Annotated in this window: 32 protein-coding genes and 1 pseudogene; 18 read left to right on the forward strand and 15 right to left on the reverse strand. The window is 61.5% G+C overall.

Annotated features, from left to right (window positions below; genetic code table 11):
• Positions 1-14: 14 nt before the first annotated feature.
• Together VJR68_RS22070 and VJR68_RS14200 are read left to right on the forward strand one after the other, a co-directional pair.
• A complete protein-coding gene (locus tag VJR68_RS22070) occupies positions 15-110 on the forward strand; it encodes an RICIN domain-containing protein (RefSeq protein ID WP_414647792.1) in 96 nt (31 codons plus the stop codon).
• Positions 111-253: 143 nt separating this feature from the next.
• Positions 254-436, forward strand: a complete 183-nt coding sequence (locus VJR68_RS14200) for an ArsR family transcriptional regulator (protein ID WP_324148664.1) — start codon at positions 254-256, stop codon at positions 434-436.
• An 81-nt stretch (positions 437-517) separates the two neighbouring features.
• Here VJR68_RS14200 and VJR68_RS14205 read toward each other — a convergent pair whose 3' ends face one another.
• The 4 genes from VJR68_RS14205 to VJR68_RS14220 all read right to left on the reverse strand — a co-directional run bounded on the left by VJR68_RS14205 (position 518) and on the right by VJR68_RS14220 (position 5671).
• On the reverse strand, positions 518-1246 hold the full coding sequence (locus VJR68_RS14205) for a hypothetical protein (protein WP_324148665.1): 729 nt from the start codon (positions 1244-1246) through the stop codon (positions 518-520).
• Positions 1247-1339: 93 nt separating this feature from the next.
• Positions 1340-1831 carry a hypothetical protein gene (locus VJR68_RS14210; protein WP_324148666.1) on the reverse strand — a complete coding sequence of 164 codons (492 nt, stop codon included), beginning with the start codon at positions 1829-1831 and terminating at the stop codon, positions 1340-1342.
• Between the two features lie 477 nt (positions 1832-2308).
• Positions 2309-4519 carry a peptidyl-dipeptidase Dcp gene (gene dcp / locus VJR68_RS14215; RefSeq protein WP_324148667.1) on the reverse strand — a complete coding sequence of 737 codons (2211 nt, stop codon included), beginning with the start codon at positions 4517-4519 and terminating at the stop codon, positions 2309-2311.
• Positions 4520-4594: 75 nt separating this feature from the next.
• The gene (locus VJR68_RS14220; RefSeq protein WP_324148669.1) at positions 4595-5671 is read right to left on the reverse strand and encodes an aldose epimerase family protein; all 1077 of its coding nucleotides are present in this window, start codon (positions 5669-5671) and stop codon (positions 4595-4597) included.
• A 363-nt stretch (positions 5672-6034) separates the two neighbouring features.
• Between VJR68_RS14220 and VJR68_RS14225 the strand changes: the two genes are divergently transcribed.
• The 3 genes from VJR68_RS14225 (at position 6035) to VJR68_RS14235 (ending at position 11645) form a co-directional block, all read left to right on the forward strand.
• Complete coding sequence (locus VJR68_RS14225) at positions 6035-8740, forward strand: TonB-dependent receptor (protein ID WP_324148671.1); 2706 nt, start codon at positions 6035-6037, stop codon at positions 8738-8740.
• A 150-nt stretch (positions 8741-8890) separates the two neighbouring features.
• Complete coding sequence (locus tag VJR68_RS14230; protein WP_324148720.1) at positions 8891-10366, forward strand: alpha-N-arabinofuranosidase; 1476 nt, start codon at positions 8891-8893, stop codon at positions 10364-10366.
• A gap of 298 nt (positions 10367-10664) precedes the next feature.
• A complete protein-coding gene (locus VJR68_RS14235) occupies positions 10665-11645 on the forward strand; it encodes a family 43 glycosylhydrolase (protein ID WP_324148673.1) in 981 nt (326 codons plus the stop codon).
• Positions 11646-12161: 516 nt separating this feature from the next.
• On the opposite strand, the gene VJR68_RS14240 is transcribed toward VJR68_RS14235, so the two are convergent.
• The 3 genes from VJR68_RS14240 to VJR68_RS14250 are packed head-to-tail and all read right to left on the reverse strand — an operon-like array spanning position 12162 to position 15573.
• Complete coding sequence (locus tag VJR68_RS14240) at positions 12162-13211, reverse strand: arabinan endo-1,5-alpha-L-arabinosidase (protein WP_324148674.1); 1050 nt, start codon at positions 13209-13211, stop codon at positions 12162-12164.
• Positions 13208-14176, reverse strand: coding sequence for a family 43 glycosylhydrolase (locus VJR68_RS14245; RefSeq protein WP_324148676.1), 969 nt, complete (start codon positions 14174-14176; stop codon positions 13208-13210). Before VJR68_RS14245 ends, VJR68_RS14240 begins: the two co-directional genes overlap by 4 nt.
• Entirely contained in the window at positions 14173-15573 is a 1401-nt protein-coding gene (locus VJR68_RS14250) for an MFS transporter (RefSeq protein ID WP_324148678.1), read from the reverse strand. The genes VJR68_RS14245 and VJR68_RS14250 overlap by 4 nt, the downstream gene beginning before the upstream one ends.
• Before the next feature lie 231 nt (positions 15574-15804).
• Here VJR68_RS14250 and VJR68_RS14255 point away from each other — a divergent pair, with 231 nt between their 5' ends.
• Positions 15805-16755: a LysR family transcriptional regulator gene (locus tag VJR68_RS14255; RefSeq protein WP_324148680.1), complete on the forward strand. Its 951-nt coding sequence runs from the start codon at positions 15805-15807 to the stop codon at positions 16753-16755.
• Between the two features lie 94 nt (positions 16756-16849).
• Here VJR68_RS14255 and VJR68_RS14260 read toward each other — a convergent pair whose 3' ends face one another.
• The 7 genes and pseudogenes from VJR68_RS14260 to VJR68_RS14290 all read right to left on the reverse strand — a co-directional run bounded on the left by VJR68_RS14260 (position 16850) and on the right by VJR68_RS14290 (position 25013).
• The gene (locus tag VJR68_RS14260; protein WP_324148682.1) at positions 16850-17965 is read right to left on the reverse strand and encodes a glycosyltransferase; all 1116 of its coding nucleotides are present in this window, start codon (positions 17963-17965) and stop codon (positions 16850-16852) included.
• A 90-nt stretch (positions 17966-18055) separates the two neighbouring features.
• Positions 18056-19198, reverse strand: coding sequence for an adenosyl-hopene transferase HpnH (gene hpnH / locus VJR68_RS14265; protein WP_324148684.1), 1143 nt, complete (start codon positions 19196-19198; stop codon positions 18056-18058).
• A 114-nt stretch (positions 19199-19312) separates the two neighbouring features.
• Positions 19313-19927 (reverse strand): isopentenyl-diphosphate Delta-isomerase, encoded by a 615-nt coding sequence (gene idi / locus VJR68_RS14270; protein ID WP_324148686.1) that lies wholly within the window; start codon positions 19925-19927, stop codon positions 19313-19315.
• Complete coding sequence (locus VJR68_RS14275; protein ID WP_324148688.1) at positions 19920-22202, reverse strand: hydroxymethylglutaryl-CoA reductase, degradative; 2283 nt, start codon at positions 22200-22202, stop codon at positions 19920-19922. Before VJR68_RS14275 ends, idi begins: the two co-directional genes overlap by 8 nt.
• A 645-nt stretch (positions 22203-22847) precedes the next feature.
• Positions 22848-23381: pseudogene (locus tag VJR68_RS22075) on the reverse strand (hypothetical protein); the annotation flags it as partial.
• The gene (gene mvaD / locus VJR68_RS14285; RefSeq protein ID WP_324148691.1) at positions 23381-24409 is read right to left on the reverse strand and encodes a diphosphomevalonate decarboxylase; all 1029 of its coding nucleotides are present in this window, start codon (positions 24407-24409) and stop codon (positions 23381-23383) included. The gene mvaD and the pseudogene VJR68_RS22075, both read right to left, overlap by 1 nt.
• 49 nt (positions 24410-24458) lie before the next feature.
• Entirely contained in the window at positions 24459-25013 is a 555-nt protein-coding gene (locus tag VJR68_RS14290; RefSeq protein ID WP_324148693.1) for a DUF2147 domain-containing protein, read from the reverse strand.
• Positions 25014-25094: 81 nt separating this feature from the next.
• Here VJR68_RS14290 and hpnI point away from each other — a divergent pair, with 81 nt between their 5' ends.
• From hpnI to VJR68_RS14315, 5 genes are all read left to right on the forward strand, one after another.
• Positions 25095-26246 carry a bacteriohopanetetrol glucosamine biosynthesis glycosyltransferase HpnI gene (gene hpnI / locus VJR68_RS14295; protein ID WP_324148695.1) on the forward strand — a complete coding sequence of 384 codons (1152 nt, stop codon included), beginning with the start codon at positions 25095-25097 and terminating at the stop codon, positions 26244-26246.
• Positions 26247-26307: 61 nt separating this feature from the next.
• A complete protein-coding gene (hpnJ, locus tag VJR68_RS14300; RefSeq protein WP_324148697.1) occupies positions 26308-27735 on the forward strand; it encodes a hopanoid biosynthesis associated radical SAM protein HpnJ in 1428 nt (475 codons plus the stop codon).
• A gap of 199 nt (positions 27736-27934) precedes the next feature.
• The gene (hpnK, locus tag VJR68_RS14305) at positions 27935-28792 is read left to right on the forward strand and encodes a hopanoid biosynthesis-associated protein HpnK (protein ID WP_324148699.1); all 858 of its coding nucleotides are present in this window, start codon (positions 27935-27937) and stop codon (positions 28790-28792) included.
• 2 nt (positions 28793-28794) lie between these two features.
• Positions 28795-29823: a flippase-like domain-containing protein gene (locus VJR68_RS14310; RefSeq protein WP_324148701.1), complete on the forward strand. Its 1029-nt coding sequence runs from the start codon at positions 28795-28797 to the stop codon at positions 29821-29823.
• Positions 29824-29826: 3 nt separating this feature from the next.
• A complete protein-coding gene (locus tag VJR68_RS14315; RefSeq protein ID WP_324148703.1) occupies positions 29827-30825 on the forward strand; it encodes a ferritin-like domain-containing protein in 999 nt (332 codons plus the stop codon).
• Between the two features lie 123 nt (positions 30826-30948).
• Here VJR68_RS14315 and hpnA read toward each other — a convergent pair whose 3' ends face one another.
• A complete protein-coding gene (hpnA, locus tag VJR68_RS14320; protein ID WP_324148705.1) occupies positions 30949-31926 on the reverse strand; it encodes a hopanoid-associated sugar epimerase in 978 nt (325 codons plus the stop codon).
• Positions 31927-32282: 356 nt separating this feature from the next.
• On the opposite strand from hpnA, the gene VJR68_RS14325 reads away from it, so the two are divergent.
• From VJR68_RS14325 to VJR68_RS14355, 7 genes are all read left to right on the forward strand, one after another.
• Positions 32283-33464, forward strand: coding sequence for a phytoene/squalene synthase family protein (locus tag VJR68_RS14325; protein ID WP_324148707.1), 1182 nt, complete (start codon positions 32283-32285; stop codon positions 33462-33464).
• Positions 33461-35449, forward strand: coding sequence for a squalene--hopene cyclase (shc, locus tag VJR68_RS14330; RefSeq protein WP_324148709.1), 1989 nt, complete (start codon positions 33461-33463; stop codon positions 35447-35449). Before VJR68_RS14325 ends, shc begins: the two co-directional genes overlap by 4 nt.
• Entirely contained in the window at positions 35446-36174 is a 729-nt protein-coding gene (locus VJR68_RS14335; RefSeq protein WP_324148710.1) for a purine and other phosphorylase-like protein, family 1, read from the forward strand. Before shc ends, VJR68_RS14335 begins: the two co-directional genes overlap by 4 nt.
• Positions 36175-36221: 47 nt before the next feature.
• Positions 36222-36581 (forward strand): copper resistance CopC family protein, encoded by a 360-nt coding sequence (locus VJR68_RS14340; protein WP_324148712.1) that lies wholly within the window; start codon positions 36222-36224, stop codon positions 36579-36581.
• A gap of 105 nt (positions 36582-36686) precedes the next feature.
• Complete coding sequence (locus VJR68_RS14345; protein WP_324148714.1) at positions 36687-38342, forward strand: copper resistance D family protein; 1656 nt, start codon at positions 36687-36689, stop codon at positions 38340-38342.
• A gap of 151 nt (positions 38343-38493) precedes the next feature.
• Positions 38494-39396 (forward strand): farnesyl diphosphate synthase, encoded by a 903-nt coding sequence (locus VJR68_RS14350; protein WP_324148716.1) that lies wholly within the window; start codon positions 38494-38496, stop codon positions 39394-39396.
• A gap of 139 nt (positions 39397-39535) precedes the next feature.
• Positions 39536-41680, forward strand: coding sequence for a site-specific recombinase (locus VJR68_RS14355; RefSeq protein WP_324148718.1), 2145 nt, complete (start codon positions 39536-39538; stop codon positions 41678-41680).
• The last annotated feature ends 194 nt before the right edge of the window (positions 41681-41874 follow it).

Below are 41874 nucleotides of genomic sequence, written 5' to 3' on the forward strand. Positions count from 1 at the left end.
CATCCGGTTCGCTGATGCTGGATGACACCGGCGGTTCCACCACGCACGGTACGCAGTTGCAAATCTGGACCGATAACGGACTGCCACCGCAGCAGTGGCAGCTCGACTGAGCAGGCGTCAGGCGCCTTCCGCAGGGCCGGAAGACTCCGGCCCTGCTATGGGATATCTATTCATCGTTTTGCCATTAATGTTATTAACTCGTTGTTTTTAATAATATTTAACTTAAAGTATCTATTCATGATTCTATTCATGCATGCCCGCCCCAGATACCGAACGCCTGTTGAGGGCCCTGCGCCTGCGCCGGGTAGCCACGGCGCGTGACCTGAGCACAGCGCTGGGCGTCAGCCAGCCCACTGTATCGAGGCTGCTCACGGCGGCGAGCGGCCAAGTCGTCAAGATCGGTCACGCACGCAACGGAAAGATCGTGATGTCCTGAATAATAGATCGGTGGATTTTCCGGATATTTACAGTCGCGTACAACGCGCCCAGCACCGACGGAAAGACCAATAGCAAGCCACTACATTATTTGCGGAAGCGGTTTTTCGCTATTTTGCATAAGCTTTTCAAACGCCCCGACGCGCTCTGGCGTCATCTTTCCTTCTTTGGCAAGTTCATCGCGCATGCGAATGGCCTTGTCCTTATTAAATGCAATCATGATCAGCACCCTATCAAAGGCAAGTTCGTCATGATCAATGCCACCAACGACATCGGCTACTTCGATCACTTGGTAGAAGCGAGAGGCTTCGTTGCGAAGCGATGAGGAACGAAAAATTGCTCTCCTACTGCTCCGATACACATCGCTCAAGCACACTTCGTCATTTGGAACGATCTCCTTACTGTTGAGATCGCATGCCTCATGAAAGTATTCCTTGACCTTCGCGGCATTGCCTAACAAAGACGCAAGAGCCGCCTTCGTCCAGAGCACCCAATAGTTGTTCTCTCGATATGGCCCTTGCTTCTCCAACGCCGCTAATGCGCGATCAAGCGTGACATCTCTTTGCCGTCCCGTTGATGCCATGGAGTTCGCTATCTCGATCACAGCCAACATGTAGATGGACTTTTTTTTGTCGAACCACCCAAGCCGCGCCGCAGCATCCTCTGCTGAAACAAGATCCCCTTGGGCGAAGCTAGCAACGGATTGGTTATACAAGCCAGTGGTGTATTTTTTAAAAATGGTCCAACCGCCCATAAAAACTATGGCGGCTAGAAAAAGCGCTGTAGATAAACGGATCTTGTTATCCCTCATCACGAAGACCCTTCATGACGGCTTGATAATGAACATCGCTTTGAGACACTCGCTCACGCGATGTACTTCCGTATGGATCAAACCGGGCCACATTCACCTCGAAATCTCACCTCGACGTACGCCGTAATCGTGCCATTCCTGCGAATTGGCTTGACGCCGTTCATCGCGATACGTATCAAGTTCGACTTGCGATGTCGTCAGCGGCGGGGCTTGCTGATGATTGAGCACGGACCATTGCCAGAGATTGGCGTAGTCTTCGTTGAATTGATCGTCGGGCGTGACCATGATGGGCGGTAGCATCCCCGCCGCCTTCCACGCCCGCTCCCACCGCTCAATTTGCTCCACATGCCGCAGCAATGCATGCGCGTTTTGTTCCGAACTTCCAAAGCGGGTGATGATCCAGCGCCGGTGCTCGGGGCGGCCCGCATCGTTCTCGATGTCGACTATCCGGTCGAAGGCTCGCCCCAATACCACAAATTCGCCGTATTGAAGAAGCCTGCGGCAGGCCTCCATACGAGAGTCCCGCTGACTCAGCGTCCGATAGTACCTGCCCCGCTCGCCCATCGACCTCAGGACCTCGTCCACCAACTCCTCCGCGCCAATGCACGGCCGGTTACGGCACGGTCTACCCGTGGAGAGCAGTGATTCCACGGTGTCATGCACATCAAGCCAAGCCTCGGATGGCGTGAGTACATGATGGACTTGCTCGAGCCCGAGTGTTTGCAGTCGAATGACGCGCGGCGGGGAAGGAGGGGCGCTGTAGCCGAAAGGGGAGCTGGCTTGCTGCATGGCTCTGCATGGGCTGACTGGTTGCAGAGACCGTAGCGAAAAAGCCGTGCCCGTGTTAGCAGGCAACGGCGCTGGTGCCGTCAGTTTTTCGCCTCAGGCTCTGGATGCATTTGTACCCGCACTCAATCAGCTGAGATGCTCCAATAGCAATCCCATCCGCATTCTTACCGGCCGACGCCTTTCTCGATCTTCCCGTCTTGCAGCTTGCAATCGCCTAAAACAAAGGGCCGGCATAACGCCGGCCCTTTCTTGTAGCAACGGCCATGCCGGATGTTATTTTGCCGGCGCCTGCTTCAAACCACGATGGATCAGCATCGGCTCGATGCTCGGATCCTGTCCACGCCATTCCTTGTACAGCTTGGCAAGCTCTTCCGTGTTGCCGCGCGAGAGAATCATGGCGCGGAAACGATCGCCATTTTCGCGCGTCAAACCGCCGTGCTCCTTGAAGCCTTCAAAGGCGTCGTCAGCCAGCATCTGCGTCCACAGATAGGCGTAGTAGCCGGCCGAATAGCCATTGCTCCAGATGTGCAGGAAGTAGCTGGAGCGGTAGCGCGGCGGTACGTAGGAGAGATCCGTGCCGTCCTTCTTCAAGGCCGCGGCTTCGAACGCATCCACGTCCTGCTTCGGCTGGTCGGCGCTGAGCATGTGCCAGTTCATGTCGAGCATGGCGGCGGAGACCAGCTCGGTCATGTCGTAGCCCTTGTTGAACAACTGGGCTTTCTTGATCTTGTCGACCAGCGTCTGCGGCATGGGCTCGCCGGTCTTGTAGTGCTTGGCGTAGTTGGCGAACACCTTCGGATCGAACGCCCAGTGTTCGTTGAACTGCGATGGGAATTCGACGAAGTCGCGCGCGGTCTGCGTGCCGGACAGAGTCGGGTATTGCCCGTCGGCAAAGATGCCGTGCAAGCCGTGGCCGAATTCATGGAACATGGTGACGACGTCATCCGTCGACAGCAGCGCCGGCTGGCCCGCTGCAGGCTTGGTGAAGTTGGCGACGTTGTAGATCACCGGCTTGGTGCCCAGCAGCTTGGACTGCTGCACGAAGTTGTCCATCCACGCGCCACCGTTCTTGTTGTCGCGCTTGAAGTAGTCGCAGTAGAACAGCGCGATCGACTTGCCGTCCTTGTCGAAGACTTCGAACACGCGCACGTCCGGGTTGTAGACGGGGATGTCCTTGCGTTCCTTGAAGGTGAGGCCATAGAGCTGGTTGGCCGCGTAGAACACGCCGTTCTGCAACACATTGTCGAGCTCGAAGTACGGCTTGATCTGTGATTCGTCGATGTCGTACTTGGCCTTGCGCACTTCCTCGGCGTAATGCTCCCAATCCCACGGCTCAAGCTTGAAGGTGGGTTGCTTGAGCGCAGCCTGATCCTTGTCGATCTGCTTCTGGATATCAGCCGCTTCCGACTTGGCGCGCGCGACGGCGGCTGGCGCAAGCTTCTCCATGAAGCTCATCACCGTTTCCGGCGTCTTGGCCATCTGGTCCTGCAAGGTCCACGCGGCGTAGTTGGGGAAACCGAGCAGCTTGGCCTCCTGCGCGCGCAGCAGCGCGATGCGCTCGATGACGTCGCGCGTGTCATTGGCATCGCCCTTCTCGGCGCGCGTCCATGACGCTTCGAACAGCGCCTTGCGGGTGTCGCGATCAGTCAGGTCCTGCAGCAAGGGTTGCTGCGTGGTGTTCTGCAGTGTCAGTACCCACTTGCCATCCAGATGGCGGTCTTTCGCAGCTTGCGCGGCAGCGGCGATGTCTTCGTCGGAAAGCCCTGCGAGCTTGCTCTTGTCGTCAACGACCAGCGCACCGTCTTTCGCCGCAGCCAGCAGCTTGTTGTTGAATTGCGCTTCCAGCCCCGCTTCTTCCTTGTTGTAGTCCTTGAGCTTGGCCTTGTCCGCGTCGGAAAGCTTGGCACCGGCCATCACGAATTGACGGTAGACCACGTCGATCAGGCGCTGCGATTCCGGATCGAGCTTGAGCGAATCGCGCTGGTCATACACCGCTTGAATGCGCTGGAACAATTTGCTGTTGAGGTGAATGGCATCGGCATGCGCCGCCAGCTTGGGTGCTTCGTCTTCCTGCACCTTCTGCAAGGCGTCGTCGGTGTTGGCACCCGTGATGGCATTGAACACCGCCAGCACGCGATGCAGCAGCACGCCGGTTTTTTCCAGCGCGACGTAGGTGTTGTCAAACGTGGCCGGCTCGGGGTTGTTGGCGATCTTCTCGACCTCGTCCAGCTGCTGGCGCATGCCTTCTTCGATCGCCGGCTGGTAGTCGCTGTCCTTGATCTTGTCGAACGGCGGCGCCTGGTACGGCAGCGTGCTGGCGGTGAAGAACGGATTGCTGGCCGGCGCCTCGGCGGCCGCGGTGGTGGTGGCCTTGGCGGGCGCGCTGCTGGACGCTGCCGGCGTATTCCCGGCCTCGTTATGGGACTGCGAACAGGCGGCGAGCGCGATGGTCATGGCGATCGCAAGAAGGCGAAGACGAGGCATGAAGTTTTCCCAGGATGTGGCAGTCAAACTCACGACTCTAATCGCAGGCGCCCCGCCCTCCAAGCGTGCTGAAGGTCAGCCAGGCGACATAACGAATGTTTTGCTTTCCGCAGCATCCAGCGCCGCCTGCACGGCGGACCATTCGGCCGCTGGGCCGGGCAGCGCGAACTGGTACACGATGTGCTGCTCGTACACTTCGCCAGGGCGCAGGATGGTCGACGGAAACTGTGGCCGGTTCGGCGCATCCGGAAAACCTTGCGGCTCCAGGCAAACGCCACGCCCCAGCTCAGGATGACTCCCATCCAGGCCATGCCCCTCGTACAACTGGACACCCGGTGCCGAGCTGCTCATGCGCAGGGCGACACCGCTGTGCGGTGAATACAGCTCGGCGCTGCAGCGGCGGTCGTCAGCCAGCACTAGGCAATGATCGAAGCCGCCGCCGATACGCAACTGTGGGTGATCGGCCACGCGCCGCAGGTCCAGCGTGGCGGGCAGGCGAAAGTCGAACGGCGTGCCGGCCACCGTGGCGATCTCGCCGATGGGAATCAGCTGGTCGTCAATCGGAAGGTAGTGGTCGGCAGGAATATGCAGGACCTGTGCCGCGGCAGGAACAGAGGGATCGCCAGCCAGGTTGAAGTACGGATGATGAGTCAGATTCACCGGCGTAGGCGCGTCGGTGCGTGCACGCAGGGTGAGCTGCAGGCGTTGCGGCTCGAGCAGGAATTCGGCTTCGACGTGAACCTGCCCCGGATAGCCCTCCTCCCCATCCGGCGACATGTATTGCAGCAGCAGCCGCTGCGGCTCACATGCGGCGATGTGCCAGATGCGCCGGCCAAAACCCACGTGGCCGCCGTGCAGATGATTGCCGCCTTCATTTGCGCTCAACGTGTAACGCCGGCCATCCAGTTCAAAACCGGCGCCGCCGATGCGGTTGCCGTAGCGGCCGACGAGTACGCCGAGATAGTCCTGATCGTTGCGGTAGGCATCCAGATCCGACAGGCCCAGCACCACGCTGACCGGACCGCGCGGCGTGTCGATCTTCAAGCTGCGCAGAGTGCCGCCATAGGTCAACACCTCGGCGCTCAAGCCTTCGCCGGTCAGCGTCATGGCATGCACCACGCGCTCGCCGATTCGTCCAAATTCGCGTTGCATCGGTCATCCGTCTTGCGATCAAAGCACGCAGCATAGCGAGCAGCACCATCACGAAACCATGGCAAGACAGGTATGTCGTGCGGGCCGTTTGGGATCGCATCCTCGCTGGTGGATAGTGCATTGCATCATTGCAATGTGCATATCGATATGCCGATTTAAATCATTGGTCTCTTATCGACACCCCATCCCATACTCCGGCCGACCGCGGTAACGCCGCACTTGAGCCGGCCACGTTTGCGCCGATCGCTCACCCAGATTCGCGGCAACAGACGGCACCGGGAACCACCGGGGCCGCACGCGGCAGGAGCGCACGCACACTGCGGGCGCGACGTGATGAGAACTTTGGGAGAGGGGAATAACGCAATGCAGATCGTGAGTCATCCGCGGCGCATGCAGCGCCTGATGGTCGGTATCCTGCCAGCAGCACTGGCCCTGGCGCTGGCCACCACGGTGCATGCGCAGGACAGCAACGGCACCACAAGTACCAACAACACCGCAGCATGCAAAGGCACCAGCGCCGACGGCAAGCCGTGCAAGCCCGACATCACCCAGCTCGACACCGTGCAGGTGAACGGCGTGCGCGGCAGTATCGCCGACGCCATCGCCATCAAGCAGAGCAGTCCGCTGATCGTCGATTCGATCGTGGCCGAAGACGTCGGCAAGTTGCCTGACAATAGCGTCGCCGCAGCGCTGCAGCGCGTTACCGGCGTGCAGGTGGCGCGCAGCGGCGGCGAGGTCAATACCGTGCTGATTCGCGGCCTTCCCGATGTGGTCACCACCTTCAGCGGCCGCGACATTTTCACCACCACCGGACGCAGCATTGCGCTGGCGGATATTCCCGCCGACCTGGTGGAGCGCGTGGATGTCTACAAGACCAACGATGCACGCAGCATCGAAGGCGGCATTGGCGGCCTGATCGACGTGCGCCTGCGCCGCCCGTTTGATTTCAAGGACGACTGGACCCTCGCCGGCACCGCCAACGGCATCTACAGCCGCAACGCAGGCCATACCGATCCCTTCGGCAGCATCACGGCCAACAAGATCTGGCACACCGACGCCGGCAAATTCGGCGTCATGGCGGCGGCTTCGTATCAGAAGCAGCGTTATGAGGAAAGCAGCACCTTCAATTTCATTTCCGATCTGCGCGACAACCCGATGGGCACGGGCGGCAAGGTGTATATCCCCGAAACCATCGGCTCGATCTACAACCTGGGCGATCGCGCCCGCCGCTCCGCCAACCTCACCGTGCAATGGGCGCCCAACGACAAGACGGACATCTATTTCGAAAACTTCTACGTCGGCTATCGCAACACGTATAACAATCCGTACTGGATTCCGCTGCCAGTGATCGTCAACGGCAGCAATGTGACCGGCCTCACTACCAAGCCCGGCAGCAACGTCGTGCAGAGCCTCACCGCCGACAACCTTTTCACGCTGACCAGCGACCAGGCATTTCAATCCAGCTCCGATACCTATCAAAGTGCACTCGGCGGCAGCTGGAAAGGCGAGCGTGTCACGCTCTCCACGGATCTCGCCTATACCTACAGCAAGGCGTCCACGCGCGACTTCATTCTCGATACCGGCTTTATCGCGCCGCGCATCACCATGAATTTCGACAATGGCGGCGCCACCAATGCCACGGTGACCAACGCCGATGGCAGCGCCTTCAATCTGGCCAATCCGTCGAATTATTTTCTCAACCAGTACTACGACCAGTGGAGCCACCAGACAGGCAAGGACTGGTCGTGGAAAAACGACGCCACCATCAAGGTGGATGCCGGCCCCATCAAGGCGGTGGATGTCGGCTTGCGCGCCAGCTGGCGCACCGCCACCAATATTGCCGCCGATACCGGCGGACGTCCCAATATCAGCGGCACCACGGCGTTCATGAGCAGCTTTCCCGGCATGGCGAGCCTTACGCCATCCAACCTGCTTGATGGCGCGCTCTACACCTCGCCCAATCAATGGATGTTGGCCGCCCCCAACTATCTGTTGACGCATTCGGCGCAGATACGCGCCGCCATGGGTTACAGCACGGCAGCACCGCTTGCTAACCCTGCGCTGTATTTCAACGACAAGGAAGACACCTATGCGCTGTATGCGCAGGCCCGTTACGAATTCAACCTCGGCGACGTACCGGTGGACGGCGGCTTTGGCGTGCGCAGGGTGCGATTGAATTCAACCTTGCAGGGCACCGAGATCCTTGGCACCGAACAAACGCCCGTTACCATCAACAAGAGCAGCGACGTGTGGCTGCCGAGCTTCAGCGCCAATTTCAATCTGCGTGACGACCTGATACTGCGCGCGGCTTACGGCAAGACCATTACGCGTCCCGCGTTCGCGGCACTCAATCCGCAGCTGTCGCTGTACCAGGCCACCGCGACGATTCCCGCCAGCGGCAGCGGCGGCAATCCCAATCTCAATCCGGTGCGCTCGAGCAATACCGATCTGTCGCTGGAATGGTATTTCCGCCCTGCTTCGCTGCTTTCCGCGGCGGCGTTCCATCGCGATATCAACGGCTACATCCAGACCTATGCCGATAGCGAGGTGGTCGATGGCACGAGTTATCTGGTGAGCCGTCCGCGCAATACCGGCAACGGCACGCTGGAAGGTGCGGAGCTGGCTTACACCCAGTTCTATGATTTCCTGCCAGGTTGGTTGTCAGGCTTGGGCACGCAGCTCAACGCCACGTTCATCAACGCCAACACGCAATCGCCGACCGGACAACGTCAGGATCTGGTCAATGTTTCCAAACGTTCGTACAACGCCGTCTTGATCTACCAGAAAGGCCCTTACTCGGCCCGCCTCGCCTATAACTGGCGCAGCCGATATGCCGTCGCGTACAACCCTGGTGGCGCGCAGCCGCAATCCATCTACAACGATCCAGTGGATGACCTGGACTTTGCCTTGAACTACGACGTGAACAAACATCTTACGTTGACGTTGGAAGGCACCAATTTGCTGGGGCGCGTCGTGCATACCCAATTCGGCAACAGCCAGTACCTGTTTCCCCGTGACGCCATCATGATGGAACGCACCTTCATGTTCGGCGTTCGCTTCCGCCTGTGATGTCCCCATGCCGCCATCTTCGTGATGGCGGCGTTGTTCTTTCAGCCGAGAAAAATCGCCATGTCCGCTTCCATTGCGAAAAAACGTCTGCGTCTGTCCCTGCTGTGTTCCGCCCTCTTTTTCGCCAGCGGCTGGCTGCAGGCTGCCGAGATGGACGTGCACGGCAGTCTGCATGTCGACCAGCCTGGTGCAAAGGTCTCGCGCTACATCTTCGGTCAGTTCGCCGAACACCTGGGCACCGGCATCTATGGCGGCATCTGGGTTGGCCCGGATTCGAGCATTCCCAACACCCATGGTTACCGCAACGACGTGCTGGCCGCACTCAAGGCGATTGCGGTGCCCGATATACGCTGGCCGGGCGGCTGCTTCGCCGACGAATACCATTGGCGCGATGGCATCGGCCCGCGCGACAAGCGCCCTACCAGCGTCAATACGCACTGGGGCGGCGTAGAAGAACCCAACAGCTTCGGCACGCATGAATTCATGAATTTCACCGAGCTGCTCGGTGCCGACGCTTACATCGCCGGCAACGTGGGCGATGCATCACCCGATGAACTGGCGCAATGGGTGGAATACATGACCGCGCCCACGCGCTCGACCTTGGCCATGCAACGCCGCGCCAATGGCCGCGACAAACCCTGGAAGGTCGCCTTCGTCGGCGTCGGCAATGAACTATGGGGCTGTGGCGGCAACATGCGCGCCGAATATGCGGCCGACGTGTATCGGCGCTACCAGACCTTCGTCAAGGCGCCCGCCGATCAAAACATCCTGAAGATCGCCTCGGGCCCCAGCGACGACGACTATCACTGGACCGAGGTGATGATGCGCGAAGACGCCAAGTTCATGGATGGCCTGAGCCTGCATTACTACACCGTGCCCGGCGGCTGGCCGCCCAAGGCGTCTTCCACCGATTTCGACGAGAACGCCTGGATCCAGACCTTGCAGGGCGCGCTGCACATGGATGAGCTGATCACCAAGCACAGCGCCATCATGGACAAATACGATCCGCAGAAAAAAGTGGCGCTGGTGGTGGACGAATGGGGCACCTGGTACGCGGGCCTGCCCGGCAGCAATCCTGGCTTTCTGCATCAGCAGAACACGCTGCGCGATGCACTGGTCGCTTCGCTGACTTTCGACATTTTCAGCGATCATGCCGACCGCGTGCGCATGGCCAACATCGCGCAGATGGTCAACGTGCTGCAGTCGATGATCCTGACCGACGGCAACAAGATGCTGTTGACGCCGACGTATCACGTGTTCGCGATGTACAAGCCGTATCAGGATGCCACGCACCTTCCGTTGCAGATCGATGCGCCCGTCTATCGCCACGGCGCATTCGCGGTGCCATCGGTGCACGGCTCCGCGGTGAAGGCGAAAGATGGTCATGTGTATGTCGCACTGACCAATCTTGATCCCGAGCACGCAGCCGAAGTGAGCGTGAATCTCAGCGGCTATGTCACTGCAGTGAGTGGACAGATTTTGACGGCCTCGGCGATGACGTCGCTCAATACGTTCGAGCACCCGGATGCGGTCAAGCCGGCTGCGTTTTCAGGCGCGCGCATCAGCGGCGGGAAATTGCTGGTGCAATTGCCGGCGAAGGCGATCGTGATGTTGAAGTTGCAGTGAGCTACATCCCATGGCACTCACTTGGGCGGTCTTCGCTCGACCAGTGCGAAAAACGTTGCACCCGTCGTCCCGGCGAAAGCCGGGACCCGGTGACTTTTTGGCACACCCAAAGTCACTAGGCCCCGGCTTTCGCCGGGGCGACGATGCGTAGTCAGTGCCATTGGCCTCTGCATCGTCGTTGCACACCCGCATCAAAAGTCCCGCTCCATCACGTTCCAGCAAGTGTCTTCAGTAAGCGCTGCATATCGGCGCGGCATCCGCCGCCTATCCCTTCACACCAGCCACGTTGGAGGACTTCATGCGTTTCAAGACCCGATTTTCCACCATGGTGCTCGCCTTGGTTTCGCTCGGCTGCGCACCCCCCGCCACCCAAGCCCAGACAGCGCCGTGGACGCTCAGCGGAGCACTCGTCACCCACGATCCGGACATCCAGAAGGAGGGCTCGACCTACTGGATCATGGAGACCACGGCCAATGGCGGCATCGGCGTGAAGTATTCGCCCGACGGCACGACCTGGACCCAGGGCACCCCCATTTTCGGCAGCGGGCTCAGCTGGTGGAAAGCCTATAACCCGTCGGCCGATCCGGCGCAGGTCTGGGCGCCCGGCTGCATCAACTACAACAACACGACGGCCTGCTACTACGCCGTGTCGAGCTTCGGCTCGCAGACATCGGCGATCGGCCTGACCACCTCCGTGGGCGGCATCGCCGCCGGCAATTGGGTCGACGACGGCACCGTCATCACCTCCAACAGCAGCAACGCGTTCAATGCCATCGATCCGCAACCGGTGGCCGACTATGCCGGCAATCTATGGCTCAGCTTCGGCTCGGCCTGGGGTGGCATCTATATCAGGCAGGTCAGCAAATCGACTTTCCTGACGGTGGGATCGTCGACCAATATTGCCCGCGACACCTCGCAAGTGGTCGAGAACTCGTTCATCGTCAAGCACGCCTTCAACGGCACCAATTATTACTATCTGTTCCTGTCCAAAGGCTCCTGCTGCAGCGGCGCCAGCAGCACCTATCACATCGTCGTCGGCCGCTCGACCTCGATTACCGGCCCTTATGTCGACAACAACGGCAACTCGATGATGAACCCCGGCTCCGGCCTGACCGTCGCATCCTCGGGTTCGCGCTTCATTGCACCGGGCGGCGAAAGCGCCATTGGCGACACCACCATGGCCTGGTATGCGCTCGATTCGCAGAACAGCTACACGCCAGTCCTGTTCATCAACAATCTGACCTGGAACGCCAGCGGCTGGCCGAACGCGCTCTGGTAACTCTCAACGCCCAGATTTGCCGCCGGCAGATCCCTGTCTCTTGATCACATCCTTTCTGGCCTGCTGATCATGGCTCGATAGCTGCGAATACACCGCAAGCCGCTCCCTCCCTTGCTTGCAGGGGAGGGTTGGGGTGGGGTGCGAGCGCAGCGAGCAGCGGCAGCCGAACATCGCCACGAGCCATTTCCTGGGGAAATTCAGCCATACGCTAAAGCCCAAGCCCCCGGCCCCCAATGCTCCGAACTTAAGATTTTTCAATCGTCGGAAACCGTTGCCCGTCATTCCAGCGAAAGCTGGAATCCAGTGCCTTTCAGCCAAAAGTCGCTGGATTCCAGCTTTCGCTGGAATGACGGGTTTGGGTTCTGCGGCGACTGGAGGAACCTTAAGTTCGGAGCATTGCCCCAGCCCCCCTACTGCCGCAGGGGAGGGGGCGATCATCGCAAGGCTGGGCTCTCAGGCCACATCGGATTTGTGATCAAGAGACAGGGCAGATCCGGGGCGGAATGTCTCGCGCGCTTAGTGTTCCAACGCGCGCTGATCCACCACCGGCCACGCTGCCGCATCCCACCCCATGGGCAAAACGTGCAACTTCGGCAATCCACCATCCTTGCCGTCGTAGGCATGGAATACCAGGTAATCCTCGCCATTGAAGGTATACGCGCTGTTGCCGCCCGGACCAGCCCAACGCGACGTGCCATGCAGCACTTCACTGCCGCCGCCCTGGTCCACCCGCTTGCCATCCTTGTCCACGTACGGACCTTTCACATCGCGCGAACGGCCGACCATGATCCGGTAACTGCTCTGCATGCCGCGGCAGCAGTAATCCCAGGACATGAACAGGTAGTACCAGCCATTCCTGTGAAATACGAATGGCCCTTCCAGCGCGGCGGGGCCGGGGTCGGCATCATCGATGAAGGGCGAGCGCTCGCGCTTGGCAAGCGTGTACCACTGCTGCGGCTCGGCCAGATGCAGGCGATCTTCGCTGAGGCGTACCAGCTTCAGTCCGCCCCAGAACGAGCCGAATGCAAGCCACGGGGTGCCATCGACGTCGGTGATCAGGTTCGGGTCGATGGCGTTCCACAGATCGCGCTGTGGGAGGGAGCGAATGAGGATGCCGTGGTCGACCCATTTGAAATCGGGGCTGGATGCATCGAGCGTGACGTTGGTGGCCACGCCGATGGCGGAGGTGTTTTTGCCGCCTTTGGAAATGGCGTAGTACAGCGTATAGACGCCATTGTGAAAGCTTACGTCCGGAGCCCAGATGTGGCCGTTGAAATCCGGCACGACGTCGTAGGCCCACGCTGGAATCTTCGCGAATACCGGCGGCTCGGCTTTCCAGGTCTTGAGGTTCTTTGAGCTGTAGACGGTGATGCCAGGCCCGGTGACGAACAGGTACCACGTATCGCCTTGGTGCGCGATGGCAGGATCGTGCGCCAGTACGTCCGCGGAATAGCCTTTGTGCAGCCTGGGCGTTGGCGGTGCCTGCAGCATGTCGGCATGGGTCGATGATCCCGCCACGCATGCAACGCTCGCGACCAGCATCAGCATCGCCGCCATGAACCTCATGCAGTCACTCCGCTGGGCCATGCCACCTCGCGCTGCGGACGACCGAATATCGGCATGCCTTGCGCGTCCCACGACAGCGGGTGCACGCGCGCATGGCGATCGGCATTCCACAGCGGATCGCCTTCGATATCGCGATAGTCGCGGGCGTGATAGATCATCAGATCGGTTGCGCCATCCGCACTCACGGTAAAACTGTTGTGACCCGGACCGAAGATGTGGCGCTCCGCATCGGTGACAAACACGGGCGTGGATGATTTGTGCCAGTTGCCTGCATCGAGCAGATCCGCGTCGGCATCGGCCCATAGCAGGCCCATGGCATAGCGCTCGTCCGTGGCGCTCGCCGAGTAGGCGATAAAAACCTTGCCATGACGAATCAATACGGCGGGTCCTTCGTTGACCGCAAAACCCTGCACTTCCCAACGAAGTTCCGGCCGGCTCAACAGTACTGGCGCATCGGACAAGGTGGTCGGCGTTGCCAGGCGCGCGATGTACAGATTGGAATTGCCCGGGATGTCTGGATGTTTCTGCGCCCACACGTAGTAATCGCGACCGCGATGGCGGAACGTCGTGGCATCCAGACAGAAGGCATCGATACCGCTATCGACCTGGCCTGCGAAAGACCACTCGCCCGTGGTGGGGTCGGCGGCAGGATTGCGCAACGCGTACATGCGGTGCTGAAACAAGTCGTTCTTGATCTCGCGCGACGGTGCCGCCGCGAAGTAGATGTACCAGGCGTCGTCGAAACGATGGATTTCCGGCGCCCAGATCAATGCGCTCGCCGGGCCGCTGGCCGGTGCACGCCAAAGCACGAACTCTTGTGCGCTCGCGAGCCCTTCCAGCGTGGCCGAGCGCCGAAGGATGATGCGGTCGTATTCCGGTACCGAGGCGGTGAAGTGGTAATGGCCATCATGGCGCGACACGAAGGGATCGGCGCGCTGCAGGATGAACGGGTTGGCGAGTTTCATGACAGGCATTCCGTGGTACGGGCCGCGATGGCAGGTTGTGCGTCAGCAGATGCCGGCGTTTCCTCGACGATCTGTTTTTTCAGTTGCTGGTAGTAGTCGTCGGTGATGCGGTAGCGGTACATCAGACCGCCCATCAACACGTGGAACGCGCCCGGAATGATGGTGAGCATCAAGGCGATGCCAGTCAGCGTGAAACTGCTTTGCGGCCGATCCGGCACATAGTTGAAACCGGCCAGCAACCAGCCGACGATCGCGCCGGCAATGCCCATGCCGGCTTTCTGGCAGAAGGAGATGCCGCCAAAGGCGAGACCCGATACACGTTTGCCCATGCGGGCATGACCGTAATCCACCGCTTCGGCGATGGCCGACCAGAACACCGGCGCGTGCAGGTCGACCACGAACGAAATCAGGAAATACAGCACGAAGGCCAGCGTGATATCACCCGGCTTTACCAGCACGTACATGAGCATGCTCAGCACGCCTACCAGCAGCTGGCTGTAGCGGAACAGTTTGATCTTGCAGTACGCCTTGGTGATCCATGTTGAAGCGACCATGGCCAGGATCGCCGCCGTGACACCCGTGGCCATGAAGGCGGACATCATGGCGGCATCGCCATGCAGGTAATACTTGGCGTAGTACGCAGCCACCGAGCCGCGGATGACGTAGCCGATGGTGCCCACCACGCACACCGCGGCGAGCACCAGCCATTGGTCGTTGCGCAGCAGCAACCGCCATTGTTCGCGCAGCGGCTTGCGATCCACCTGATGCTGGATGCGCTCGGTGGTGCTGAAGAAACAGAACAGGAACAGCAGCGTTGCCATCAAGCCCATCAGGCCCATTGCCCACTTGTAGCCGGCCGCCAGGCTGCTGGTGCGTCCCCAGACCGCCGCCAGCTGCGGCACCGCAATGGTGACCAGAAAGGCGGCGACCTTGGCGAAGAACAGGCGATAGCCGTTGGCCGACAAACGCTCCTGTGGATCAGCGGTCAGCACGCCGATCAGCGAGATGTAGGGAATGGTGACGGCGGTAAAGACCAGCATCACCAGCAGATACGTCGCATAGGCCCATACCAGCTTAAGGTTGTAGCTGAGGTCGGGCGTGGTGAAGGTCAAAAATACCGAGATGCCGAACGGCACGGCCATGATCAGAAAGTACGGCCGGTAGCGTCCCCAGCGCGTCGTGCGGCGATCGGTGATGGTGCCCATCAGCGGATCGGCGACGGCATCAATCATGCGCACCAGGATGAACAGCAGCGCGACATCCTGTGGTTTGAGACCGTACACGTCGGTATAGAAGAACGTGATGATCAACATCATCGAGGAGATGACGACATTGACCGCCATGTCGCCGGCGCCGTAGCCGAGCTTTTCGATCACGCTCAATTTCTGGTCTTGCATGGGCCCCTCCCTTCAAGACGAACACAGGCAGGCGCGGGTGGCATCGCTCAGCCACGTTCTTTCGCCCTGCCCCGACGCGTCCTGCCCTTCTTCCTTGAAACACGCCTTCCCTTCGAAGGAAGCAACCCATGGCAACGATGAACAAGCGCCCATCCTCGATTCTGCGATTGCAACGGATATACAACAAATATAGATTTGGTAATCAACGATAGCAAAGCGCATATACCGCACATGGCCCCAGCTCCCTGGTTTGTCCGCGCCCGGCTGAAAACCCGCCAGCTCACACTGCTGATCGCCATCGATGAGGAGGGCAACATCCATCGCGCCGCCGAGGTGTTGAACATGTCGCAGCCGGCGGCCTCGAAACTGCTCAAGGATCTGGAAGACATGCTGGGGGTGGCGCTGTTCGAACGCCTGCCGCGCGGCATGCGCCCAACCTGGTACGGGGAGAGCCTGATCCGGCACGCGCGCATTTCCCTTTCCAGCCTGCATGAGGCGGGGGTGGAGATCGAAGCCCTGAAGACCGGCCGCGCGGGCAGCGTTGCCGTCGGGGCGATCGCCGGCCCTTCCATGACGCTGCTACCCAAGGCACTGGCGTGGATCACCCGCGAGCGTCCGGACCTGCATGTGTCGCTACTGGTGGAAAGCAGCGACGTGTTGCTGGAGCGGCTGGCGCAGAATCGCGTCGATTTTCTGGTGGCGCGCCTGTTTCCCCAGCACGACAAGAGCCAGCTGCATTACGAGGCGCTGGCGGAAGAAGAAGTGTGCGCGATCGTGCGCCCGCAACACCCGGTGCTGTCGCTGTCCAAGGTGGAGCTGAGCCATCTCGCGCAGGCGGACTGGATCGTGCCGCCGGTGGGCAGCGTGTTGCGTCATCGCTTCGAGCTGATGTTCCAGAGCGCCGGCCTGGAGCCGCCGCGCCAGGTGATCGGCACGGCGGCGCTGATGTTCCTTACCAAGATTCTGTTGGAAACCGACTACATGGCCGTGGTGCCCACCGATGTGGCCCGCCATTACGCGCAGTTCGGCATGGTGGCCGTCGTGCCGTACCAGCTGTCTTGCCGCATGGATTCGTTCGGCATCATCACTCGCCGCGACTGGCTGCTTTCGCCTGCTGCGCATACCGTCTTGCAGGCGGTGAAAGCGTCGGCGACGCAGATTTATGGCGCGACGCTCGATTGAGCGCGGAGCTGGGATGAAAAGGTAGGTTGGGGGAACCCCAACATGGCCTGCAGGCATCCAGGGACGTTGGGGTTCGCGTTCCGCTCACCCCAACCTACTGCGTGCTGTAGGTGCGATCTTTCCAGCGCGAGCGCACGCCACGCCAATAGCGGATCGCCGAACTCCAGGTCATGCCTAGATAGAGCGCAGCAGTGATCGGCAGCAGCAGCGCCCAAGCCAAACGCATGCGGTAGTAGCGCAGCATGGGCAAGTAGCTGAGCATCATCGCCACGAGAGCGACTAGCCCCAGGCGCCATGTTGTTGGAGACGCGAGCAACGCGAACGGCAGACCATAAGCAATGGCAAACAGCACCGTCACGACCAACAGCAGCAAGGTGGAATAACCCAGCTGGGTGAAGGCCGAGCGGGCCACCATGTCATGAATGGAACGCAGGCTGCCGTAGGGGCGCAGACTCACCACGCCGCGGCTCAGACCCAGCCAGGTGCGATAGCCGGCATTCTTCACTTGCCGCGCAAGCGTGCAGTCATCGATCAGCGCGTTGCGCAGGCTGGCGAAGGCACCGGCGCGTTCCAGCGCTTGCGTATCGACCAGGATGCAGCCGCCTGCCGCCGCCGCGACCAGGCGCGAAGGCGAATTGGAAATGGCGAACGGATAGATCAGCTTGAAGTAGTAAACGAAAGCCGGCAGCAGCAGGCGATCCCAGAAGCTGGTGCGGCGAAGGTCCGCCATCAGCGAGACGAACTGGCGGTCATCGCGCTGTTTGTGCGCCAGCAACGCCGGCAGGATGCCGGGCTGCAGTTGGATATCCGCATCCAGCAACAAGGTCATCGGCGTTTGCACATGCGCCTTGCCCTGCTCCAGCGCCCACAGCTTGCCTGCCCAGCCTTGCGGCAGCGGCTGGCCGCTGACCACGCGTACGTTTGGAAAGGAGGCGGCGATCTTGGCGGTGTCGTCGGTGGATTGATCGTCGACGACGATCACCTGCAAGCCGGTGCCTTGCGCTTGCAGACCAGACAGCGTGAGGCCGATGACGTCCGCCTCGTTGCGCGCGGGAATCAATACCGTGATCTGCGAAAGATCGCCCGATCCGGCATGCGGGTCGGCCTCGATACGTTCACGCGTGCTCCACGCGCGCCACGGTGTCAGCAGCAGGCCTACCCACATCAATGCCGGCAGCGACGCGGCAAACCATCCCAATAGCGAGTTCATAGTTCCCATGTCGTGTGCGTAGGCTGGGATGAAATCCCAGCTTTCATTGGCATGGCGAAGCTGGGGTTCCCACCCCAGCCTACGTGGTTCTTAGTGATTGGCTTCGGTGCCGGTCTCGGCCGTGCGGCGCGTGATCGAGTTGATCGGGATGTGGATCGCCGTGGCATCGGCACGATTGCCGTACTTCACCGGCAGATCCGGCGCCATCGGGCCATCGGTGCGCGGACCGAACATCGACACCTTCAGCGCCTTCAGCGGATGGGCGAACATGTCGTCCACCGCGGTGCCTTCGAAGCCACAGTGCGCCATGCAGTTGTCGCACTTGGGGTTGATGCCTACGCCGTACTTCTCCCACTCGGTGTCTTCCATCAATTCCTTGTAGGTCTTGGCGTAGCCTTCGTCGACCAGCAAGTAGCACGGCTTCTGCCAACCGAAGATGTTGTACGTCGGGTTGGACCACGGCGTGCACTGGTAAGCCTGGTTGCCCGCGATGAAGTCCATGAACATCGCCGACTGGTTGAACGCCCACTTGCGCTTGCGTTCCTTGCCGATCTTGAAGATGTCGCGGAACAGCTGCTTGCTCTCGGAGCGACCAAGGAACACGTCCTGGCTCGGCGCGTGCTGGTAGCTGTAGCCCGGCGACACGGTGATGCCTTCCACGCCCAGTTCCATGGCGTAGTCAAAGAAGTCGGCGACTTCTTCCGGCGCCTCGTTATTGAACAGCGTGCAGTTCACGGTGACGCGGAAGCCCTTCGACAGCGCGAGCTTGATGGCAGTGACGGCCTTCTCGAACACGCCGTCCATGCAGACAGACTTGTCGTGCTGCTTTTCCAGGCCATCCAGATGCACCGACCAGGTGAAGTACGGCGACGGCTTGTATTCGTCGATGTGCTTGGGCAGCAGGATCGCGTTGGTGCACAGGTACACGAACTTCTTGCGTGCCACGATGCCTTCGACGATCTTCGGTAGTTCCTTGTGGATCAGCGGCTCGCCGCCCGGAATCGAAACGACCGGTGCATCGCACTCGTCGACCGCTGCCAGCGCCTGCTCGACGCTCATGCGCTTTTGCAGGATTTCCTTCGGTTGGTCGATCTTGCCGCAACCGGCGCAAGCGAGATTGCACTGGAACAGCGGCTCCAACATCATCGCCAGCGGGTAGCGCTTCTGACCACTCAGCTTCTTCTTGATGATGTATTGAGCGATCGTGGTTTGCTGAATAAGAGGGATACCCAAGGGATTCTCCGGAATGTCGGGACGCCTGCCCAACGGCGGCGTTCAAAAAGCTTGACTGCTCGGTACAGTATAAGTCACTTGGACGGACGCCACTTCTGCAGCCCCGTCCGGTCGTTAACCTTTGAGCGGCGCGAACACTTCCGGGTGCTCGCGGCGAATCCGTTCCCACTCGATCTTGAACCAGGGCGTGAACGCCTCGGGCTTGGCTGCCATCTCCGCATCGAGGGCATCGGGGGCGATGTAGCGCAGGCCGGAGATCTCGTTCACGTTCACCGTGGGGGCATCGTCACTGCGGCCGGCGTACACCCAGCATAGCTCGTGTTCGGCGCCATCCGCATCGAACTGCGCCTGGTACTCGAACTTGAACAAGTACTTCAGTTCGCACGCCAGACCCAGCTCTTCCTTCAGGCGACGGTGAATGGCGGTATCGACCGTTTCGCCACGGCGCGGATGGCTGCAGCAGGTGTTCGACCAGAATCCCGGCCACAAGCGCTTGCCCGGCGCGCGCTGCTGCAACAGCAGCTCGCCCTTGGCGTTGAACACGAACAACGAAAACGCGCGATGCAGCGTGCCCTTGCCGACGTGTGCGGCAGCCTTGTCGAGAAAGCCGACATCGCGATCATCGTGATCGACCAGGATCAGCGGCTCGTCATCGAACGACACGACCTCGTTTGAGTCGCGCCATCTGTCGGACGGGATGTTCTGGCGCTCAAGTTCTGAGTTATCCAATGTCAACCTCCATCGCTTGATAGCCGGCACCGCGAATCGACGCCGCTACCTTGTCGCGGTTCTGCGGGCACAGCGCGACGATCGAACCGCCGCCGCCGCCGCCCGTGAGCTTGGCGCCAATCGCGCCGTGTTCGCGTGCGATCTGCACCAGCTCCTCCACCTCCCAGCTCGACACGCGCAGCGCGTTGAGCAGGCCGTGGCAGATGTTCATCAGATCGCCGAGACGTTCCAGATCGTACTGCTGCATGGCTTCCACGCCTTGCAGCGTGAGCGAGTCGATCTGCTGGAAGATGCCGTCATACAGCGCCGGATTGCGCTGCCATGCCGTGCGCACCTTGCCGACCGTCACCGCGGTAAGGCTTTCCTTGCCGCTGATGCCGATCACCAGCGGAATGCGCTTGGGCAGATGCAACTCGCGCACCATCGGTGCTTCGCCTTTCTTGCTGGCGCGCTTGTACAAGAGCGGCTTGCCGTAGGTGGCGACGGTGTTGTCGATACCCGATGCCGAACCATGCGCCACTTCTTCGCAACGGAAGGCCAGCGCGTTGATCTCTTCATCGCTCAAGCCCAGCTTGTAGTGCTGGTCGAGCGCACGAATCACGGCCACCGCCATCGCCGCCGAACCACCGAGGCCCATCGCACGTGGCACGTTGGGGAACACTTCGATGCGCATCGAGCGATCGGTCAGCTGCAGTTCGTCGAAGATGATGCCGAGCGAACGCTGGAACGAATCGCGATGCGCCGGATCGCGATGCAGGCGATATTCCACACCCCAGCGCGGAATGAACATGTCGACGCCACCGGACTTGGTGTCCTGCGCCACCGCACGCACGGCCAACGGTACCGGCGCGGCAACGGCATGACTGCCGTACACCACGGCATGTTCGCCGAGCAGGATGATCTTGCCGTGACCGCACGCGCGATGATCCACCGCCGGTTGTTCGGTCGTCGTCACCGGCACGCCGCGCGACTCCTTGCGGACCTGCTCGACGATCTCCTGCGCCTTCCAGATCTTGATCTCGCCTGTTTCCACCAAGCGCTCCACGACCGTATCGAAGATTTCCGGCGTGGCGCCTGCCGCCACGGCAACGCTGCGTGCATGCAAGGTCATGTGGCCTTGCTGGATGCCTTCGGTGACCAGTGCACGCAACGCGGAGAAGTTCTGCGCCAGGCCCACCGCACCCATGATTTCGGCCAGTTCGCGGGCCGTCTTGACGCCGAGCAGGCGAAGATTCAACGCGACCGTGGCGTTCGATTGCAGCGGGCCGCCGACGGTGCCGACCTTCATCGGGATATCCAGCTCGCCGATCAGCTCGCCGTTCTCGCCCTTGTACCAGCGCGTGAGCGAGGTATAGCGGCCACCGCGTGCGGCGTACGCATGCGCAGCGGATTCGATCGCGCGCCAGTCGTTGCCGGTGGCCAGCGCGACGGCGTCGACGCCATTCATGATGCCCTTGTTGTGCGTGGCTGCACGGTACGGATCGATGCTGGCGAATTCGTTCGCGAGCACGATACCGTCACGCACTTCTTCACCTTCGAAACCCTTGCCGGTGAGCTGGTCGGCAGGAATCACGCAGCGCGCACGCACCATCGACCGATCGGTGAGGTTGGAAAGAATGCGCAGGAATACGCGGCCGCCGGTCATCGTTTCCACCAGCGAGGCGATGCCTTCGCACATGGTGTTGACGAGGTTGGCACCCATCGCGTCGCGCGTATCGACCAAGAGATGCACCACCAGCATGTCGCCGCCTTCGGGGCGCGGATGCACGTGCACTTCCAGATCCTGCGCGCCGCCACCACGCGCCACCATCTGCGGATGAAGGCTGTTGGCGAGGTTGAGCAGTTCGTCCTTGCGCTGAAGCAGCGTGGCCTTGGCATGCGCCAGATGCGGCACATCCACCACCTGCACCTGACCGATCAGCACCGGCTCGGTGCTCTCGACGGTAAAGCCGCCGGTACCACGCACCAGCTTGGCCGCCGACGAAAGCGCGGCAACGATCGAGGGTTCCTCGACCACCAGCGGCACGATGTAGTCGCGGCCATTGACCAGGAAGTTAAGACCAAGTCCCACCGGCAGACCCATCACGCCGACGACGTTCTCGATCATCTTGTCGGCTTTGTGGATCTTCAGCGTGTGCTCGCCGGACACGAGCGCCTGATAGTCCTCGGCCGATAACCAGCCGCGCTCGTGGATGATGCGTACACGGTCGGAAACCGAGAGTTTGTAGAAGGCGGGGAATCGGGACCGCTCAGCACTCGAAGATTCGGCGCTCATAGCCTTAAGCACTCCGTGGTAGGTCGAAAGTCACGTGCTCTTTAGTCGCGGCGTTGCATGCGGCGTGTGAGGCAAGAGCAGTGATCACGTCAAAATCCTTGCTGCGGGAGAAGTCGCATCCGAGCGCATATGGCAACTCACTCCATGGGAATCAAGTCCCAGGGGGACGACGTGCATACCGGCGCACACAATGGCGCGTTCAAATGTCGCCAACCTTTCCGGGTCTTCGGCAAACACCACGCCGAAGTCGCCGCCAGCGCCGCAAGGCTTATAACTGACATCGGTGCCGGATGCCATATCGGCCAGCTGTTTTTGTGCCGGCGAATAGATTTCCAGGCCGCACGCAGCGCTGAAACGCTGCAAACCCAAGGCATAATCTTTTGTAAGGCCAATGAAAGACGGCAAATTCCGCTGCTTCAATGCATCGATTGCCGCCGCGGAAACAGCGCCTAGTTCGTTCATATGCGCGGTGTAATCGCTAGCATGCGCCTGGCGCCATGCCGCCAGGCGCTGCAGCGAATCGCTGGTGGATACCGACTGCCCCGACCATACGAACAGGCAATGCAAATCCTCGGCAGAGATCACTTCGTAGGCAGGCTCGCGCGCAGGCCCAACCAGTTGATAGCTGATCAGACCACCCGCCACGCTGGCGGCCACATCGACGCCGCTGCCACGTCCGCCTTGCCAATCGCCATGCATGCGCAACAGGCGGCGCATCCATTGCGTGCGATCGGCGATGGCATCGCCATGGCCTGCATACGTCGCCAAGGCGGAAGCCAGCGCCACGGTCAGCGCGGCACTGGAACCCAATCCAAGCTTGGAACGCACGCCACCTTCGACGTTGAAGAAACCGGATGTATCCAGTTCCAGATCGAAACCTGCGCCCGTAGCAGCAAGCCCTTCGCGCAACATGCCGTGCCACACATGATCGACCAAAGTGAGCTTGGCCTTGGTGGCGTCATCGCATTGCCATTGCAGCGTGCCATCAGCGCTGAGGATGGCACGCGCTTCACCAATGCCCATATCCGGTGCGCTGATGCTGCATACGTGATCGGCACGCGAAGCCACGCGTACACGGGCGCGACGATCCACCGCCAACACCAGCGCGCGCGCGCCTTCCAGTACGGCGTAATCGCCAAGCAACACCAGCTTGGCGGGCGCCCCCGCGGTGACTTCCATCACGCCTCCACGAGATCCGCGGCAATGGCACGTGCGCCTTCGCCAAGGCCGGTATCCAGCACTTCAAGCACGCCCGGCACATCACGCAGAGCCGCTTTCACTTGCTCGATCGCGGAAGGCGTGCACACCGCCTTGAGCTGCGGACCGGCATCGACGGTAAAGAACACCGGCACGCCTTGCTGGCGCAAGGCGCGCACGCGATGCATGCATTCGACGGTGGCGCCGTTCCAATACAGCAAACCCGGCTGCGCGGCCAAGGCAAGTGCATGCATCTTCAAGCAGCTGCACTCGGAGATGCGGGCGAGCGCATCGAAATCGCGCGCGCGAATCGCATCGCGCGCCACGCTTAAATCGGCTTCCTGCGTATCGATCCAGGCCGCTTGATACGGCGATGTTTCTGCCGTCCGGCGCATGCCTTCGGTGGAACCCACCTGCTTGGCCGCCGTCGATGTAATCGCCACGGCTACGCGCAAAGGCCATGCGTTGGCATCAAGCAACGGGTGTGCAACCGAATCGGTACCATCGGCCAAGGTGCCGTGCGCCCATTCCACATATCCGCCGTAGATCGAACGCGCTGCCGAACCCGAGCAGCGCCGCGCCAGCACCGATTGCTCTTCCAGGCTCAGGTCCAACTTCAGTGCACGCGCACCGGCATGCACCAAGGCGGCAAAGCCGGAGGCGGAAGAAGCCAATCCGGCGGCAGTAGGAAAGTTGTTGCGGCTTGCCACGTCGGCGCCGTAGTCGACACCGGCGCGTGCGCGCAGCAGATCGAGGCACTTGGTGATGCGTTTGGTTTCGGCGTCATCGCTGCGGCCGTTGAGGCTGACGCGATCGCCTTTTTGCCCCGGCACGAAACGCACGTCCGTGCGCGTCCACAGGCTTTCCAGCGTGATCGAGATCGAACCGACCACCGGCAGGTTCAACGCGACGTCGCGCTTGCCCCAGTATTTGATCAGGGCGATGTTGGGCTGCGCCTGGGAAATAGCACGCAATTCACCGGATACATCGGTGCGTGATTCGCGGTTCATGACGTCTCGCTGGGGAAAGGGGACTTAAGCTATCGCGCGGGCACCGGCACTACTTGGCCGGTGTATCCAGCACGAAAGGCAATTCGCCTGGAACGGGCTTTCTCATGGTGACCCGGCTCCACACGGTGCTGCCGCCGAACAGGCTGATGCCGATGTAGCCATGCAGCTGCAACCGGTTCAGGCTGCGCAGCCGAACCCAGCAATTATAAGTGCGGCCGTCGTCCGAGTTATAGACACGGCCGTGCTCCCATTTTTCGTTGCCGGGGTTGAATGTCAGGCCGGTCAGCAACCGGAGCCCGGTGAGCGGCCGGGAGCGCAAGGCCGGATTGGGGTTGTGGATATCAGTCACGATCTTGCCGTTGAGCGCCGCCCCATCCTCCGGACCGTAGGTATCGTGCAACTGCCAAAGGATGTAGCCCTGGTATTCGTCGCCGACCTGCTCGATGTGGATGACCGCATCGCGGCTCTCCACCAGCCAGTCGCCGACAATATCGGTGGCGGTGGGTGCATAGGCAGCCGTGCCATCCGCCGCGACAGAGCTGGTAAGTCCCGACAGTAATAAGCAAGCCAGCACGGCCAGCCACATGCGATACGCACGCTTCATGGCACCGCCACTTGCGTGATGAAGGGGCTGCCCCCATAAGTGCGCGCTTCGTGTCGACTATTTGCCGCTAGCATCAACGTCATGTCCTCGAACTGGTTGGTCGACACCTTGCATGCGTTAGGCATCGCCCTCGCATTTGCCGCGACAGGTTATGCCTGCGTCGCGCTATGGGCCGTGATGAAAGGATTGCGAAAGGCGCGCCAAGTTCCGCCTCCTGCCAGCCCACCGCAGCCGGCGAGTGTACTCAAGCCGCTGCACGGTGCCGAGCCAAGGCTGTATGAAAACCTGCGCAGCTTCTGCCTGCAGGCGCACCCGCATTACCAATTGGTCTTCGGCGTGCGCGATCCGGATGATCCCGCTATCGCCGTGGTCGAACGTCTTCGCCAGGAATTTCCGCAACATGCCATCGCACTGGCCATCGACCCGCGCGTGCATGGCGCCAATTTCAAAGTCAGCAATCTGATGAACATGTTGCCGCATGCACAGCACGATCTGCTGGTGCTGGCGGATGCCGACATTTACGTAGAACCCGATTACCTCGCGCGTGTCACCGCACCGTTGGCCGATGCGGGCACCGGCATCGTCACCTGCCTGTATTACGGCATCCCCGGGCGCTCGCTGTGGTCGCGCCTTGGCCGTCTATTCATCGACGACTGGTTCGCGCCTTCCGTGAAGCTGTCGAACGCCTTCGGCTCCACGCGCTTCGCCTTCGGTTCCACCATTGCCTTGCGTCGCGATGCGCTCGAAGCCATCGGTAGCTTTGAAGCCTTGCGCGACACCCTGGCCGATGACTTCTGGCTTGGCGAGCTGACCCGTCGCGCTGGATTGCGCACGGTGTTGTCGGACGTCGTGGTCGGCACCGAGGTCAGTGAAAGCCATCTGAAAGATTTGTGGTCGCATGAACTGCGCTGGTTGCGCACCATCCGTTCGATCGCGCCGGCCGGTTTTGGCATGACTTTCGTGTGTTTTACCTCGCCTTTGCTGCTGCTTGGGCTGTTGTTGGCACCCGGCCCGATCAGCGTGACCTTCGGCCTGCTCGGTGGCGCCGCGCGGGTTTTGCTACACTTTTTGCAGCGGCGCATCAGCCATCAAGCCTTCGCCTGGCATGAGGTCCTGTTGATTCCCCTCCGCGACGCCTTATTGCTGATGGAGTGGGCAGCCGCCCTGGCCGGTTGGCAAGTAAAATGGCGCGGACAGGTACTGCACGCACGAGGCGACGGTTCAGCGCCGTAAACCAAAATATCTGAACTATCTGCTGTCCCTGGGCAATACCGCCCCGCAGGAGTCATCCGTAATGAAAACGCTTTTTCTGCAAGCTCCTTCCTTCGATGGCTTTGATGGCGGCGCGGGTTCGCGCTACCAGGCCAAACGCGAAATCAAGAGCTTCTGGTATCCCACCTGGCTGGCGCAGCCCGCCGCGATGGTGCCCGACTCGCGCGTGCTCGATGCGCCTGCCGACGAGATCTCGGTAGAAGACAGCTTGAAGATCGCCGAAGGCTACGACCTGGTGATCATCCATACCAGCACGCCGTCGTTCCCCACCGACGCGAAGTTCGCCGAGCTGTTGAAGGCACGCAAGCCAAATGTGCTGATCGGCCTGGTCGGCGCCAAGGTGGCGGTCGATCCCACCAGTTCGCTTACCGCATCGCCCGCGATCGATTTCGTGGCGCGCGAAGAGTTCGACTACACCTGCAAGGAAATCGCCGAAGGCCGTCCGTTCGAAAGCGTCACCGGCATCAGCTACAAGCTGGCCGACGGCAGCGTGCAGCACAATCCTCCGCGCGCGATGATCGAGAACATGGACGACCTGCCGTTCGTGGCGCCGATCTACAAGCGCGACCTGAAGATCAGCAACTACTTCATCGGCTATCTCAACTACCCGTACGTGTCGATCTACACGGGCCGCGGCTGCCGCTCCAAGTGCACGTTCTGCCTGTGGCCGCAGACCGTCGGTGGCCATCGCTACCGCACGCGCTCGGCCGCGAACGTGCTGGCCGAAGCGAAGTGGATCAAGGAGAACATGCCCGAAGTGAGGGAGCTGATGTTCGACGACGACACCTTCACCGACAGCTCCAACATGGAACGCGTGCACGAGATCGCGCGTGGCCTCGGCGCGATGGGCTGGACCTGGTCGTGCAACGCCAAGGCCAACGTGCCGTACGAATCGCTCAAGATCATGAAGGAAAACGGCCTGCGCCTGCTGCTCGTGGGTTACGAGTCGGGCGACGACCAGATCCTGCACAACATCAAGAAGGGCCTGCGCACCGACATCGCGCGCCGCTTCACCGAAGACTGCCGCAAGCTGGGCATCACCATCCACGGCACCTTCATTCTCGGCTTGCCGGGCGAAACCAAGGAAACGATCGACAAGACGATCCAGTTCGCCAAGGAAATCAATCCGCACACCATCCAGGTGTCGCTGGCGGCGCCGTATCCGGGCACCTCGCTGTACAAGCAGGCGGTCGAGAACGGCTGGCTGAAGGAGAACGAAGCCGTCAACCTCGTCAACGACAAGGGCGTGCAGCTGGCGCTGATCGAGTACCCGCATCTGTCCAAGCAGGAAATTTTCCACGGCGTGGAGAAGTTCTACCGGGCCTTCTATTTCCGCCCGTCGAAGATCTGGGAAATCGTCAAGGAAATGCTGATGAGCTGGGACATGATGAAGCGCCGTCTGCGCGAAGGCGTGGAGTTCTTCCGCTTCCTGCGCGCGCACGAAGCCTGATTCCAGCTCCCTTTGGGCATGGGTGTCTGCATGACATTCGCAATGCCCAATTTTTCCTGGTCGTCATTCCCGCGCAAGCGGAGGCGCTTCACAACAGCGAAGCTGGTCAATCCATTTTCGCTTTTCAACCAAGCGCACCATGGATTCCCGCTTGCGCGGGAATGACAGCCGGGCAAGATTGAGCACCGTCTAGATGCCTATGAATGCCCCGATAAACTCCGCTTCCGAACAAGCTACCGCGCGGGGCCGCCCGCGCCTGATCGTCACCGCCGACGATTTCGGCCTGCATGACGCCGTCAACGATGCCGTCGAACGTGGTTATCGCGACGGCGTGTTGCGCGCAGCCAGCCTGATGGTCGCCGCACCGGCCGTCGCCGACGCCGTCGCGCGCGCCAAGCAGAATCCGGGACTCGCGGTCGGCTTGCACCTGGTGCTGGCGGATGGCCGCGCGATGCTGCCGCCCACGCGCATTCCCGATCTAGTCGATGGGCATGGCATGTTCAATTCGGACATGGTGCGCAACGGCTTTCGCTTCTTCTTCCTGCCGCATGTGCGGCGCCAGCTGGCCGATGAAATCCACGCGCAGTTCGAAGCCTTTGCGGCCACCGGCCTGAAGCTCGATCACGTCAACGCGCACAAGCACTTCCATCTGCACCCCACCATCCTCACCCTGATGCTGGCCATCGGCCGCGAGTTCGGCCTGCGCGCCATTCGCCTGCCCTCGGAGCCGGGCATGGGTCCGTGGCTGCGGCCATGGCTGGCGTTGATGCGCTGGCGCCTTGATCGAGCGGGTGTTGCCTACAACGATCACGTATTCGGTCTTCGCCACAGCGGCGGCATGGATGAAGCGGTGATGCTGGAGATACTTGAGCAATTGCCGAAGGGCTTGTCGGAGGTTTATCTGCATCCCGCCTCGCACGGCCACATCACCGAGAGCATGGCCGACTACCGCCATGCCGACGAACTTGCCGCGCTGCTGTCGCCGCGTGTGCGCCAGACCATCGCCGAACGCTACTACCTGTGCGACGGCTTCTCCGATCCGGTGGCCGTAGCGTGAGCATGAAGCTGATCAGTTATATCGCTGGCCTGCTCGGCCTGGGGGTCGCCATCGCCTTGGTGGCGCATCAAGGCTGGGGCGAAATCATGACGGCGATCGATCGCGCCGGCTGGCCTTTGTTGTGGTTGTTGCCATTCCACATCTTGCCGCTGCTGTTTGATGTGATCGGCTGGCGCGTGCTGATCGCGCCACGCGATCCGCAAAAGCAGGCGACGCTGCCCTTCCTGTTCTGGGTGGCTTCGATTCGCGAAGCCAGCAATCGCCTGCTGCCGGTCGCCAACATCGGCGGCGAGATCATCGGTATCCGTTTGGTGAAATGGCGCGGCATCGGCGGCGCTGCGGTGGCGGCCAGCGTGATCATGGAAGTGCTGCTGACGCTGGTGAATCAATATCTGTTCACCGCGCTGGGCATCATTCTGCTGATCGAACTGACCAGCAACATCAGCGCTTTCAGCACGGTGATCTCCGCCTTGGCGGCCAGCGTGCCGCTGCCGATCTTCCTGATCATTCTGCTGCGTCATGGCAAGGTGTTCTCGCGCCTGGAAGGTTTCGCCGAGAAACTGCTGGGCGGCCGCTCGACGCTCACCGAGCTGATCGATGGCGCCAACCTCGATCAGGAAATTCGCGAACAGTATTCGCGCCCACTGCGTCTGATGGTCGCCACCGGTTGGCAGTTCGTCGGCTACGTGGTGGGCAGCTTCGAAACCTGGCTGGCGCTGCACTTGCTCGGATTTCCGATCAGCGTCTGGGATGCCATCGCCATCGAAGCGGTAACGCAAGCACTGCGCCATATCATCTTTGTGGTGCCGGCCGGCCTCGGCGTGCAGGAAGGCGGCCTGGTGCTGTTCGGCAACATCATCGGACTGCCGCCCGAAGCCAGCGTGGCGCTGTCCCTGGTCAAGCGCATGCGTGAAGTGGCGTTCGGACTGCCGGCACTGATTTCCTGGCAATGGGCCGAAGCGCGCCGGCTGTATACCGTTTCCTCCGCGCGCGCCGCTTCCGGCCAACGCCCCTTTGAAGAGAAGCTTTGAGTCATGACGTTCGAACGCGAGGCCTTTGATCCCGAAACCCTGGTACCGGGCTATCACGAACCGGTGCTGCCCACCGGCGAGCCGGATGCGGCCACGATTGCTGCTTCCGAAACGCGCACCCGTCACTGGTCGAGCAGCCGGCAAGGCAAGCGCATCAAGTATGGCTCGGACGAGCACAAGCAGATGATGTGCCGGATGTTTGGGGAAACCTTCAATCCCTATCGCCCGTCCGTGTTGAAATGGCCGACGCTGGACGATGCCGCCCTGCATCGCATCACCTCGTTGCCGATCTGGGACATCGCCGTGCAGACCGAAGGCAAGGCGCGCCTGCGCATGGCGGCCTATGCACGCACGATCGCGGATCCGGAAATGCGCAACGCGCTCGCGCAGAACGCATGGGAAGAAAACCGGCACAAGGAAGTGTTGTCGAAAATGGTGCAGCACTACGGCATTCCGCTGGTTCCAGAACCGCCCTACGAGTATCCGAAAGATCCGGAATGGGCGTACCTGGTCACCGGCTACAGCGAATGCATCGACAGCCTCTTCGCCTTCGGCCTGTTCAAGGTGGCGCACGATTCGGGCCTGTTTCCGCCGGAACTCATCGACACCTTCGAACCGGTGATGCAGGAGGAATGCCGGCACATCCTGCTGTTTGCCAACTGGGTGGCCTGGCATCGCCGCAACCTCAATCTGTTCCAGCGCATCGCGTTCGAATGGAAGGTGTTTCGCGTGTGGTGCTTCCTCGGCATGGAGCGCATGGACCTGGCCAAGAGCCTGGATGCCGACGGCAACGAACACGCGCAGGACAACAACTTCACCGTGACCGGCGCGCAGTCGGTGACGGAACAGGATCTGAGCGTGGCGAAACTGATGGCAACCTGCCTCAGCGAAAACGATCGCCGCTTCGCCGGTTACGACCCGCGCTTGCTGCGGCCGACGACGATGCCGTTCCTGGTGAAGTGTGCGTTGCCAATATTGCGCTTCTTCGAGAAGCACAAGTAGGTTGGGGTGCGAACCCCAACATCGGAATCTCGAACGATGCAGCCATGTTGGGGTGCGAACCCCAACATCGGAATCTCGAACGATGCAGCCATGTTGGGGTTCGTACCCCAACCTACGTGATGCTTAGCGTTGCTGCTGAAACCACCGAACCGCATCTTCCAGCGCCAAACGCGCCGGACGCGCCGTATAACCCAACTCGCGTTGCGCCTTTTCGCTGCTGAAGAACATGCGCTTCTTCGACATGCGCACCTCTTCCACCGTGGCGATCGGATGCATGCCGGTAAGCCGTGCCCAGGCTTCGGCGACATAGGCCACTGGCATCACTGCCGCGTGCGGAAGACTCACCCTGGGTGGCGCGCGTCCCGCAATGTCGGCGATCTCAGTGAGCACCTCGCGCAGACTCATGTTGAAGCCGCCGAGGATGTAGCGCTCGCCAACCACCCCGCGCTCATACGCCAGCCAATGGCCCTCGGCCACATCTTCCACGTGCACGATATTGAGACCGGTATCGACATAGGCCGGCAGGCGCCCGGCCATCGCGTCACGCACGATGCGGCCGGTCGGCGTGGGCTTGATGTCGTAAGGGCCAATGGGCGTGGAGGGATTGACGATCACCACCGGCACGCCATCGTCCGCGAACTGCCTGGCCACTTCCTCGGCCAGGAACTTGGAACGCTTGTAGTGGCCGATCATGTCGTCCACCGTCACCGGCGTGGCTTCGGTGCCGGGCGTGCCGTCCTTGGGAATGCCCAGTGTCGCCACGCTGCTGGTGTAGACGATGCGCTTCACACCGACCTGCCTGGCCGCTTCCAGCATGGCGCGCGTGCCGTCGACATTGGCGCGATAAAGGTCGGCGGGATCAGGCGCCCACAGGCGGTAATCGGCCGCCACATGGAACAGCGCATCGCATCCATCGCAAGCGGGCAGCAGGCTGGCCGGCTTGGTGAGATCGCCTTCCACCACTTCCACATCAAGACCCTTCAGGTTGCGCCGATCGGAGCCTGCGCGCGCCAGCACACGCACGCGATGGCCATCGCGCAGCAGCCGGCGCGCCATGGCCGAGCCAACGAAGCCGGTGGCGCCGGTGACCAATGCCCTCACGACGGCATCACCTGGATAGCGCTCGAACCCATGCAAACAGCGAGATGCGTCGTCGAACAAGTGGGGATTTTCATCCACCAATTATGGATGAAATTCTTCAACCCATGCGCTGGCTTTCATCCTGCCTTCCTTTCGTCTGCATTTCAAAGCGACAAGCCAGTGCTTACCCTGTCGTCGTGCAGGCTTGTTCAAGCACCTGATGTGCTTCAGCATATTGCGATGCCTACCCCACCCCGCCAGCCCCAAGCCAGCGTGCGCATACCGCATATGGCACTTTCCCGCACGGCTGCATCAACTGCCGTTCCGGATTCGCACCCGTACGGGTATGTCATAATTCCGGCGCTCGAGGCATACCCATGATCGAATTGCACAATGCCACCGCCGGTACCGGACGCGGGGAGGCCGATACCTATCAGGACGCGATCCTGCCCAAGGTATCCCGGACTTTTGCGCTGACCATCCCGCAGCTTCCACCGGAACTGCGGCGCGCGGTTGCGAACGCGTATCTGCTGTGCCGCATCGCGGACACCATCGAAGACGAACCGGTGTTCTCGGCCGAACAGAAGCGCGCCTATGAAAACGCCTTCGTCGATGCGGTCATCGGCGATGCCGATCCGCAAGAGGTCGCCGACGAAATCGCGCCTCGTCTTTCCAGCAGCACGCTGGATGCGGAACGCGACTTGATGCAGCAGTTGCCGCTGGTGCTCGAAGTCACACGCAGCCTGTCGCCCGCGCAACAGGCATCGGTGGTGAAATGCCTGCGCATCATGTCGCACGGCATGCACGAATTTCAGCGCAAGGCCGGCCTGCATGGCTTGCCGACGATGCAGGACATGGATCGCTACTGCTATTGCGTGGCCGGTGTGGTTGGCGAAATGCTCACCGAACTGTTCGTCGATTTCGAACCGGTGCTGGCACCCCATCGCAACACCATGCTGCGCCTGGCGGTGTCGTTCGGCCAGGGCTTGCAGATGGTCAATATCCTCAAGGATCAGTGGGAAGACCGCGCACGCGGCGCCTGCTGGCTGCCGCAGGACATGTTCGCGCGGCACGGCGTGAAGCTCGCCACGCTGCAAACCGGCAAGCAGAACGCCGGCTATGCAGCCACCATGTCCGAGCTGGTCGGCATTGCGCATGCGCATCTGCGCCTGGCGCTGGAGTACACCTTGCTGATTCCCACCAAGCATGCCGGCATTCGCCGCTTTTGCTTATGGGCCACCGGCATGGCCGTGCTGACGCTGCGCAAGCTGCAAAACAACCTCGACTTTTCCGCCGGCACGCAGGTCAAGATCTCGCGCAAGGACGTCGCCCGCACCATCCTGATGACGCGCCTGTTGTGCAAATCGAACACAGGCTTGCGCTGGTTGTTTGCGACGACCGCACGCGGTTTGCCGCTGACGCCGCTCACGTCCGAATGGAGTGAGCCTTCCACGCCGGCACGCACCTGGCCGAAGCGCTCGATCCCGCACATCGCCGATGCCGCCACGTGGCGCGAGCCGGCCGATGTTGCCGATGTACAAGAAGTCAATCACCGATGAACCCGTTCACCAAGACCGCCACCGTCGCCACCGATGACCTGACCGCCCGCGATCTGTTCGGCTCTGCCAACAACAGCACGCTGGACCAGGCCATCGAGCGCGGTCGTGCAGCCTTGCTGTCGAAGCAGCACGAAGACGGCCACTGGTGCTTCGAGCTGGAATCGGATTGCACCATCACCGCCGAATACATCCTGATGATGCATTACATGGATGACATCGACGACGTGCTGCAGGAGAAGATGGCCCGCTATCTGCGTGCCACGCAGGTGAAGGACGGCCACGGCGGCTGGTCGCAGTACTACGGCGGCGGCATCGACCTGTCGTGCACCATCAAGGGTTATTACGCGCTGAAAGCAGCGGGCGACGATCCCGACGCCGAGCACATGCGCATCGCGCGCGAGGCCATTCTTGCGCATGGCGGCGCCGCCAAGGCCAACGTGTTCACGCGCATCCTGCTGGCGCTGTTCGAGCAGGTACCGTGGCGCGCCACGCCGTACGTGCCGGTGGAAATCATGCTGCTGCCGCGCTGGTTTCCGTTCCACATCGACAAGATGTCCTATTGGGCGCGTACCACGCTGGTGCCGCTCACCATTCTTTGCTCGCTGAAGGCGAAAGCGGCCAATCCGCGCAAGGTGCACATCCGCGAGCTGTTCGTCACGCCGCCGGAAGAAGAGCGCCATTACTTCCTGCGTGGCGGCCTGTTGAACCGCATCTTCCTGGGAGTGGACAAGGTCGCACGAGCGATCATTGATCCGCTCATTCCGAAGGCGATGCGCCATCGCGCCGTGAAGAATGCCATCGACTGGTTCATGCCGCGCCTGAACGGCGAAGACGGCATCGGCGCAATCTTCCCGCCGATGGTCAACAGCCTCGAAGCCATGGCGCTGCTCGGCTATCCGAAGGATCACCCGGCGCGGCAGACCTGCCTGCGCTCGATCCAGAAGCTGGTCGTGCATCGCGCCGACGGTTCGGCGTATTGCCAGCCCTGCGTGTCGCCGATCTGGGACACGGTGTGGAGCGCGCTCACGCTGATGCACACCAGCGACGATGCACAGACGCAAGGCGCGATCGACAAATCCGTCGACTGGCTGGTCTCCAAGCAGGAGCTGGAACTGCAAGGCGACTGGGCCGTGCGCGCGCCGGATCTCAAACCGGGCGGCTGGGCGTTCCAGTACAACAATGCCTACTACCCCGATATCGACGATACCGCGGTGGTTGCCGCGCTATTGCATATCCAGGATCGCCGCCGCGGCGAACCGGGACGGCATCGCCTGAATACCGATCGCGCGATGGATTGGATGCTCGGCCTGCAATCGAAGAACGGCGGCTTCGCTGCCTTCGATGCGGACAATACGTATTACTACCTCAACGCGATTCCGTTCGCCGATCATGGCGCCCTGCTCGATCCGCCGACCGAAGATGTTTCCGGCCGCGTTGTTGCAGCACTCGGCGTACTCAATCGTCCGCAAGATCGCGAAGCGCTGCGCCGCTGCGTCGACTACCTGCGTTCCACGCAGCTGGAAGACGGCAGTTTCTGGGGACGCTGGGGCAGCAACTACATCTACGGCACGTGGAGCGTGCTGGCTGGCCTCGCATTGGCCGGCGAAGATCCCAAGCAGCCGATGATCCGCAAAGCCGTCCAATGGCTGCGCTCGCGCCAGAACGCCGATGGCGGCTGGGGCGAAACCAACGACAGCTACATCGATCCCGCGTTGCGCGGCACCCATGACGGCCTGAGCACCTCGCAATCCACCGCATGGGCCTTGCTCGCGCAGATGGCCGTCGGTGAAGTGCATTCGGAATCGGTACGCCGCGGCATCGAATTCCTGCTTGCCGATCAGAAGGCTGACGGCTTCTGGTCCAACCCCACGCACAACGCACCCGGCTTCCCGCGCGTGTATTACTTGAAGTACCACGGCTATACCGCGTACTTCCCGCTGTGGGCGCTGTCCCGTTACCGCCAGTTGTCATCGGCCGCGGCTTGAGCGCGACGCAAGCCACCCGCGCGACCGGCATCGTCGTCGCGCTGGCATCGGAAGCCGGCACGCTGACCTCGCATACCACGAAGCCTGGCCACGTCACGGCGCTGACGAATGGTGCAGCGCTGTGCCTCAGCGGCATGGGTCCGATCGCTGCCCAACGCGCCGCTGAGATGCTGATCGACGCAGGCGCCACCGCGCTCGCCGTCTTCGGCGTGGCCGGCGCACTCAGCAAGCATCTGCGCAACGGCGCACTGTTCTGTCCGGAATGCGTGCTGGATGAAGAAGGACGCACGTACTACACGGATCTGGAATGGCGCATCCGCCTGCATCAACGGCTGGCCATGTCACTGCCCGTGGACGGCGCCCTGCTCAGTGTGGCGTCGCCCTTGTTGACCGCCGCAGCCAAGGCCAGCGCGCATCAGCGCTACGAAGCGCTGGCCGTGGACATGGAAAGCGCCGCCGTTGCAGCCGTTGCCGAGAAGCATGGCCTGCCACTCATCGTGCTGCGCGCGATCGTCGACGAATGCGACGATCTGATTCCGGAAGCCTTGAACGGCAGCGTGGACGCGTGGGGACGCCCGCGCCCGCTGAAACTGATCGCGGCCTTGTGCCGGCATCCGTCGCTATGGGGCGAACTGCCCCGACTATACTCACGCATGCAACGAGCCACACAGGCGCTTCGCGCCGTCGCCGCCGCGACGGGGCCGAGCCTGGGCTGGCATCGATAACGTCTTCGAATCGCCGCGACCGCGGCAATGTTCTAGGAGAACCCGCCATGTCCTCGCGTCATCGTTTTGGATCGTTCCTGATCGCTGTTGCCTGTGCCTTCGTCAGCGTGACCGCTTCCGCTCACGCCATCCTGGTCGACAGCACACCCAAGCCGAACGGCACGCTCGCCGCCGGCCACGTGCAGATGGTGTTCAAGTACAACAGCAAGATCGACCAGCATCGCTCACGCCTGGTGTTGATCGGGCCGGACAAGAGCGAAAAAGTGCTGACCATCGCCACCGAGAGCAAGAGCAACGAACTCGACACCACCGCCGATCTTGCGCCGGGTGCATACACGCTGCGCTGGCAGGCGCTGGCGCTGGACGGCCATATCACGCGTGGCGACCTGGCCTTCACCGTCAAGTAGCGAAGCAGGTTGGGGCGAGCGCATGCGAACCCCAACATCGCCATCCTTCATACATCACGACGTTGGGGTTCGCATGCGCTCACCCCAACCACCATGAGCATTCCCGTGGAACTTCTCGTCGACATCTTCGGTTACCTCAGCATCATCCTGCACGGCATCACGATCGTTGCGCAGTCGATGACGCTGGGGGGCATTTTGTTTCTGGTATTCCTGGTACGCCCGTTCATGCATCTGTTGCCGCAAGGCGCCGATCTTGAACGGCGTATCGCAAGGCTCACCCTCTGGAGTGCGATCGGCCTGATCCTTGCCGAAGTTGCCGGCGTCGGTTTGCAAGTGGCGGTGGTGAAATCCACCGTGGAGCTGACCTTCCTGGACGTGATGCAGGCGCCGTTCGCGATCGCCGGCACGATCAAGATTCTCTGCGCCCTGCTGCTGATTCCGTGCCTGAGCCGGCGCATGTCCACCGGTGTGCTGGGCGCTGCGCTGCCGCTGCTGCTGGGTGCGGCCGAACTGACGGCGGCCACATTCACGACGCACGCCTATGCGCGCCTCGACCACAACGTACTGTTGCTGTTCGTGGAAGGCCTGCATCAGTTCGGCGCGGCGATCTGGATCGGTGCGATTCCCTGTTTCGTGCTCGCGCTGGGCAAGCTGCATGACGCGAACGCCTGGCGCATCGTCGGCGCACGCTTCTCGCGCATGTCGATGATCGGCGTGGCCAGCATCATCATTTCCGGCTCGGTCATGTGTGTGTACTACATCGGCGACATACCGGGCTTTTACGGCACGGCATATGGCGTGATGGTGGGCGCGAAGATCGCCATGTTCCTCGCCTTGCTGCTGCTTGGCCTGGGCAATCTGCTGGTGACCGAGCGGCTGCGCAAGAACCAGAACACATCGGTGATTCGCCTGCGCCGCTTTGCCGAAGTGGAAATCGGCATCGGCTTCACCATCTTCTTCGCCGCGGCGTCGTTGACGTCGGTGCCACCCGCCGTCGACCTCACCACCGATCGCGTCACCTTGCACGAGATTGCCGTGCGCAATGCGCCGGCATGGCCGCGGCTGACATCGCCCGACCACGATCAGCTCGCCCTCTCGCAAATGCAGACGCAGTTGGACAAGGAAGCCGAACTGCGCCACCAATCTGCGGCGCAAGCAAACGTTCCGGGTTCGGGCGTGTTGCCGCCGCGCAATGCCGATGACATCGCGTGGTCGGAATACAACCATCATTGGGCCGGCATCTTCGTGCTGGTGATCGGCCTGCTTGCCCTGCTCAACCGTGCGGGCGTGCGATGGCTAAGACACTGGCCATTGCTGTTCCTGCTGATGGCCGGATTCCTGCTGGTGCGTTCCGATCCGGAAGTGTGGCCGATGGGCCAGGAAGGTTTCTGGGTGGCGTGGCGTGACGTGGAGGTGGCGCAGCATCGCTTCTTTGTGGCGTTGATCATTCTGTTCGGCCTGTTCGAGTGGGCGGTGCGCACAGGACGCCTGCATAGCCCCAAGGCAGCGCTGGTGTTTCCGCTGCTGGTATCGGTGGGCGGTGCGATGCTGCTCACGCATAGCCATCAGATCTCGAACGTGAAAGACCAGCTGTTGATCGAGCTGACCCACACGCCCTTGGCGCTGGCCGGCGTGGCGTCGGGCTGGGCTCGCTGGCTGGAACTGCGCCTGCCTGGGCGTGGCGGGCGCATCGCGGGCTGGGTGTGGCCGATCTGCTTCATGCTGGTCGGTGTAATTCTGCTTTGGTACCGCGAAGCCTGAGTTCGAAACAGCTGGGATGAAATCCCAGCTTCCGTTTGGCAGGGCGAATGCTGGGATTTCATCCCGGCCTACGAACTCCAGCCTGCGTTTTCCTTGAAATGTTAAAGTGACGGCCCTTGCTGGGCCGCTCCCTCTTCTGTCCGGATTTTGCATGAGCACGACTTCTCCCGAAGCCTCCACCTTTGCCGAACGCGTACCGGCGTACCTCAAGCGCCTGCAGCGCAGCACGGATGCCCTGCTTCCGGCCGCGGCCACCGATCCGGCGCGCCTGCATGAAGCCATGCGCTACGCCTGCGTTGGCGGCAAGCATCTGCGCGCATTGATGGTGTACGCCGCCGGCGAAACGCTAGGCGTACCGGCCGAGAAACTCGATGCAAGCGCCTGCGCGGTGGAATTGATCCACGCTTACTCGCTGGTGCATGACGATCTCCCCGCGATGGACAACGACGATCTGCGCCGCGGCCGTCCCACCGTGCACAAGGCGTATGACGAAGCCATCGGCATCCTGGTCGGCGACGCGCTGCAAACCTCCGCCTTCGAAGTACTGGCGACTACCGACGCGCTCGACGCAGACCAGAAAGTGCGCATGATCCGCGCGCTTGCGCATGCCTCCGGCTCCCTCGGCATGGTCGGCGGCCAGGCCGTCGACATGGCCTCGGAAAACAAGACCTTGACGCTCGCGCAACTGGAATCGCTGCACGCCCGCAAGACTGGCGCACTGATCCTGGTCACCTGCCAGCTTGCCGGCATTGCCGCGAACGCGACCGAAACAGCCAGGCATGCGCTGGAGCGTTATGGCCAATGCATCGGCCTGGCGTTTCAGATCCAGGACGACGTGCTGGACCAGATCGCCGATACCGCCACGCTGGGCAAGACGGCCGGCAAGGACCTCGCCCAGCACAAGTCGACGTTCCCGTCCCTGCTTGGTCTGGAACAGGCCAAACAGCGCGCCGATGCCTTGTTCGACGAGGCGCGTGACGCCGCCCGCAGCATTTCCCAGCACGCCGAACCGCTGCTGTGGCTGGCGGACTTCATCCAGCAGCGCGATCATTGAACGCACGTTCCACGTAGCGATAAGCCTTTCGCACAGGAACGTGCAGCTTTCGGCCAAGTGATCCAGACTTGGTCTTACCGGCGAATCCGAAGGGTGGCGGATTCGCCAAGCCGACAACGACAGGAAGGACGTTATAGGCATGGCTGTCTTCACATCCATCACCCGCTTCTGGCGCAAATGGCGCGATGCCCTGCGCACCGGCCGGCAGATCGATGCCCTCTTGGCGCATGCCGATCCGCGCGCGGAACTGGCCGTCCGCAACGAGTGGCTGGTCGAGATATCGCACTGGCTGCATCGCGAAGGCCCCATCACCCGCGATGCGCAACAACCGGACCAGTCACCCAAATACCCGCCGCACGTACGCTTGCGCTATCTGCTGCAATTGCTCGATCGCAATCCGGAGTGGAAAGCACGCGTCGCGCTGACCCTGCAAGGCATCGTGCGCGAGATGGATGCGATGGCGCTGCTGTGCGATTCCGGCATGCCTGCGCATTCCGGCTTCACCGGCGCACTGATCGAACGCCTGCAGGATTCGTTGATTCCGATTGCGCCGAACAGCCGCGATCTGTCGAACCTGTTCACGCTGATGTTTCCCTCCGCCGACGACGCACAATGGGTAGCAGCGCTACCGCGCGAACTGCTGGAGAAATTGAGCGAGCTGTTCGTTTATCAGCAAGCTGCGCAGAATGAATCTCTGAGTGCAGAGAATCGCGAAGACAACTTTGCTGCCAAATCCCACGATCGCTTGTCGGTCGAGCTGCTGGCAGCGATGCACAACCTGATCGGACAGATCGGCTCGACCGGCCTTTCCAAAGCGATCCGTACCCGCCTCAGTGAAAAACGGCTCGACGCATTGCCGTTCTACAAGCTCCCGCGCGCCATGCTCGCCATCGAAACAGCCGCCGACGATGCCGACGACGCCCGCGTCAGCCGAAACTTGCTGCAGGAAGTGAACTACTTGCGCGCCCTGCTCGACGAATGCCATCGCGCCTTGCGTGACGTGCATGCGCATCTGGACGAAAACGGTGTCAACGTCGACATCGTGTTCCAGCTCGAACGCATGCGCGCACGCATCGTGCGTACCGAACGCCTGATGGAAGCATGGCTGGCCATCCGGCAACATGGCGATTCGGCGCAACCCATCGCGAGTCTGTTTGCCGACCTCATCGCGGCCAATCATGCCAGCCACAGCGTCACCGGGTTGATGCGCAGCAATTTCTCGTTACTGGCGCGCAAGGTGGTCGATCGCAGCGCGGAAGACGGCGAGCATTACGTCGCCTACGACCGCAAAAACTACCTGCACATGCTGTGGGCGGCTTTCGGCGGCGGCCTGGTGATGGTCGCCGCGGTCTACATCAAGTTCTTCATCTTCAGCCTGCACATGCATCCGATGGTGGAAGGCTTTTTTGCCGGCATCAATTACGCCACGGCGTTCCTGCTGATGCATTTCATGCACTTCACGCTGGCGACCAAGCAGCCGGCGATGACGGCGCCAATGCTGGCGCAGAAGCTGGATGGCATCGGCACGCCGCAAGGCATGCATGATTTTGTGCAGGCGGTGGTGGCGCTGATCCGCACGCAGGCCGCGGCGATTTTCGGCAACCTGGTGGCCGTCCTGCCGGGGTGTCTGATCATCCAGCTGGTGGCTCACTATCTGTTCGGCGTCAACTTCCTTAACCCCGAAAAGGCGCACACCACCATCCATTCGTTTTCCCTGCTCGGCGCCACGCCGCTGTGGGCCGCGATGACGGGTGTGCTGTTGTGGGTGTCGAGCCTGCTATCGGGCTGGGCCGACAACTGGTTCGTGCTGCATCGCTTGCGCGACGTGCTTTCCTATAACCGCCGCCTGCGCTTCGTGCTGGGCGAACGCGGCGCCGCGCGTTTCGCCCACTTCTCGCGCCGCAACGTGGCCGGCGTGGTCGGCAACTTTACGCTGGGCATGATGCTGGGCCTGGTGCCGGTCATCCTCACGGCGTTTGCGCTGCCTTACGAAGTGCGCCATGTGACGGTGGCGGCCGGCTCGATCGGCACATCCATCGGCGTGCTGGGTCGCGAAGCGTTCGCCACGCATGACATCTGGTGGTCATTGGCAGGTACGGCCGTGATGGCCATGCTCAACGTGGCGGTCAGCTTTACGTTGGCCTTCCAGATGGCGTTGCGCGCAAGACCGATGCAGCGGCGCGCACGGCGGGAAATCAACCGCGCGTTGTGGCGTTACGTGCTGACCAATCCGTTGCAGCTGATATTTCCGGCGCGCAGCAAAATTGCCGTCGATGCGGCATAACGTAGGTTGCCGTGAAACACCTCCCCGCCTTAAGTCCGTCATTCCCGCGAAAGCCATTGCTGTCCGGGGAAATTCGCTGCGCTCTAGACAAGCACATCTGCAACTCAACCGAAGCCCTTTTTTTCCAGCAAATTCAAAGCTAGCGATTCGTCGCCCCGGCGAACGCCGGGGCCCAGTGTCTTTGACGACCTGTA

Source organism: Dyella sp., assembly GCF_035277725.1.
GTDB lineage: Bacteria > Pseudomonadota > Gammaproteobacteria > Xanthomonadales > Rhodanobacteraceae > Dyella_B.

Bases quoted from the DNA above. Each gene is read 5' to 3' on its own strand.
- VJR68_RS14310 (WP_324148701.1), top strand. From the start codon at position 28,795: ATGAAGCTGATCAGTTATATCGCTGGCCTGCTCGGCCTGGGGGTCGCC.
- VJR68_RS22070 (WP_414647792.1), top strand. From the start codon at position 15: ATGCTGGATGACACCGGCGGTTCCACCACGCACGGTACGCAGTTGCAA.
- VJR68_RS14225 (WP_324148671.1), top strand. From the start codon at position 6,035: ATGCAGATCGTGAGTCATCCGCGGCGCATGCAGCGCCTGATGGTCGGT.
- VJR68_RS14205 (WP_324148665.1), bottom strand. From the start codon at position 1,246: ATGAGGGATAACAAGATCCGTTTATCTACAGCGCTTTTTCTAGCCGCC.
- VJR68_RS14220 (WP_324148669.1), bottom strand. From the start codon at position 5,671: ATGCAACGCGAATTTGGACGAATCGGCGAGCGCGTGGTGCATGCCATG.
- shc (WP_324148709.1), top strand. From the start codon at position 33,461: ATGAACCCGTTCACCAAGACCGCCACCGTCGCCACCGATGACCTGACC.
- VJR68_RS14275 (WP_324148688.1), bottom strand. From the start codon at position 22,202: ATGAGCGCCGAATCTTCGAGTGCTGAGCGGTCCCGATTCCCCGCCTTC.
- VJR68_RS14260 (WP_324148682.1), bottom strand. From the start codon at position 17,965: ATGAACTCGCTATTGGGATGGTTTGCCGCGTCGCTGCCGGCATTGATG.
- VJR68_RS14235 (WP_324148673.1), top strand. From the start codon at position 10,665: ATGCGTTTCAAGACCCGATTTTCCACCATGGTGCTCGCCTTGGTTTCG.
- VJR68_RS14315 (WP_324148703.1), top strand. From the start codon at position 29,827: ATGACGTTCGAACGCGAGGCCTTTGATCCCGAAACCCTGGTACCGGGC.
- hpnJ (WP_324148697.1), top strand. From the start codon at position 26,308: ATGAAAACGCTTTTTCTGCAAGCTCCTTCCTTCGATGGCTTTGATGGC.
- VJR68_RS14240 (WP_324148674.1), bottom strand. From the start codon at position 13,211: ATGAGGTTCATGGCGGCGATGCTGATGCTGGTCGCGAGCGTTGCATGC.
- VJR68_RS14255 (WP_324148680.1), top strand. From the start codon at position 15,805: ATGGCCCCAGCTCCCTGGTTTGTCCGCGCCCGGCTGAAAACCCGCCAG.
- VJR68_RS14230 (WP_324148720.1), top strand. From the start codon at position 8,891: ATGGACGTGCACGGCAGTCTGCATGTCGACCAGCCTGGTGCAAAGGTC.
- dcp (WP_324148667.1), bottom strand. From the start codon at position 4,519: ATGCCTCGTCTTCGCCTTCTTGCGATCGCCATGACCATCGCGCTCGCC.
- hpnK (WP_324148699.1), top strand. From the start codon at position 27,935: ATGAATGCCCCGATAAACTCCGCTTCCGAACAAGCTACCGCGCGGGGC.
- VJR68_RS14250 (WP_324148678.1), bottom strand. From the start codon at position 15,573: ATGCAAGACCAGAAATTGAGCGTGATCGAAAAGCTCGGCTACGGCGCC.
- VJR68_RS14245 (WP_324148676.1), bottom strand. From the start codon at position 14,176: ATGAAACTCGCCAACCCGTTCATCCTGCAGCGCGCCGATCCCTTCGTG.
- VJR68_RS14290 (WP_324148693.1), bottom strand. From the start codon at position 25,013: ATGAAGCGTGCGTATCGCATGTGGCTGGCCGTGCTGGCTTGCTTATTA.
- hpnI (WP_324148695.1), top strand. From the start codon at position 25,095: ATGTCCTCGAACTGGTTGGTCGACACCTTGCATGCGTTAGGCATCGCC.
- mvaD (WP_324148691.1), bottom strand. From the start codon at position 24,409: ATGAACCGCGAATCACGCACCGATGTATCCGGTGAATTGCGTGCTATT.
- VJR68_RS14355 (WP_324148718.1), top strand. From the start codon at position 39,536: ATGGCTGTCTTCACATCCATCACCCGCTTCTGGCGCAAATGGCGCGAT.
- VJR68_RS14200 (WP_324148664.1), top strand. From the start codon at position 254: ATGCCCGCCCCAGATACCGAACGCCTGTTGAGGGCCCTGCGCCTGCGC.
- VJR68_RS14340 (WP_324148712.1), top strand. From the start codon at position 36,222: ATGTCCTCGCGTCATCGTTTTGGATCGTTCCTGATCGCTGTTGCCTGT.
- VJR68_RS14350 (WP_324148716.1), top strand. From the start codon at position 38,494: ATGAGCACGACTTCTCCCGAAGCCTCCACCTTTGCCGAACGCGTACCG.
- VJR68_RS14325 (WP_324148707.1), top strand. From the start codon at position 32,283: ATGATCGAATTGCACAATGCCACCGCCGGTACCGGACGCGGGGAGGCC.